The following is a 54,062-nucleotide window of genomic DNA, read 5'->3' on the forward strand; positions in this document are numbered from 1 at the left end:
CCCGCACGAAAAACAACACCGGCAAACGCGGGACCTGCTACCTGCACACCGTGATCGACGACCACTCCCGAGTGGCCTACGTCGAGGCTCATGACGACGAGAAGAAAGAGACCGCCACCGCGGTCCTGCGCCGCGCCGTGGCCTGGTTCGACGCACGCGGCGTGAACATCGAACGAGTCCTGTCCGACAACGGCTCGGCCTACCGCTCTCACTACTGGCGCGAGGCCTGCGAGGAGCTCGGCATCACCCACAAACGAACCCGGCCCTACCGGCCACAGACCAACGGCAAGATCGAACGCTTCCACCGCACCCTGGCCGAGGGCTGGGCCTTCAAGAAGTTCTACTCCTCCGAGTCCGCCCGACTCGCCGCCCTGCCATCATGGATTCACGAGTACAACCACCACCGGCCCCACTCAGCAATCGGCCGGGCAACACCCATCACCCGGTTGAACAACCTGGCTGGACATCACAGCTAGCAACCGTCTCGAAACCAAATCCCGCACCCGGACGTCCTGCCTTGGCTGCGGGGGTCTCGACGGGCGCTCCTCGCTGGCGCTCGTCGCTGCTCGACCACCGGTGGGTGGTTGCCGCCTCGTTGGTTGAGGAGGTTGCGCTAGCAACCGTCTCGAAACCAACCCCACCCCAACGCCCTGCCTTCGCTGCGGGGGTCTCGACGGGCGCTCCTCGCTGGCGCTCGTCGCTGCTCGACCACCGGCGGAAAAGGGGGTGATGGGGGTGGCCCTGGAACAATGGGGACATGGTGGACCTCCCCCGCAAGGCAGCAGCGCGCACGGCCCGGCTGGCGGCGCTCCCGCTGGGGTACGCCGGTCGCAGCGCGATGGGCTTGGGCAGGCGTCTGGGCGGGGCCCCCGCGGAGCAGGTGCTCGACGACATCCAGGCCAAGACCGCGGAGCAGCTGTTCCGCACGCTCGGTGAGCTCAAGGGCGGGGCGATGAAGTTCGGGCAGGCGCTGTCGATCTTCGAGTCGGCGCTGCCGGAGGAGCTCGCGGGGCCCTACCGCGAGCAGCTGACCCGGCTCCAGGACTCCGCGCCGCCGATGCCCACGCGGACCGTGCGCGAGACGCTCGCCCGGGACCTCGGGGCGGACTGGAAGGACAAGCTGGTCTGGCTCGACGGCGCCCCGACCGCCGCGGCCTCGATCGGACAGGTCCACAAGGGCCGCTGGCACGACGGCCGCGAGGTCGCGGTCAAGGTGCAGTACCCTGGCGCCGGTGAGGCGCTGCGCTCGGACCTCAAGCAGCTCGCGCGGCTCGCGCGCACGATCGGGCCGCTCTTCCCCGGGATGGACATCAAGCCGCTCGTCGAGGAGGTCCAGGCCCGGGCAGAGGACGAGCTCGACTACCGCCTCGAGGCGGAGGCGCAGCGCGCGTTCGCCGAGGTCTTCCGCGACGACCCCGACATCGTGGTGCCCGACGTGGTCGACGTCGGTCCGGCGGTGCTGGTCACCGAGTGGCTGGACTCCGACTCCTCGCTGGCGCGCATCATCCGCGACGGCACGGTCGAGGAGCGCAACCACTACGGCGAGCTGATGGTGAAGTTCCTCTTCGAGGGCCCCACCCGCACGGGCATGCTCCACGCCGACCCGCACCCGGGCAACTACCGGATCATCCCGACCCGGGACGGCTCCCCCGGCAAGCTGGGCGTGCTCGACTTCGGTGCGGTCGCCCGCCTGCCCGGCGGGAAGTTCCCGGAGGTGATGGGCCGGCTGATCCGCCTGACCGCGCTCGCGGACAAGGAGCCGCTGATGGCCGAGCTGCGGCGCGAGGGGTTCATCAAGGACAAGGTCAAGCTCGACCCCGACCTCCTGGTCGACTACCTCTCCCCGCTGGTCGAGCCGACGATGGTCGAGCGCTTCCAGTTCACCCGGGCCTGGATGCGCGAGCAGTTCGCGCGCATCAACAACCCCCGCGAGCCCACGTACACGGTCGCCATCAAGCTCAACCTGCCGCCGTCGTACATGCTCATCCACCGCACCTGGATCGGCGGGATCGGCGTGCTCAGCCAGCTCGAGGCGGAGGCGCCGTTCCGGCAGATCCTGACCGACTACCTGCCGGGCTTCGCCGAGCCGGAGTAGCGGCGGCTCAGGAGCCGACCGACCCGTCGAGCGCCTCGCGGATCAGGTCGGCGTGGCCATTGTGCCGCGCGTACTCCTCGACCAGGTGCACCAGCACCCAGCGCAGGTTGAAGTGCTCCCCCGTGCGGCCGCTGGGCCGCGCGGACGGCGCGTCCAGGGTCGCGAAGGACCTGATGACGGCGTCGGCCTTGTCGACCTCGGCGTCGTACAGGTCGCGCAGCTGCGCCGGGCTGTCCCGGGCGGCGCTGTGCCAGTCCCAGTCCTCGTCGGCGTCCCAGTCGACCGACGCCCACGGCTCGTCTGCGTGACCGGCCATCACCGCGCGGAGCCACCAGTTCTCGACGTAGGCCAGGTGCTTGAGCATGCCTCCGAGCGTGAGGTCCGAGGGCGGGTGCGGGGTCGCGAGCTGCCGGGCGTCCAGGCCGGCGGTCTTGATCCGCAGCGTGTTGCGGTGCCAGTCGAGGAACGCCAGCAGCGTCGTCCGCTCGTCGGCGTTGTTCGGCGGGAAGCCGCGCTGCTCGGTGTCCATGCCCCCGAACCTACGGCGTGCGGTCGGTGATGCAGTACGGAATTCCGGCCGGAGGCCGCATCACGGTCCACTCCTCGTGCACCGACGTCACCTGCGCGCCGAGCGCCTCGTGGCGCGCGGTCTCCGCGGCCCGGTCCGCGCTCGAGAGGTCGAGGTGCGCGCCCACCCGGTCCTGCTCGTCCTCGAGCCGCTGGAAGAGGATCCGCAGCGGTGCGGACGCCGGCCGCGCCAGGCTGTCGAACTGCGGGTCCTCGTGGGCCTCGAACGCCCAGCCCGTGAGCGCCGTCCAGAACTCCGTCTCCCGCACGTACGCCGCCGGCGGCACGTCGAGGCACACCTGGTCGACCGCGGACGGGCCGCCGGGCCAGGCGGCGGGCCGCGGCCGGCGCTCGCCACCCTCGGCCACGAGGCAGAAGACGAACCCTCCCGGCGACGTCAGGACGACGTAGCCGTCCTCGCGCGACACCACGGAGGCGCCGAGCCCCTCGGCCCGCGAGGCGGCCTGCTCGGGGTCGGGCACGGTCACGTCGAGGTGCAGCCGGCTCCCACCCTCGCGCAGCCGCTGCAGCTTGAGGTAGGGGTCCCCCTCGGGCGGCAGCAACGTGCTGAGCTCGTCCGAGGCGCCGCGGGCCGGCGAGACGGCGTAGCCGGTCACGGCGGCCCAGAAGGCGGACGCCTCGGCGTGCTCGTCGGCGGGCAGGTCCAGGAAGGCGGTGAGCCACGGCATCGCCCGATGCTAGCGAGGCCGCGCCGGCCCAGGCACCTCGATAGGAGGAACCATGCACCGAATTCACGTCGGGCGACTACCGTGTCTCCTCTGCCTGATCTCGGGCACCGCACCGCTCCACCGACCAGCTGACGAAGAGGCACGCGTGACGATCTCCCGCCCGGCCCGCAAGGCCGCTCCCGCCATCGCGGTGGCCGCCATCGGCGCCCTGGCCATCACCGGGGTCGCCCATGCCGGGCTCGACGACACGGCGGACGGACGCGACTCCTCGGCCCGCGGCGACGTGCGCACCCCGGTGGCACCGCGAGGCCCCGAGACCCAGCCGGCGGGCTCGCGGGCCAAGCCCAACATCCTGATGTTCACCGTCGACGACATGACGGTGGGCGACCTGCCCCACATGCCGAACCTCAACCGGCTCGTCGTGCGGCAGGGCACCCGGCTCGCGCAGGGCACGGCGCCCACGCCGATCTGCGTGCCCGCCCGGGCCAGCCTGCTCACCGGCCAGTACGCCCACAACCACGGGGCGCTGACGATCAGCGGCGCCGGTGGCGGCTTCCAGGCCTTCGAGGACGCCAACACCCTGCCCGTCTGGCTGCGCAAGGCCGGCTACGAGACGTACTTCTCCGGCAAGTACCTCAACGGCTACGGCATGGCCAACCCCCGCTACGTCCCGCCCGGCTGGACCGGCTGGCGCGGCTCGGTCGACATGAGCACCTACGGCTTCTACAACACCCGCTACAACATCAACGGCAAGGTCGTCACGCGCTCGGCGCACAACTCCGACGTCCTCAACGGCTTCACCACCCAGGTCATCGGCAACCGCGCGAAGTCGCGCAAGCCGTGGTTCATGTGGACCAACTTCGTCGCCCCCCACCACGGCGGTCGGCAGGAGTCCGACGACCCGTCGCGCAACCTGGTGAAGACCACGATGCCGGCCAAGCGCGACCGCAACACCTTCCGCAACCTCGGCCTGCCGAACGACCCCGAGATGTGGGTCGGCGGCGGGAGCCCCTGGGCCCCCAAGTCGTCCAGCAAGGCGTTCCGGAGCGCGGTCCGCGAGGCCAACCAGCAGCGCATCGAGTCCCTGCAGTCCGTCGACGACGCCGTCGGCGCGGCCGTCCGCAAGCTGCGGCGCACCGGCGAGCTGAAGAACACCTACATCATCTTCACCTCCGACAACGGCTTCCTGGTCGGTCACCACAACCGCGACGGCAAGCTGGTGCCCTTCGACCGCTCGCTGCGCATCCCGATGGTCGTGCGCGGCCCGGGCATCCCCCGCGGCCGCACGGTGACCACCCCGACGACCAACCCCGACATCGCCGTCACGATCGCCGGCATCGCCGGGGCCCGGCCGGGTCGGCGCGTCGACGGCGTCGACATGCTCGACTACTGGCGCTCCGGCACCGACTACGACCGGCCCGTGCCGATCGAGGCCTACCCGGTCAAGGGCGGTCGCAACCGGATCTACTCCGGCATCCGCTACGGCCGCTGGACCTACGTGCGGCTCCCCGGCGGCAAGGAGGTCCTCTTCGACCGCCGGACCAACCCCGGCGAGACGCGCAACGTCGCCCGTCGCAAGGGCAACGCCGCCGTCCTGAGGGAGCTGCGCCGGCTGGACCGTGGCTACCGCGACTGCGCGGGCACGTCCTGTCCGCAGGCGAGCACCTTCGTCCCCGCCGGCTGAGCGGCCACCGGCCGATCCCGCCTCAGGCGTCGTTGGCGCAGCGGAAGCCGAGGTTGCCCGAGGTCGAGTCGGGGTGCGAGGACGACCGCGCCGCGACCCGGTAGCGGTTGCAGTAGGAGTCGTGGCACAGGTACGACCCGCCGCGCATGACCCGGGTCTCGCCCGACGCCGGACCGGTCGGGTTGGACGGGCCGAACGCGGTGTAGGCGTCGGCGGCGTACCAGTCGGCGCACCACTCCCACGTGTTGCCGCTCATCTGGAAGAGGCCGTAGCCGTTGGGCGCGAAGGTCTTGACCGGCGCCGTGGTGAGGTAGCCGTTCTCGGCGGTGTTGTCGACCGGGAAGGTGCCGGTGAAGATGTTGACCTGCCAGCGGCCGCGCGGGAGCAGCTCGTCGCCCCAGACGAAGCGCGCCCGGTCCAGGCCGCCACGCGCGGCCTTCTCCCACTCCGCCTCGGTGGGCAGCCGCTTGCCGGCCCAGTCGCAGTAGGCCAGCGCGTCGTCGTGGGACACGTGGACGACGGGGTGGTTCTGCCGCTTGGCGACGTCGGAGGCGCCCCCGTCGGGGTGGCGCCAGGACGCCCCCGACACCGCGAGCCACCACGGGGTCGCCTCGGGCTGGCCGACGACGTCGGAGCCGTCGCCGACGTAGGCGGAGTGGAAGACCGCGGAGAAGCCCTCGCGCTCGGCGGTGGTGACGTGGCCGGTGGCCTTCACGAACGCCGCGAACGCCTGGTTGGTGACCGCGGTGACGTCGATGCGGAAGGCGTCGAGGCCGACCAGCCGGGCCGGGCCCTCGCCGTCGCCGTCGTAGGCCTCGTCGTGGGTGTCGCCCATCCAGAACTCCCCGGCCGGCACCACCACCTGCCCCTTGGTGGTCGGCTGCGCCGCCGAGGTGCGGGGCCGCGGGGCGGCCGCCGGAGGGGCGCCTGGCTCCCACATCACGTCGGGCAGCTGGGCGGCGGCCGTCGAGGGGGCGCGGTCGCGGGCGTCACCCGAGCAGCACGAAGACACAGGTCGCTCCTTGTCCGGTCGTGGGAGGACGTCCGCCCGGTGCGATTGCACCAGGGAGTCCGGGTGTATTCAAGTCACCACAGGCCGACGAGCCCGCCGCCGATCCTGACGACGAACCCGGTGACGACCACGATGAAGAACACGCGCACGAAGCCCGCCCCGCGCGCGACCGCCGTACGGGCGCCGAGGTAGCCGCCGACGAGGTTGGCGACGCCGAGGACGAGGCCGACCTTCCACAGCACCACGCCCTGTGGCACGAAGATCACGAGGGCGCCGAGGTTGGTGGCCCAGTTGGCGAGGCGGGCCTTGGCCGAGCCCTGGAGGAACGAGTAGCCCAGCAGGCCGACCAGGGTGAACACGAAGAAGCTGCCGGTGCCCGGGCCGAGCGCGCCGTCGTAGAAGCCGATCACGAAGCCCGTCGCCATGGCGGCCGCGGTGTGGCGGCGTCCGGCGAAGCGCAGCACCGTCGTGCCGCCGATGTCGGGCTTGAGCAGCACGTAGGCGCCGACCGCGACCAGGACGACGAGCACGATCGGGTCGAACGCCGAGCGCGGGATCAGGAAGGCGATGCCGGCGCCCGCGGCCGACCCGAGGAACGCGAGCAGCATCAGCGGCAGGAAGGTACGGGGATCGGGCTTGATCCGGCGGTAGTACGTCGCCGAGCTCACGGTCGTGCCGCAGAACGACGCCAGCTTGTTCGTCGCGAGGATCTGGACCGGCGTCGCGTCGGGCAGCCCCAGCAGCAGCGCCGGCAGCTGGACCAGGCCTCCCCCGCCGACCACCGCGTCGACGTAGCCGGCCGTGAGCGCCGCCAGACCGAGCAGGAGCAGCACGGTCAGGGACGGGTCGCTCACCACGCCACCGTAGTCACGCCACGGCCCGCAGCAGCGCGGTGACCACCGCCGCGACGACCACGGCCAGCACCAGCGGCCGGCCCCGCCACAGCAGCAGCCCACCGGCGGCCACGCCCACCGCGCTGGCGTCGACTCCCAGCCGCTGGCCCTCCGAGAACACCGAGGTGACCACGAGTGCGGCCAGCAGCACCGGCGGCATCAGCGCCACCACGCCGGTCGCCCAAGGCGGCAGCTCGCGGCCGCCCAGGAGGACCGGCCCAGCCGCCTTGATGGCGATCGTGAGCACCGCCATGCCGCCGATGAGGATCCAGATCGTCATCGGCGCAGCCCCACGAGGGCCGCCACGGCCGCGACCAGGATCGGGACCCCCGGCGGCGTGAACGGCACCAGCGCCAGCGCGATCGCGGCGCCCGCGGCGGCCACCGGGCGCGAGCGCGGGTCGCGCATCTCCGCGATCAGCAGGCCGAGGAAGAACGTCGGGAAGATCGCGTCCAGGCCGAAGCGGTCGGTGTCGCCGAGGGCCTCCCCCGCCAGGGCCCCGACGATCGTGCCGCTGAGCCACCCGACGTACTGGGGCACGGTCGAGCCCATGAGCTGCCACCGGTCGAAGGTGCCGTCCCCGCGGTTGGCGAGCGCCCACGACGGGTCGACGATCGCCTGACCCTGCAGCCCTCGCACCAGCGGCCCGGCGGGCAAGGACGGCGCCAGGGCGATGCCCATCGCGAGGAAGCGCGCGTTCATCAGCCCGCCCGCGAGGATGCCCGGCAGCGCCCCGCCGCCGGCGGCCACGATCGAGAGCCCGGCGAACTGGGCCGAGCCGGCGTGCACCACCGCCGACATCACGATGGCCTGGAGAGGCGTGAAGCCCGACTGCACGGCGAGCGCCCCGAAGGACAACGAGATCAGGAAGCCGGCGAGGGAGAAGGGGATGCCGAGGCGCACCCCCTGCCGAAACGCCTCGTTCACGCGGGCGAGCCTAGGCTGAGCCGGTGCGCATCGTGTCACTGCTCCCCGCCACCACCGAGATCCTGTTCGCGATCGGGGCCGGCGACGACGTGGTGGGCGTGACGTTCGAGTGCGACTTCCCGGCCGAGGCCAGGTCGCGCACGGTGGTGTCGACCTCCGCGATGCCGGAGGGACTGGCCGCGTCCGAGATCGACGCGTTCGTCTCCGCCGCGGCCGCTCGCGGCGAGGACCTCTACCACCTCGACGAGGGCGCCCTCGCCGGCCTGGACGCCGACCTGGTGGTCACCCAGGACCTCTGCGCGGTCTGCGCCGTCGACGTCTCGGTCGTGGACGACGCCCTGGCGCACCTGGGGTGCAGCGCGGAGGTCCTGACCGTCGACCCGCACACCCTGGACGAGGTCTTCGACTCGATCGGCGTGCTGGGCAGGGCCACCGGGCACGAGGACGGGGCCGCGGCCCTGGTGGCGTCGCTGCGGCGGCGCCTGGACGCCGTACGCGCGAGCGTGCCGCCCGGGCCGCGACCGCGCGTCGTGCTCCTGGAGTGGACCGACCCGCCGTTCGCCCCCGGTCACTGGATCCCCGAGATGATCGAGGCGGCCGGCGGCGAGGTCGTCCTGGGCACCGCCGGGGCGAAGTCCGTGCGCGTCACGTGGGACGACGTGCACGCGGCGCGGCCCGACGTGGTCGTCGCGGCCCCCTGCGGCTACGACCTCGCCGGCGCCCAGGCGCTGGCCGACGACCTGGTCGCCGCGGGCGTGCTGCCCACCGGGGTGCCGGTGCACGCGGTCGACGCCGACGCCTCCTGGGCGCGCCCCGGCACCCGCCTGGTCGACGGCGTCGAGGAGCTGGCCCGGATCCTGAGGGGCCGGATCCTGCGGGGCTAGTCGCCCACCCAGAAGCCGCGGCCGCCGAACCAGTCGCCGTAGGCGCTGCGGACGTCGCCCATGGGGCTGCTGCCGTCGCGCGAGCCGAGGTAGGAGCCGACGACGGCGGCGCCGAGGTCGTCCAGCTCGGGTGCGACCACGCGACCGTCGACCCGCTTGGCCATCGACTCGATGAACCGCGCGAGCCCGGGGTCCTCGCCGAGCCGGAAGAACGTCGTCTGGGCGCCGAGCCGGCTGGAGTTGTCGAGCTCGCGAACGGCGTAGGCCACGGTCATCGGGTGCGGCGGGTAGGAGAAGTAGACCTCTCCGTCCGGCTCCAGGTGGGAGGTCGGCTCGCCGTCGGTGACGATCAGCAGCACCGGCTGGGCGTTGGGGTGCTTGCGGAAGTGGCGGTTGGCGAGCAGCAGGGCGTGGTGCAGGTTGGTGCCCTTGTCCCACATCGCGTCGAGCGCGGTGAGCTCCTCGATGTCCATCACCTGGGCGTGCCGGCCGAACGCGATCATCTGCAGCGCGTCGCCGCGGAAGCGGGACTTGATCAGGGTGTGCAGCGCCAGCGCCGTGCGCTTCATCGGCACCCAGCGTCCGTCCATCGCCATCGAGAACGACGTGTCGACCAGCAGCGCGACGCAGGCCTGCGTGCGTGCCTCGGTCTCGGTGACCTCGACGTCCCCGATCTCCAGTCGTACGCCGCCGCGCGGGTCGCCGCCCTCGGCGACCGTGCGCTGCACCGCGTTGGTGATCGAGCGGGTGACGTCCCAGGGCTCGGTGTCGCCGAAGGCCCACTCGCGGGTGCCACCGGACCGGTCGCCGGCCGCGCCCGCCTGGCGCAGGTCGCGCTGGCCCTGCCGCCCGGACATCTTGTTGGCGACGTCCTTCAGCAGCGCCTTGCCCAGCTGGCGCATGGCCTTCGGGGTGAGCTTGAGCTGGCCGCCGGAGTCGCGCCGCAGCGTGCCGCTGTCGCGCAGCGCCTGCTCGAGCTCCTTGAGCGTGCGCGCGTCGACCGCGGCCTGGTCGCCGAGCTGGCGGGCGAGCTTGTCGAGGTCGACGTCGTCCATGCGCGCGCCGCCGTAGGACTGGGAGAGCTGGTCGGACAGCGCGTCCAGGTCGGCGAGGTCCTGCAGCACGCCGGTGCCGTCGCCCAGGCCCAGGCCCTGCTCGCCGTCGAAGCGCTCGGACCCGCCCCAGTCCTCGCCGGGACGCAGCGACTGGAGGTTGGCGTCGAGCTGGGAGAGCGAGTCCATGAGCTCGGGAGACCCGAAGGCCTGCGCGGCCAGGGCGTCGAGCTCGTCGCGCTGCTCCTGGGTCATGGAGTTGCGCATCCGCTGGGCGGCGGCCGCCCGCTGGGCGAGCGCGTCGAGGAGCTCGTCGATGTCCTGGGGCCGCTCGGGGAAGAAGTCCCCGTGCTTGTCCATGAAGTCGTCGAAGTCCTGCTGGGTGTCGTCGCCGCGCTGGTGCTTGGCGAGGAGCCCGTTGAGGTCCTGCAGCATCTCGTTGACGGCGGCGCGGTCCTCGTCGGTGGCGTTCTCCAGCGCGTCCTTCATGCCGGCGAAGCGCTGGTCGAGCAGCTCGCGCCCGAGGAGGTCCTTGATCCGCTCGTAGTCCTCGCGGGCCTCGCGGCTCTGCCACTGGTAGTCGGCCAGCTCGCTCACGGCGGCCGACGTGGAGTCGGGGAGGTTCTCCAGGCGCATCTCGGAGAAGGCACGCTCGGCGTCGTCCATCATCGCGTCGCGGGCGAGCTGCTTGCGCTCCTCCAGCACGGCGTGGTCCAGCAGCTCCTTGACCTCCTGGAGCGTGCCGTCGAGGTTGTTGCGCTGCAGCAGGTCCCGGCGCTTCTCCGCCACCCGCCGGGCGAGGTCGTCGAGGCCCTGCTGGTCCTGACCGCCGCGGCGCAGGAACTCTCGCATCGCCCGCTCGGGGCTGTAGCCGGCCATGACGTCCTGGCCGATGGCGTCGAGCGCCTCGGCGATGTCGACCGGCGGCGCGAGCGGGTCGCCGCCGGCGTACCGGCGGAAGCGGGACGCGCGGGTCCTAGCCATAGACGGTCTCGGAGCCGTCGGAGTCCTTGCCGATCTTGCGGGCGAGGTAGAGCCCCTCGAGGGCCAGCTCGATGGCGCCCGCGCGCTGGCCGTCGTTGGTGGCGTCGAGCCGGTCGCAGATGTCGTCGTAGAGCTCGGACTCGCCCAGCACCGGGAGGCCGGTGAGGAAGTCGCGGGCCGTGACCTGCTCGCCGGTGGTGATCATCGCGCCGGACTCGACGGCGTCGACGAGCAGCGCGAAGTCGAGGCCGCGGAAGTAGGCGCGCACCGTCTCGGCCGTGGCCGTGCGGAGCAGGTGGGTGAGGATCTCCCCCTCGCGCCCCTCCTCGCCGGACTCGAACTCGATCTTGCCGCCGAGCACGTCGACGGCGGTCTCGAGGTCGACCACGCGCGCGACGGCCTCGTCCTCGCCCTGCACCGTGGCGCGGTGGATGGCGGCGGCCGCGATCGTCTCCGCGCCCGCGATGGCGAAGCGGGCCGAGACGCCGCTGCGCTGGTCGACCGAGGACGAGTCGCGCAGGTTGCGGGTGAAGCGCGCCAGGATCTCCACCAGGTAGTCGGGCACCTCGGCGACGAGGTCGGCCTCCTGGCGGATGACGCGGATCTCGGCGTCGAGCTCGGTCGGGTAGTGGGTGCGGATCTCGGCGCCGAAGCGGTCCTTGAGCGGGGTGATGATCCGGCCGCGGTTGGTGTAGTCCTCGGGGTTGGCGCTGGCCACGACGAGCACGTCGAGCGGCAGCCGCAGGACGTAGCCGCGGATCTGGATGTCGCGCTCCTCCATCACGTTGAGCATCGCGACCTGGATCCGCTCGGCCAGGTCGGGCAGCTCGTTGATGGCCACGATGCCGCGGTGGCTGCGCGGGATGAGCCCGAAGTGGATGGTCTCGAGGTCGCCCAGCGAGCGGCCCTCGGCGACCTTCATCGGGTCGACGTCGCCGATGAGGTCGGCGACCGAGGTGTCCGGCGTCGCGAGCTTCTCGGCGTAGCGGTCGTCGCGGTGGCGCCACGAGACGCGCAGCTCGTCGCCGTGCGTCGCCGCGGCGCGCTGCGAGGCGACCGTGATCGGCTCGTAGGGGTGCTCGCCGAGCTCGGAGCCGGAGATCACCGGCGTCCACTCGTCGAGCAGGCCGACCAGCGTGCGCAGGATGCGGGTCTTGCCCTGGCCGCGCTCACCGAGCAGGACCACGTCGTGGCCCGCGATGAGGGCGCGCTCGAGCTGCGGGATGACGGTCGTCTCGAAGCCGTGCAGGCCGGGCCAGGGGTCGCGGCCCTCGGCGAGGGCCGCCAGGAGGTTGTCGCGGATCTCGGTGCGCAGGGCCTTGGCGACATGGCCGGAGGCGCGCAGCTCGCCGACGGTGGAGATGGTCGGAGCCGTAGAGGAAGTCACCCCTCAAACCTAGCCACCCGCGCAATCCTGGAGCGCGGTCCAAGGGCGTCCGGGGCTGCCCTAGTGTGCGGTCCATGAGCCTCCAGCGGACCTGCCCCTGCGGGAGCGGCGCGACGTACGACGCCTGCTGCGGCCGGCTGCACCGGGGCTCGGCCCGCGCAGTGAGCGCGCTGGAGCTGATGCGCGCCCGCTACTCGGCCTACGCCGTGGACGACCTCGACTTCGTCTTCCGCACGTGGCACCCGCGGACCCGCCCGGACACGCTCGAGCCGGACCCCTCCCTCACCTGGACCGGTCTCACGATCGTCGGCTCAGGCGAGGACTGGGTGGAGTTCGTGGCGGCGTACACGCGCGGCGGTGAGGCCGGCGAGCGACGCGAGCGCAGCGTCTTCGAGCTGCGGCGCGGCGACTGGGTCTACGTCGGCGAGGCCTGACGCAGCCGCTCCTCGGCCCACCCGACCGGACGCCAGGCCGGCGTCACGTCGATCACCACCGGGGCGCCGCGCGCGTCCAGCAGGACGTTGCCGGCGAGCTCGGCGTGCACCAGCTGGGCCGGGCCGGTCCCGTCGTCGTCCCCGGCGTCGTCCCCGGCGTCGATCCCTGGAGGGCGCTCCCGGACCAGCGAGTCCAGCTCGGCGTGCAGCAGTCGTCCCGCCGCCAGCGTGACGTCGAGGTCCTCGCACACCACGGTGCCCGGCTCGTAGCGGCTGGCCCCCCACCCGTCGACCACCCAGGACCCGTCACGCGCGGGCACCGGCATCGCGACCCGCAGGTCGCGCGGTCCCCGGCCGGGACGCTCGTCGAGCCGCACCGCCAGCCGGGCGAGCAGCGGGCTCAGCCAGGCCTGGACCTCGGCGTCGCGACCGGCGGTCAGCAGCAGGTCACCGGCACGCACCCGCTCGTGACGCTCTCCCGGCAGCCGCGAGAGGTCCGCCGGCACGGCGAACAGGTCCAGCACGTCGGCGGAGGGCAGGTCGGGCACCCGCACCACGCTAGTCGGCCCACCCGGTGCTCGAGCAGTGAGGAGCACCAGCGACGACACCGGTGCGGGGGTCTCGACATCCGCTCGCTGGCGCTCGCTGCTCGACCACCGAGGTGGCGTCACACGGCGAGCAGCACCGAGGACCCGTGGCCGAAGAGCCCCTGGTTGGCGGTGATGCCGACGCGGGCGCCCTCGACCTGGCGGCCCTCGGCCCGGCCGCGCAGCTGCCAGGTCAGCTCGCAGACCTGCGCGAGCGCCTGGGCCGGCACGGCCTCGCCGAAGCAGGCGAGCCCTCCGGACGGGTTGACCGGGATCCGGCCGCCGAGGGTGGTGTCGCCGGCGCGCAGCAGGACCTCGGCCTCGCCTCGCCCGCAGAGCGCGAGGTCCTCGATCCAGTCGAGCTCCAGCGCGGTGGACAGGTCGTAGACCTCGGCCACGTCGACGTCCTCGGGGCCGATCCCGGCCTCCTCGTAGGCCGCCCGGCCGATCGACTCCTTGAAGGTCCGCTCGGGCACGCCGGTCACGGCGCTGGAGTCGGTCGAGAGGTTCGGCATGTCCAGGACCGTGTGGGGGAACGTCGGCGTCACGGTCGAGACCGCCTTCACCCGCACCGGCGAGTCGAGCCCGTGTCGCCGGGCGTAGTCGACGCTGGTGAGCACGACGGCGGCCGCCCCGTCGGACGTCGCGCAGATGTCGAGCAGGTGCAGCGGGTCCGAGACCACCGCGGAGGCCAGGACGTCCTCGACCGAGACCTCCTTGCGATAGCGCGCGTAGGGGTTGTGCAGCCCGTGCCGGGCGTTCTTGACCTTCACCTGCGCGAAGTCGGCCTGCGTGGCGCCGAAGAGGTCCATGCGGCGACGCGCGTAGAGCGCGAAGTACGCCGGGTTGGTCATGCCGAGCAGCCGGAACCGCAGCCAGTCGGGGTCGTCCCAACGCTCCCCCGCGTTGGGCGCGAGGAAGCCCTTGGGCGTGGTGTCGGCGCCGACGACCAGCGCCACCTCGCACATGCCGGCGAGGATCCGGGCCCGCGCGGTGTCGAGCGCCTGGGCGCCCGTCGCGCAGGCGGCGTACGACGTGGCGACGCGGGCGCCGTTCCAGCCCAGCGCCTGGGCGAACGTCGCGCCCGCGACGTAGCCGCCGTAGCCGTTGCGCACGGTCTCGCCGCCGACCACGAGGTCGACGTCGCTCCACGGGATGTCGGCGTCGGCGAGCGCGGCCCGCGCCGCGTGCACGCCGTACGTCACGAAGCTCCTGCCCCACTTGCCCCAGGGATGCATGCCCACGCCGGCGACGGCGACGTCGTTGCTCGACCCGGTCACTGGTCGGCCTCCTCGCCGAGCTCGGTCAGGTGCCCCGACGTCAGGGGGAGCCAGCGCCAGATGGTCCGGTCACCGGACTCGTCGGTGTAGAGCGTCTCGACCACGAGCTCGGCCTCCTGGCCGACGCGGAGGTCGGCGACGCCGTAGCCCCGGGCGACCTGGCCCAGCACGACCAGCCCCTCGGGCAGCTCGACGGCGGCCAGCGCGAACGGCTCGTAGGGGTCGCTCGCCGGGATGTACGGCGGCGGCGGCTGGTACTGCGCGTCGGTGTAGGACCACACGACCCCACGACGCGACAGCGCGACCTCCTCGAAGGTCTCCCCCGCGCACGCCGGGTTCCGGCAGAAGCCGTCGGCCTTCGGGAAGAACACCGTCGTGCAGGTCGTGCACCGGGTGCCGAGGAGCGCCGGGTCGGCCCCCGTCGTGAACCAGCCCTCGATGGCAGGCGCCGTCATGCGTCCTCCGAACGTGAACGAAACTAGAACAGGTTCTGATTCTCGCACGGACGGTGGTGGACGGCCACCGGCGCTCAGGTCGCGATGTCGGGGTACGGCAGCTCGAAGTGGGCCAGCTTGGCGGCGTAGTCGAGCTGCATGCCGAGCGGCTCGTCGAAGTCGCGCTCGAACATCGCGATCCACAGCGTCAGCGTCAGGAACGGGTGCGCCCCGAGCTCGAACAGCGCGACGTTGTCGTGCGTGGCCAGGGCCTGACGCTCCTCGTCGGTGAACGAGAGCCACGTGGTCCGCTCCGCCTCGATGGCGTTCAGCAGGCGGTTGGCCTCGTCGGCCTCCCACCAGGCGACGGTGCCGGCCGGGTCCTCGCGGTAGCGCTCGGTGAGCTCGCGGTCGCGGTCGATGGTGAACAGGAACTTGTTGACGAGGTACTTGCTCACGCGTCGACTCCGTTCGGGTACCAGGTGAAGTAGGCCTCCATGGTGTGGAAGAGGTCGAGCTGGTCGGCGTAGTCGGCCTTGGCGTAGCCGGCGATCCCCATCATCAGCATGAAGTCCATGAAGCCGTGGGTGGCGTTGCCCGGTGCGTGCAGGCTGTCGAGGGTGACGTTGGCCAGGCAGCCGTCGATGTCGCCGTTCCTGATCCACTCGACTGCCTTGGCGTCGAACTCCGGGTCCGGGCCGTGCGGCCCGAACTGGCGCGGCCCGCCGAGCTCGAGGGAGAGGTGACCGGTTCCGATGACGGCCACGCGCAGGTGGCTGGGCCAGGCGTCGATGAGCTCGCGGATGGTCTGGCCGAACTTCACGAAGCGCTCGGGCCGCGGCAGCGGCGGGGCGAAGATGTTGGTGTAGATCGGCACGATCGGCAGGTCGTTCTCGGGCCGCACGGTGAAGATCGGGCAGGTGATCGAGTGGTCGACGCGCAGCTCGTTGGAGAACGCCAGGTCGAAGCCCTTGTCGATGCCCTCGCGGAGCATGTACTCCGAGAGGCCCTCGTGGCCCTTGAACAGCAGCTTGGGGAGGCCGAACTCCCGCATCTCGTTCTCCCAGTTGCCGTCGTAGAACGGCGCCTTGCCCACGAGGAACTGCGGCATGTTGTCCAGCCACAGCTGGTGGAAGTGGTCGGAGCCGACCATCACCAGCACGTCGGGGCGCATCCGCGTGAGCGTCTCGCGGTAGGACGCCACCTTGCTCACCCACTCGGCCGCGAACGGCGGCGCCTCCTCGGGCGCCAGCCGGCTGGTCCGGTAGTAGAACGGGTGGTGGGTCGTGGCCAGGATCGCGACCAGCTTCGCCATCGTCAGCGGTTCCTCTCGGTGGGGCGGGTGCGGCTCGGGGGCGCACTCGGCGTACAGACGTCCGCTGTGCGGATCGACACGCCTGAAGGTCGCGCCACGAGCGTCCGCTGTGCGAACATGCTGCCATGGCAGGACGCGGACAAGGGGCCGACTTCGTGGAGGCGCTGGCGCGCGGGCTCGACGTGCTCACGTGCTTCGACGCGACCCGGCGCGAGATGAGCCTGAGCGAGATCGCGACCGCGACCGGCCTGGCCCGTCCGACCGCCCGGCGCCTGCTGCTCACCCTCGAGGAGCTCGGCTACGTGCGCTCCGGCGCGGGCAGCTTCGCGCTGACCCCGCAGGTGCTCCGGCTGGGCTCGGCCTACGCGAGCTCGCTCGGCCTGTGGGAGATGGCGCGACCGCACCTCGAGGACCTGGTCGTGCGCACGGGCGAGTCGTCGTCGATGTCGCAGCTCGACGGACCCGACATCGTCTACGTCGCCCGGGCCGCCGTGCCGAAGATCATCGCGCTGCGCGTCGACATCGGCACGCTCTTCCCCGCCGTGCTGACCTCGCAGGGCAAGGTGCTGCTGGCCGCGCTGTCCGCCGAGGAGCGCGAGCGCGTCCTCGCGCTCCCCACGCGCTCGGGCCTCGTGCAGCCGCAGGTCGACCGCCACGCGCTCGAGACCGAGCTGCGCGCCGTGCGGGCGCGCGGCTGGGCGCTCGCCGACGAGGAGCTGGCGCGCGGCGTCCGCTCGATCGCCGTCCCCGTGCGCGACGGCGAGGGCGCCGTCCGCGCGGCCATGAACGTCACGGTGCACGCCGCCGAGACCAGCGTCGAGACGCTCACGGGCACCTACCTGCCGCTCCTGCTCCAGGCCGCGGGCGAGATCTCCGCCGACTGGGCGCTGTGGCTGTCGCGGCCCATGACCGAGCCCACGCAGCGCCCCCACTCCTGACCCCATGACCGCCCCGGCTCAGCGGTGGTGGTGCGTCGAGGAGTCGGCGTAGTCGGTGTAGGTGTAGGGGTTGTCCAGCACCTTGGACTCCGGGATGTCCGGGCTCATGCCGGCCAGCCACTCCTCCTCGCCGAGGGTGCTGCGCAGGTGCTGGATGGTGTCGTCGACCGCGGCCCGCGCCTTGGCGAGGTCGGCGTCGACCAGGCGGTGCTCGTGCTTCACGACGCGTCCGTTGACCAGCACCGTGTGCACGTCGCCGCGCTGGGCCTGGAAGACCACGTGGCCGTAGGGGTTGAGCACCGGGAACATCACCGGCGACGCGTCGTTCTTGACCAGCACGACGTCGGCCTTCTTGCCGACCTCGAGGCTGCCGACGACGTCGCCCAGGCCGAGCGCCTCCGCGCCTCCGCGGGTGGCCCAGCCGACGACGTCAGCCGCACGCAGGCCGATGTGGGTGACGGTCTCGTCCCGGGCGTGGGCCTCGTGGTGCTCGCGGGTGCGGTCGGAGGACAGCGTGGAGCGCATCGCCGAGAAGGCGTCGCCGCTCCACCACACGCTGGTGTCGACCGAGAGCGAGATCGGGACGCCGTACTTGCGCAGCGCCCAGCTCGACGGGTAGCCCTGGCCGCAGCTGGCCTCGCTCTCGGCCGAGACCGAGGCGTGCCCGCCGGTCGCGGCGATCCGCTGGTAGGAGTCCTCGCCGAGGGTGGCGGCGTGCACGTAGACGGTCTCCGGGGTCATGAACCCGTGGTCGTGCATCAGCCGGATGCCGTCGTCGTTGGTCGCGCCCCAGACGCCGGCGTGGGTCGTCACGGGGGCGCCGAGGTCGCGGGCCACCTCGAAGGCGGCCTTCTCGGGGAACGCCGGGTCGCCGGTGACGTCGAAGGCCATCTGGAAGCCGAGCATGTCGGTGCGCTTCATGCGGCGCTCCACGAACGAGCGGAAGTCGGGCGAGGTCGCCCACTCCCACGGCCCGGCCTGGATGTTGCCGTAGGCGAGCACGAAGCGGCCGGGCACCTCCTCCAGGGCGTCGACGGCCGCCTCCGCGTGGTCGACGGTCTGCAGGTTGTGCGACCAGTCGACGCTGGTGGTGACGCCGGCCTCCAGGGCCTCGAGGCCGCTGAGCAGGTTGCCGGCGTAGATGTCCTGCGGGCGGAAGTGCAAGCCATGCTCGAGGTAGTTCCACACGAAGTACTGGGTGAGCGTCCAGTCGGCGCCGTAGCCGCGCAGCGCGGTCTGCCACATGTGGCGGTGGGTGTCGACCATGCCGGGCATGACGATGCCGCCGGTGGCGTCGATCTCGGCCGTGCCCTCCGGCACGTCGAGCTGCGGCCCGACCGCGGCGATCTGCTCGCCGACGACCAGGACGTCGGCGCCCTCCAGCACGGTGCGTCCCTCGTCCATCGTCAGGACCGTCCCACCGCGGAAGACCACCGCGGGGGCGTCGGCGACGGCGCGCGTGTCGGTGCTGTGGGCCATGTCGGGACCTCCGTGATCGAATCTGCGGACAGGTGTCCGCGATCGCTCACTTTTCTGTAACCCCCGTCACCTGTCAAGGGTCAGTCCGCGCGCTTGACACGTTCTGCGAGTCGGGTGAGAGTGGACGGACAGTCGTCCGCAAACGAGGAGCTCCATGAGTGACACCGCCCGAGGACCCCTCGACGGGGTGCTCGTCGCCGACTTCTCCCGGGTCCTTGCGGGCCCCTACGCCACCATGCTGCTGGCCGACCTGGGTGCGGAGGTCGTGAAGGTCGAGAGCCCGGCCGGCGACGACACCCGCCACTGGGTGCCGCCCACCCGCGACGAGGTCGGGACCTACTACCTCGCGATCAACCGCAACAAGCGCTCGATCGTGCTCGACCTCAAGGACGACGACGACGTGGCCGTCGCCCACGCCCTCTCCGAGCGCGCCGACGTCTTCATCCACAACTTCAAGCCCGGCGGCCTCGACCGCTTCGGGCTCGGCTACGACGACGTCGCGGCCCGCAACCCGGCGAGCGTCTACTGCTCGATCAGCGGCTTCGGGTCGGCCGAGGGCGCCTCCCTCCCGGGCTACGACCTGCTCGTGCAGGGCATGTCGGGGCTGATGAGCCTGACCGGCAGCCCCGACGGACCGCCGTACCGCGCGGGGATCTCGGTGTTCGACGTGATGACCGGCCTCAACTCCGTGATCGGCATCCTCGCGGCGCTGCGGCACCGCGACGCCACCGGCGAGGGTCAGCACGTCGAGACCAACCTGCTGTCCACGGCCCTCTCCTCGCTGGTCAACCAGACCTCGGCGTACGTCGCCGGCGGCGTCGTGCCGCACCGGATGGGCAACTCGCACCTCAGCCTGTTCCCCTACGAGCCGCTGGCCACCGGCGACGGCGACCTGATCGTGGTGGCCGGCAACGACGGGCAGTTCGCGCGACTGGCGGGCGCCCTCGGGGTCGCGGAGCTCGTCGAGGACGAGCGCTTCTCCAGCGTGGGGCGGCGCAACGACCACCGCGAGGAGCTGCGGCCCCTGCTGCTCGAGGCGCTGTCGAGCCGGTCGGCGCAGGAGTGGTTCGACGTGCTGACCGAGGCCGGCGTGCCGTGCGGCCCGATCAACGACGTGCAGGGCGGCGTCGAGCTGGGCGAGCGGCTGGGCCTGGAGCCGGTGGTGCTGGCCGGCGACGTGCCGACCGTGCGCAACCCGATCCGGATGAGCGCCAGCCCGGCCCGCTACGACCTGCCGCCGCCCGGGCTCGACGAGCACGGCGACGAGATCCGGGCCTGGCTCGCGGGGCCGTCCGGCCCTTCGGACCCGACCTCCTGACCACTCCCGAGCCGAAGGGGCCACCGATGCCCGACACTCCCCCGCCCATGCCGCAGTTCCCGACGTCCCTGGGCACCTCCGACCTGTCCAGCATGTCGCTGATGGGCCACGACGTGACCGAGGAGCTGATGGGCAACGTCTCCTTCGGCGAGCTCGCCTACTGGCTGATCACCCTGGAGCGCCCGACCAAGCAGCAGAGCCGGCTCTTCGAGGCCGTGCTCCTCGGGCTGGCCGACCACGGCTTCACGCCCACCGCGATCGCGACCCGGGTGACCTTCCTCAGCGCGCCCGACTCGATCCAGGGCGCCCTCGCGGCGGGACTCCTGGGCGGCGGCTCGCGCTTCCTCGGGGTCACCGAGGACACCGGCCGCTTCCTGGGCGACGTGCTCGCCGGGCTCGACCGCCTGCCCGAGGACGAGGCCGGCTGGGACGAGGTGGCGCTCGGCGCCGTGCGCGCGCAGCGCGAGAAGGGCGCGTTCGTGCCCGGTCTCGGCCACCCCGTGCACAAGGACGGCGACCCGCGGACCCCCCGGCTGGTGCAGATCGCCCACGAGGAGGGTCTCTACGGCGCCCACCTCGCACTCTTCGAGGCCATCGGTCGCACCCACGAGCAGGTGCTGGGCAAGCGGCTGCCGCTCAACGGCGCCGGCGTGAGCGGCGCGGCGCTGGCCGACCTCGGCATCCCGCAGGAGCTCCTGCGGGGCACGGTCCTGCTGGCCCGGTGCGCCGGGCTGCTCGGCCACATCGCCGAGGAGATCCGCAGCCCCGGTGTCGCGGCCGAGATCTACCGCACCGTCGACCGCAACGCGGTCTACGTCGACCCGGCGGCGCAGGCATGAGCACCGTGCGCGCCGCTCTGGTCGACCGGTGCGGTCAGCCGCCGGTCGTCGGCGAGCGTCCCGCGCCGCAGGCAGGCCCGGGTCAGGCGCTGGTGCGCACCGTGACCGCGCCGATCACGCCGCTCGACCTGCTGTGCGCGAGCGGGACGTCGTACTTCGGCGAGCCGGCGACGCCGTACGTCCCGGGCGTGCAGGGCGTCGGCGTCGTGGAGTCCGCGTCGAGCGTGCCGGTGGGCACGTCGGTGTGGTTCCCGACCTCGGCCGGGATGGCACCGGGCGACGGCAGCATCGCCGAGACCGTGGTGGTGGCCGAGTCCGAGCTGGTGGTGCTCTCCGGTGCCGTCGACGAGCAGCACCTGGCGGCGCTCGGACTCTCCGCGATCGCCGCCTGGACGGCGCTCCTCCTGCGAGGAGGCCTGCGGGCCGGTGAGCGCGTGCTCGTCCTGGGCTCGAGCGGGGTCGTCGGGACGGTCGCGCTGCAGGCCGCGCGGCTCCAGGGGGCGGGGACCGTCTGGGGGGCGGCCCTCGAGCCCGGCGCCCGGCAGGCAGCGGCCGACCTCGGCGCCGACGGCTTCGTGCAGCTGGAGCGCGACGACAGCCCCGAGGACCTCGCCGAGCGGATGCGCGACACCGTGGGCGAGGTCGACCTCGTCCTCGACCCGCTGTGCGGCGTGCCTGCCACGGCCGCGCTGACGGTTCTGGCCCCGCACGGCCGCCTGGTCAACCTCGGCAGCAGCGCCGGGCCGACGGCGACGTTCTCCTCCGCGCACCTGCGCAGCGGACCGCGGTCGGTCCTGGGCTACACCAACAACGACCTCACCGCCGAGCAGCGTGGCGACGCCATGGCCGCCATCGAGGAGCACGCCGCGGCCGGGCGGCTCGCCGTGCCCTACGAGGTCTTCGGCCTCCACCAGGTCGGCGAGGCGTGGACCCGCCAGGCGGCCGGCGAGGTGCGTGGCCGCGCGGTCATCGACCTGCGCCGGTGAGGCTCAGGCGCGGGTGAGGAACGTCAGCAGGTCCTGACGGGTCAGCACGCCCACCGGCTTGCCGTCCTCCTGGACGAGCACGGCGTCGGCCGACTCGAGCAGGGTGGCGGCGTCGCGCGCGTCCTCGGTCGAGCCGATCGTCGGCAGCGGCAGGGACATGTGGTCCTCGACGGGGTCGGTGAGCCGTGCCGTGCCGGCGTAGAGCGCGTCGAGCAGGGTGCGCTCGGAGACCGAGCCGGCGACCTCGGCCGCCACGATGGGCGGCTCGGCACGCACGACGGGCATCTGCGAGACGCCGTACTCGTGGAGGATGTGGACCGCCTCGGCGATGGTCTCGCTCGGGTGGGTGTGCACGAGCTCGGGCAGCTGGCCGGCCTTGCCGCGCAGCACCTGCCCGACGGTCTGGCCCGCGGTCTCGTGACCGCTCTCGAAGCCGTACTGCGCCAGCCACTCGTCGTTGAAGACCTTCGTGAGGTAGCCGCGGCCCGAGTCGGGCAGCAGCACCACGATCACGGCGCCGTCGCCCTCGGGGGTGCCGGCGACCTCGTGGGCCAGCTGCTTCGCGGCGTACGCCGCCATGCCGGACGAGCCGCCGACCAGCAGCGCCTCCTCGCGGGCCAGCCGCCGGGTGAACGCGAAGGAGTCGGCGTCGGAGACCTCGATGACGCGGTCGGCGACGGTGCGGTCGTAGGTGTCGGGCCAGAAGTCCTCGCCGACGCCCTCGACGAGGTAGGGGCGGCCGGTGCCGCCGGAGTAGACCGAGCCGGCCGGGTCGGCGCCGATCACCTTGATGTCGGGGTTCTGCTCCTTGAGGTAGCGACCCACGCCGGTGATGGTGCCGCCGGTGCCCATGCCGGTCACGAAGTGCGTGATCCGGCCCTCGGTCTGCGCCCAGATCTCCGGACCGGTGGTCTCGTAGTGCGACCGCGGGTTGTGGGCGTTGGCGTACTGGTTCGGCTTCCAGGCGCCCGGCTGCGAGCTGAGGCGGTCGGAGACGTTGTAGTAGGAGTCGGGGTGCTCGGGAGCCACGGCGGTCGGGCAGACCACGACCTCGGCGCCGTAGGCCTTGAGCACGTTGCGCTTGTCCTCGCTGACCTTGTCGGGGCACACGAAGATGCACTTGTAGCCCTTCGCCTGCGCCACCATGGCCAGCCCCACGCCGGTGTTGCCGGAGGTCGGCTCCACGATGGTGCCGCCGGGCTGCAGCTCGCCGGAGGCCTCCGCGGCCTCGATCATCCGGGTGGCGATGCGGTCCTTCACCGAGCCGCCCGGGTTGAGGTACTCGATCTTGGCCAGCACCAGGGGGCCCTTCTCGGCGCCGCCTGCGTCCTCCGTGTCTGCACCTCCCGGGAGGTCCAGGGTGCGCGAGAGGCGCAACAGCGGGGTGTTGCCGATCAGGTCGAGGAGAGAGTTCACGTACTGCACACGTTCAACATAGAGCGCTTACGTAGACTCACCTACGTGGGGAGAGCCGGTGCTGCCAGAAAGTTGGCTGCCGCGGCGGCATACGGCGGTGGCGGGCTGTCCGTGCTGGGCGCCGGCCTGTACGCCGTACTGACCGCCGAGGCCAAGCTCGCGCGCAAGGCGATCGGGCGCACGAGCGGCGCTCCCCCGGACGCGACCGGGTGGTACGGCCGCGGTCGACCCGGCCCCGCCCTCAAGATCGCGCTCCTCGGCGACTCCAGCGCCGCGGGCTACGGCGTCGAGGACGTGACCGAGACGCCGGGCGCCGTGCTGGCCAACGGCCTGGCCGAGTACGCCGAGCGCCGCGTCTACCTCCGCGCGTTCTGCGTGGTCGGCGCCAAGTCCTCCCAGCTCGACGACCAGATCGACAAGGCCCTCACGATCGAGCCCGACGTCGCGGTCATCCTGGTCGGCGCCAACGACGTCACCCACAAGATGCTGCCGTCGGAGTCGGTGCGCCACCTCTCCGAGGGTGTGCGCCGCCTGGTCGACGCCGGCGTCGAGGTGATCGTGGGGACCTGCCCCGACCTCGGCACGGTCAAGCCCATCGGCCCCCCGCTCAAGCAGGTCGCCCGCACCTGGTCGCGGCGCCTGGCCGCCGCCCAGACGATCGCGGTGATCAACGAGGGCGGGCGCACCGTCTCGCTCGCCGCCGTGCTGGGCAAGGAGTTCGCCGCGGCACCCGCGCTGCTCTTCGGCCCCGACCAGTTCCACCCCTCCGCCCACGGCTACCGCGCCCTGGCGACGGTGCTGCTGCCGTCGGTGCTCGCCGCCCTCGGGCTCGCCCCGGACGACGAGGAGCACCCCGAGGCCTACCGCGGCGAGGGCGTCATGCCGGTCGCCACGGCCGCCGTCCAGGCCGTCCGGACCCCCGGCACCGAGCTCGACGGCACCGAGGTGGGCGGCAACCGCCTCGGCGTGCGCGGCCTCTGGGTCGAGCTGCGCCACCGCAGGCGCCGTCCCCAGGCCAAGGGCGAGGCCCCGGCCCCCAACGACGCGGACGAGACCGCCGAGGTCGCAGCCACGGGGTCCACGACCTCGTAGCAGCCGCGGCGGCCGCCGGTGGTCGAGCAGCGAGCGCAGCGAGCGAATGTCGAGACCCGGCCGACCTCGGCGGTCGAGCAGCGAGCGCAGCGAGCGAATGTCGAGACCCCGTGAGCCGAACGCCGACCTCGGTGGTTGAGGTGCGAGCGGAGCGAGCCTCGAAACCACCTGACCGGCGGGGCTGAGGTTGGCCGCGCGGGATCGGGCACCCACGTCGGTAGGCGCAGCACCAGTCACACCAGCCCCAGCAGAGGGGTGCCCTGAGGAGACAGCCAGAGGTGCAGGGGTCTCGACGGGCGCTCGTCGCTGGCGCTCCTCACTGCTCGACCACCGGTCCGTGGTCTCGAGACGGTTGCTCGAGCACCTTCTCAACCCCCGACAACGGCAAAGGCCCCGGGGAGAACCCCGGGGCCTTGGCGTTGTCGGCCGAGCGCGTCGACCGCCCGCTCAGTCCTGGCTGAAGAACGCCAGGATGCGGAGCAGGTTCGTGTAGATCCAGACGAGGCTCACGGTCATCGCGAACGCGGCGCGCCACGACTCCCGCTCGGGGAGCCGGTTGGCGACACCCTGCTCGACGAAGTCGAAGTCCATGATCAGCATGAACACACCGAGCACGAGGCCGGCGACGGCCGTGACCATGCCCAGACCGCTGACGCCGAACAGGCCGATCTCGGCGCCGAAGAGGCTCAGGACGAGCTCCATCAGGCTGAGGCCGATCATGCCGAAGACGGCAGCGACGACGAACTTGCGGAACTTGTCGCCCACCTTGATGTTGAGCACCTTGTAGGCGGTCAGCGTGCCGGCGAAGGCGGCGAAGGTACCGATCACGGCGCCGGAGACGACACCGTCACCGAAGCGGGCGTCGAAGAACTTGCTCAGCGCACCGAGGGCGACACCCTCGAGCACGCAGAACGCCAGCACCAGGGCCGGGCTGATCACGCGCTTGAAGGAGTTGACCATCGACAGCGCGAACGCGCCGAGGCTGCCGAGGGTCATGGCGGCGATGAGTCCGCCGAGGTCCTCGTTGGTGGTGCTGGGCGTGATCTCGGGGGTGAGGATCCACGTCGCCAGCGCGGCGACGATGACGACACCGAGCGAGATCGCGGTCTTCTGGACCACCGAGTCGATGGTCATGGGACCCGACGACGCCGGAGCGTGCGTCGGCGTCTCGGGCGAGCCGGGCTGGCCGGTGCCCCAGGCTGCGGGGTCGGTGCCGTAGCCCTGGTAGCTCGAGCCGTTGCCGGCGTAGGTCTGGTTGCCGTAGGAGCTGGCGTTGGCGTTGCCGCCGCGCTGGAACTCCTCCGACCGGGTGAACACCGGGTTGTTGCTCTGCATTGGTCTCCTCCTTGGAGGCCTGGTCACCGTCTCCGTGACGGCTGGACCCTGTCTAGACCCCCAGTCTAGGGGTCGTCACCGGTTCCAACGCCCGCGCGGGCCGCGACGTTCCCGCCGTACCTGAGAGATCCGTGTGAATCGTCAGCGGCGCCGCGCCAGCACCACGGTGTCGGTGACCGTGACGGGCCCGTCGTCGGTCGGGTGGTCGCGGGTCGGCTCGTCGGCCGCGAGGACCTCCCACTGCTCCGCAGGCAGGGCCGCCGTGACGCGGTCCGGCGTGAACAGCAGGTCCGGGCCGTGCGGCTTGCGGACGCCGGTCTCGAGGTCCGCCGGGTGGTGCCCGACGACGAGCAGGTGGCCGCCCGGGCGCACCGCCGCGCCCATCCGCTGCGTCAGCTCGGCGAAGCGGTCGACCGGCGGGTGGAAGAACTGCACCGACACCAGGTCCATGTCACCCGGCAGCTCGTCACCGGCCAGGACGTCGACCCGCTCCCAGGCCACCTTGTCCTCGACGCCGGCGTCCTCGGCGTGCGCCGCGGCGCGCAGGAGCGCCACCTCGGACACGTCGACCCCGGTCGCCTGCCAACCCTGCTGCGCCAGCCACACGACGTCCGCGCCCTCGCCGCAGCCGATGTCGAGCGCCCGGCCGGGCGCGAGGTCGGCGACGTGCTCGACCAGACGGGGGTTGGGGTTGCCGCTCCAGATGCGCTCGGACTCGGCGTAACGGGCGTCCCAGGTCTCCTGGCTGTACATCGTCGCGAGGTCGACCTCGTGGTGTTCGTGGCTCATGCCCACACTCTGCCTCTTCAGGTCGACCTGAAGACAAGGCGACGTTGCGCCCATCCCACGCCGGTAGAGCAGCGAGCGCCCGCCTCGGTGGTTGAGGTGCGAGCCCGCACTCCGGTGGTCGAGCAGCGAGCGCCAGCGAGCGCCAGCGAGCGCCCGTCGAGACCCCGCAAGCCGACCGCTGACCCCGGTGGTTGAGGTGCGAGCGCCAGCGAGCCTCGAAACCACCCCACCGAATACGTCTCACTCCCGCTTGTGGAACGAGACCTTCCCGCCCTCGTGGTGAGTCACTCCGTAGGAAGGGTGGTGGATCAGCGTGTGGTGCCGAGCGCACAGCATCGCGCCGCGCTCGACCGAGGTCTCGCCGCCCTGGGACCAAGGGTCCAGGTGGTGCGCGTGGCACCAGGCGGACGGCCGGTCACAGCCCAGCGCGATGCAGCCGCCGTCCCTGACGGCCATGGCGATGCGTTGGGCCTTGGTGTGGAAGCGTCGTCTGCGGCCCACGTCGAGGACCTGAGACCTCCCGCCCAGCACGACCGGGATCACGCCCGCCTCGCACGCCATCCTGCGGGCCAGACTGGGGCTGATCCGGGTGCCGGTGTCGAGCTGCGCGGCTTTGAGCCCACCCATGAGCGTCTCGAGGGTCATGGTGACCACGACGGTGGCGTCCATGCCGGCGGCTTTGGGGAGCTTGTCTACGGGGTAGCGGTCGACGTACTCGATGAACGCGAGCCCCATCCCGTGTGGGGTGGACCCTTCACCGCCGGCCTTGGGTGAGGCCAGCGCCTGGAGGGGCTTGCGGAGCTTGTCGGCCTCGTGGGTGGGCATCGAGAACCGGCCGTAGGTCGTGCCGTGGCCGTCGTCGTGCATCGTGAACCTGGCCTTCGCCCGGGCCTTCCGCTCCTGCGCTTCCAGCTGCCTGGCCTCTTCCGCTTCGCCGACCTCGGGGGCGACGACGTCGAGGACCTGCTTGCCCAGGACCCGCAAGCGGATGGCGTCGAAGTGCGCCGCCTCGCCGAGAAGGTGGTCACGCGCTTGGGTCTTGATCGCAGTGCCCACGTCGTCGGGCAGGGCGTCGACGGCCTCGACGATCACCTTCGCCTGGTCGGCCAGGACGTCACCACGACTCAGCGCCTGCTCGACCGGCTCCTGGGTCTGCGTCTGAAGGGCCTTAGCGAGCTTCATCTTCGACGCGGCGTCGCGTTGGGTCAGGTGGGTCTCGTGGGCCCAGTAGGCCGCGGTGGACGTCGCGCCCTGGTCGGCGCCGACCTCGGTGCGCTCGGCGTGGGCGGCGAGGCGGAGCTCGAGGCCGGCGGCCTGGGCGCTGAGGCGGGTGGTCTCGGCGAGGGTCCTGGCGGTCTCCGCAGGGGTCATCGACCACAGCGCGGCCTCGCTGAGCTCGGCGAGCTCCTCACGGATGCGCGCCACCTGCTGAGCCACGGGGTGGCTCGGCGGGTGGGTGGCGCGGTTGCTCATGGGACCTACTCAAGCACCCACCACCGACAGCCCCTACCCGTCAGGAGGCGCTTGTCCACAGGGTGTGGAGCATTGGTGGCATTCTTTCTTGGATTTTACTTTCGGTGGTCGGTGGCGTGGTTTCGAGGCTCGCTGCGCTCGCACCTCAACCACCGTGATCGCCGCCTGCCTTGGCTCACGGGGTCTCGACGGGCGCTCGTCGCTGGCGCTCCTCACTGCTCGACCACCGGATCGTGAGAAGGTGGCGGCATGGCCGAACCGTCTGCTGAGCCGGCGCGGCGCGGGCGGCCGGGCTACGACCAGGAGACGGTGCTGCGGCGGGCGATCGAGCTGTTCAACCGGCAGGGTTACGACGGCACCAGCATGGGCGACCTGGCCAAGGAGCTGGGGTTCTCCAAGTCCGCGATCTACCACCACGTGCCGAGCAAGTCGCACCTGCTGGAGCAGGCGCTGCACGAGGCGCTCGACGAGCTGACGACGCTGGTGGAGACGGCCGTCGACGAGTCGACCGGGACGGCGTACGAGCGGCTGCGCGAGGTGGTGCGCCAGAGCGTGCGGGTGCTCGTGGCCCACCAGGACGCCGTCACCCTGCTGCTGCGCGTGCGCGGGAACGGCGAGGTCGAGCAGGCCGCCCTGGCCCGCCGACGCTGGATCGACGCCCGGTTGGCGGAGCTGGTCGCCGCTGCCGTCGACGAGGGAGCGCTGCGCGCCGACGTGGCGCCCGACCTGGTGAGCCGACTGCTGTTCGGCATGGTCAACTCACTCGTCGAGTGGTACCGCCCCGGCGGCGTCGTCGACGCCGACGTCCTGGCCGACGCCATCACCACGATCGCCTTCGACGGCCTCGCCGCCCACCGCGCGACCGACTAGCGAGCCGGACCCAGCCGCCTCGCCAGGACAGGGATCATGACCGCGGCGGCGAGCAGGTGCAGCCCGACGAGGGTGAGGGAGGTGCCGGTCTCGGCGTCCACCAGGAACGGCGGCACCAGCGACACCGCCGTCAGCGCGACCGTCGTCCGCACGAACCCCGCGACGGGGCGGGCGCTCCAACGGTTGAAGGCCCCGGCGAGGACGACGCCCACGACCGAGAAGACCCCGGTGACGAACGCGATCCCGGACAGCGGGATCTGCTCGCCATCGGCGGGCACCTCCAGCTCGACGCCGGCCGCCCGCGCCGCCGCCGCGGCGAGCGTGGTCACGGCCACGGCGGCCAGCGTGGCGAGCAGGCCCGGTACGACGAGCCCCCGACGTACGCCGACGCTTCCGCTCGCCGCCGCGTCGACGGCGCCGCCCACGGTGCTCACGCCGCACCACCCTCGGCGGTCAGCCGCTCCGGCAGACCCAGGCTCGGGAACCGGTCGGGGCCGAAGATGACGACCTCGCTGATCGCTCCGCCGGCGACCCGCAGGACGTCGATCGCGAGGGGGACGTAGGCGTCCTGGGACTCCTGCCACAGGTAGAACGCGATCGCGGGCTGTCGGTTGACCGACGTGGCGACGGGGCGCAGTGGCCCCATCCCCTCGAAGCCGCCGTCGACCCAGTCGGTCAGGACGGCGTCGCGGCCGAGGTGCAGGCCCGGCACGGGCGGCATCGAGCAGCGGACGTCGTCGCGGAGCATCGTGGCGAGCGCCGACACGTCGGTGGCCACGCTGGCATCGGTGAACCGGCGGACGAGCTCGCGGGTCGCCGCGTCCTCCTCGCCGCCGGTCCAGTCCTGCCGCTCAGCCGGCAGGTGCTCGCGCATGCCGGCACGGGCCCGCTGGAGCGCGCTGTTGACGGAGTTGACCGAGTCGCCGAGCAGGTCGGCGACGTCCTTCGCCGGCCAGCCGAGCACGTCGCGCAGGATCAGCGCCGCCCGCGGGCGCGGCGCCAGGTGCTGGACGGCGACGACGTACGCGAGCTCGATGGTCTCCTGCGCCACCGCGACGGCCTCCGGGTCGTCCGCGGCGTCCGTGGGCAGCTCGTCGAGCAGGCGGTCGGGGTAGGGCTGCAGCCACAGCACCTCGCCGCCCGTCGCCGGCGCCGGCCGCCGCGTGGCCAGCAGGTCGAGGCAGGCGTTGGTGGCGATCCGGTAGAGCCAGGCGCGCAGCGTCGAGCGGCCCTCGAACGTCTCGCGTCGCCGCCACGCCCGCAGGAACGTCTCCTGCACGGTGTCCTCGGCGTCCTCGAAGGACCCGAGCATCCGGTAGCAGTGCACGTGCAGCTCTCGCCGGTGCCGCTCGGTCAGGCTCGAGAACTCCTGCTCGTCGACCTCGCCCAGACCGCTCACGCCCAGCTCCTCCAGTCGCGTGTCCACACTCATCGCGTCATCCCTTCCGTAGTGTCGCTTCGGAGGTATGACGGCGGCGAGCCCGAGAACTCATCACCGGGCCGACCAAACGACGGTCGGGCGACCCGGCTCAGCCCTCGATCGCACGGCCCACGGAGCGGCTGCGTCCGCGGAGCTCGGCGACGACGGTCCCGTCGGCGCGCCGCACCGCGACGTCGTACAGCCCCGAGCGGCCGCGCAGCGCCCGCTCCTCGGCCGTGGCGACGAGCTCGTCGCCGACCTGCGCCGACTCGAGGAAGGTCACGTCGAAGCCGGCAGCCACGGTGACGACGCCACGCGAGTTGCAGGCCGCCGCGAACGCCGAGTCGGCCAGCGAGGCGACCAGTCCGCCGTGGGCCATCCCCCAGCCGTTGACCATGTCGTCGCGCACGGTCATCGCCACGACGGCGCGCCCGGGCGCCACCTCGACCAGGCGCATGCCCAGGGCCGCGCTGGCCGCGTCGGAGGTCCACATCCGGGCGACGGAGCGTTCGGCGAGCTCCCGCTCGTCGGCAGTCACCACGCGTAGAAGCCCCGGCCGGTCTTGCGGCCCAGGTGCCCGGCGGCGACGAGGTCGCGCAGCACCTGCGGCGGCTCGAAGCGCGGGCCGAGCTCGCGGGCGAGGTGCTCCGCGATGGCCAGTCGTACGTCGAGGCCGACAAGGTCGGTCGTGCGCAGCGGACCCACCGGGTGGCGGTAGCCGAGCGTCATCGCGGTGTCGATGTCGGCCGCGCTCGCGACGCCGTCCTCGAGCATCCGCATGGCCTCCAGCGCGGTCGCGACGCCGAGGCGGCTGCTCGCGAAGCCCGGTGAGTCCGTGACGGTGACCGCGGTCTTGCCGAGCCCCTCGACCCACCCCTGCGCCTCGGTCACGAGGTCGGCGGCGGTCCTGCTGCCGACGACGATCTCGACCAGGCCGCTGGCGGGCACGGGGTTGAAGAAGTGCAGGCCCAGGAACCGCTCGGGCCTGCTCAGCCCCTCGGCGAGGCCGTCGATCGAGAGCGAGCTGGTGTTGGTCGCGACGACGGCGTCCGGGGCGGCGGCCTCGATCGCCTGCAGGACCCGGGTCTTCAGCGGCACGTCCTCGGGCACCGCCTCGACCACGAGCCCGCAGCCGGCGAAGGCCGACGCATCCGTCGCGACACGCAGTCGCGCGGCCACGACGTCGACCGGCTCCGACAGCCCGCCGCGCTCCTGGGTCCGGCCGAGGCTCGTGGCCACGCGCTCGCGCGCCGCGGCCGCGGTCGACTCGTCGGTCTCGACCACCGTCACCTCGGCGCCGGCGACCAGGAAGGCGTGGGCGATCCCGGCCCCCATGCGTCCGCCGCCGTGCACGCCGACCCGTTGCGGGACTGTCATCGCTTCTTCTCCTTGCGCTCGAGGAACGCGGTCATCCGGTCCTGCTTGTCCTGGGTCTCGAAGAGCACCGCCTGCGCGAGGTCGTCGATGACCGGGTGCGCCTCGCGCGGCGCGTGGAACACCGTCTTCGTCAGTCGTACGGCGAGCGGTGCCTGGCGGGCGATCCGGTCGGCCCACCGGTGGCCGGCGGCCAGCAGGTCGTCGGGCTCGACCACCTCGTTCAGCAGCCGTACGGCGTGCGCCTCGGCCGCGTCGAGCACGCGACCCGCGAGCAGCACCTCCTTGGCGAGGGGCTCCCCCACCAGCTCGGCCAGCCGCCACGTGGCCCCGGCCGCGGCGAGGATCCCCAGCCCGGGCTCGGGATTGCCGATCTTCGTGGTGGGCGTGCCGAGGCGGAAGTCGCAGGCGTAGGCCAGCTCGGCGCCGCCGCCCAGGGCGTAGCCCTCGACCAGCGCGATGACCGGCATCGGCAGCCGCCGCACCCGGTCGAAGATGCCGGAGTTGATCCCGCGCAGGGCGTCGTCGCGACGGCGCTCGCGCAGCTGACCGATGTCGGCGCCGGCCGCGAACGTGCCGCCCGCGCCACCCAGCAGCGCCACCCGAGGGTCGCGCTCGAGCAGCGCGCAGGCGTCGTGCAGCGCGTCGACCATCTCCTGGTCGATCGCGTTGCGCGCCTCGGGCCGGTTGAGCCGCAGCACGACCCGGTCGTCGAGCTCCTCGACGAGCAGGACGCTCATGCGTCGAAGTCGACGGTGACGACGTCGCTCACGGGGTGGGACTGGCAGGTGAGCACGAAGCCCGCCTCCACCTCCGCCTTCTCCAGCGCGTAGTTGCGACGCATGTCGACCTCTCCCTCCCGCACGAGCGCGCGGCAGGTGCCGCACACGCCACCCTTGCAGGCGAACGGCAGGTCGGAGCGGGTGGCCTGGGCGCCGTCCAGGATCGTCTGGCCGCGCGGCATCGGGGCCGTGGCCGACAGCCCGTCGAGCACCACGGTGACGTCGCTCGTCTCGCCGTCGGCGACGGCGATCTCACGGACCAGCTCGGGCGGCGGCTCGTCGACGTAGAAGAGCTCGAAGTGCACGCGGTCCTCGGGCACCCCCAGCTCGGCGAGCACCTCGCGCGCGTCGTTGATCATCGCGAACGGCCCGCAGAGCCAGACGTGGTCCATCGCCCGCACCGGCACGAGCACCGACAGCAGGCGGCGCAGCCGGTCGGCGTCGAGGCGGCCGGAGAACAGCTCGGCGTCGCGCGGCTCGCGGCTCAGCACGTGGGAGAGCCGGAAGCGCTGCCCGTGACGGTTCTTGAGGTCGCCGAGCTCCTCGGCGAACATCACCGACCCGCTCGTGCGGTTGCCGTAGAGCAGCGTCACCTCCGCCTCGGGGTGGCCGGCCAGGACCGTGCTCGCGATGGAGAGCATCGGCGTGATGCCGGAGCCGGCGGCGATGCAGAGGTGGCGGCCGCCCGCGGACGGGTCGGCGCGGAAGCTGCCGGTCGGCGTCTGCACCTCGACCTCGTCGCCGGGTCGCACCCCGCGCACCAGCCAGGAGGAGAACAGGCCGTCGGGGATCTCGCGCACGCCCACCCGCGGCAGCTGCCCGACGGGCGCGCAGATCGAGTACGTACGACGGTGCTCCTGACCGTCGATCGTGCGGCGCAGCGTCAGCGACTGCCCGGCCGCGAAGGCGAAGGCCTCCCACAGGTGCTCCGGCACGTCGAACGTGACCGCGGCGGAGTCGTCGGTGAGCCGCTCGACCGCGGCCACGGTGAGCGTGTGGAAGACGGGCTGGACCCGACCCACGCGGGCAGGCGCCTCGGCGGCGAGGGACATCAGATCTCCTTCACGTGCTCGAACGGCTCGAGGCACGCCGTGCAGCGGTAGAGCGCCTTGCAGGCGGTCGCCCCGAACTCCGACGTCAGCTCCACCTCGGCCGCGCCGCAGCGCGGGCAGTGCAGCGACCGGCGGGTGGGCAGCAGGTTCAGCACGACCGGCCCCGAGCGGTGGTCGGCGGGCCCCGGGGGCGAGATGCCGTGCTCCTCCAGCGCCGCGCGCCCGCGCTCGGTGATCCAGTCGCTGGACCACGCGGGCTCGAGCTCCACGCGCACCCGCACGTCGTCGTAGCCCGCGTCGCGCAGCCGGTGCACGAGGTCGTCGCGCATCGTCGCCATCGCCGGGCAGCCGGAGTACGTCGGGGTGATCGCCACGACCACCGCGCCGTCCTCCTCCGTGACGTCGCGCAGCACGCCGAGGTCCTCGAGCGTGAGCATCGGCATCTCCGGGTCGGTGACAGTCCGCGCGACGTCGTACGCCGACCGCGTCATCGTGCTCACCACCCTCACCACTGACCCATCGGGTGCGCGCGAGCCGTGACCTGCATCTCGGCGAGCATCCGGCCCAGCGCCTCGGTGTGCAGGCCGTCGCGGCCGGTGCGTCCGCGCACGCCGGCGAGCGCACGCCGCTCGGGGCGCTCGACGCCGCTCATCGCCAGCACCTGCTCCAGCACCACCTCGACCTCGGCGGAGACGTCGACCGGGCGGACGCCCACGCCTGCGGCCGCCACCTCGTCCTCGACCGCGTGGGTGGCCAGCAGCTCGGGGTAGAGCGGCCACAGGTCGTCGAGCGCGGCGACCAGGCGCCGCCGCGACTCGTCGGTGCCCTGCGCGAGGGTGAGGAACCAGCGCCCGGCGTAGTCGCGGTGGTAGGCCAGCTCCTTGACGCCCTTCGCGGCCACGGCGGCGAGCACGCGGTCGCGGCTCTCGCGCAGCCGCTCCAGCAGCGCGAGGCGCACCGTCGAGAAGAGCAGGATCCGGCAGACGACGTGGGCGAAGTCGCCGTTGTCGACCTCGGAGAGCCGCACGTTGCGGAAGCCGCCGGCCTCGCGGAAGAACGCGAGCGCGTCCTCGGGCGGCACCGGCGAGCCCTCCGGCAGCGCCGGTACGACGGACGGGTCGGCGGCCGCGGCGCGCGCGAGCAGCAGCCGCGCCTGGCCCAGGAGGTCGAGCGCGATGTTGGCCAGCGCGATGTCCTCCTCCAGGTCGGGGGCGTTGCTGCACCACTCCGAGACGCGGTGCGAGAGCACGAGCGCGTCGTCGGCGAGCATCACGCAGTACGTCGCCAGCGCGGCAGGCGCGACGCCCTCGGGCATCGTCGTGTCGACGCCGGCGAGCGGGTCCTCGAAGTCGGTGCCGAACGCCCACTGGGAGTCGTCGGAGCCGAGCAGGCCGTCGAAGACCGAGCCGTGCGCGTCGTTGGGGTCCGGTGCGGAGTGCGACATGGGTCCGTCCTTCACATGTGGGGGACGTCGTCGGGGATGGCGTAGAAGGTCGGGTGGCGGTAGACCTTGTCGCCGCTCGGCGCGAAGAACGGGTCCTTCTCGTCGGGGCTCGAGGCGGTGATCGCCTCCGCCCGGACCACCCAGATGCTCACGCCCTCGTTGCGCCGGGTGTAGACGTCGCGCGCGTGCCGCACGGCCATCTCGTCGTCGGCCGCGTGCAACGAGCCGACGTGGACGTGGTTGAGCCCGCGCTTGCCGCGCACGAACACCTCGTACAGCGGCCACTCGGCCTGGGGGCTGGTGGACTCGGTCACCGTGGTCTCCTCACTCACCGGGTCTCGACCCGCCCGTCGGCGCCTCGCAGGCTCGGCGCCGGGGCTCGCTCGACCTTCGCGCGGTCACGCTCGCGCTCCTCCGTCGCGCGCGCGTACGCGCTCGCGGCTTCGCGCACCCACGCGCCGTCCTCGTGGGCCCGCTTGCGGTGCGCGATGCGCTGGCGGTTGCAGGGCCCGTCGCCCTTGACCACCTGCATGAACTCGTCCCAGTCGGGCGTGCCGAAGTCGTAGTGGCCGCGCTCCTCGTTCCAGCGCAGGTCGGGGTCGGGGAACGTGACGCCGAGGGCCTCGGCCTGCGGCATGCTCATGTCGACGAAGCGCTGGCGCAGCTCGTCGTTGGTGTTGCGCTTGATGCCCCAGGCCATCGACTGCGCGGAGTTGGGCGACTCGTCGTCGGGCGGGCCGAACATCATCAGCGCCGGCCACCAGAAGCGGTCGACCGACTCCTGCACCATCGCGCGCTGCTCGTCGGTGCCGCGCATCATCGTCATCAAGAGCTCGTAGCCCTGGCGCTGGTGGAAGGACTCCTCCTTGCAGATGCGGATCATCGCGCGGCCGTAGGGCCCGAACGACGTACGGCACAGCGGGACCTGGTTGCAGATCGCGGCGCCGTCGACGAGCCAGCCGATCGTGCCGACGTCGGCGTAGCTCAGGGTGGGGTAGTTGAAGATCGAGGAGTACTTCTGGCGGCCCTCGATGAGCATCTCGGTCAGCTCGGTCCGGGAGACGCCGAGCGTCTCGCAGGCGGAGTAGAGGTAGAGCCCGTGGCCTGCCTCGTCCTGCACCTTGGCCAGCAGGATCGCCTTGCGACGCAGCGACGGCGCGCGGGTGATCCAGGCGCCCTCGGGCTGCATCCCGATGATCTCGGAGTGCGCGTGCTGGGCGACCTGGCGCACCAACGTCTTGCGGTAGCCCTCCGGCATCCAGTCGCGCGGCTCGATGCGGTCGTGGTGGGCGATGGTGGCCTCGAAGCCCTGCTGGAGCTCGCTCTCCGTCAGCGTCATCGGCTCTCCTCCGTCTATTTACTGACCGATCGGTCTGTAATACTGTGACACACGATCCGACCCCGTGCAACGAGATGGAGATCCCCGTGTCGAGACTTCTGGAGAGCTACGCCGCCGGCCGCTGGCACCGCGCGAGCGACGAGGGCAGCGCCCTGCTCGACGCCGCGACCGGCGAGGAGGTCGCCCGGATCTCCGCGACCGGGCTCGACCTCGGCGAGATGACCGTCCACGCGAGCACCGTCGGGGGCCCCGCCCTGCGCGCCCTGACGTTCCACGAGCGGGCGGCGCTGCTCAAGCAGCTGGCCAAGCACCTGATGGCCGGAAAGGACGAGCTCTACGACCTCTCCTTCCGCACCGGCGCCACCCGCCGTGACTCCGCGGTCGACATCGACGGCGGCATCGGCACCCTCTTCAGCTTCGCCAGCAAGGGCACCCGCGAGCTGCCCAACGACACCGTCGCGCTCGACGGCGGCCTCGAGCGCCTCGGCAGGGCCGGCACCTTCGTCGGCCAGCACCTCTACACCTCGCGACCGGGCGTCGCGGTGCAGATCAACGCCTTCAACTTCCCCGTCTGGGGCATGCTCGAGAAGCTCGCGCCCGCGTTCCTCGCCGGCCTGCCCACCATCGTCAAGCCCGGCAGCCAGACCGCCTACCTCACCGAGCTCGCCGTACGCCGGATCGTCGAGTCGGGCATCCTGCCGGAGGGCACGCTCCAGCTGCTCTGCGGCAGCGCGTCGGGGCTGCTCGACGAGCTGACCGTGCAGGACTCGGTCGCGTTCACCGGCTCGGCCCACACCGCCGGCATGCTGCGCAACCACACCAACGTGCTCCACGGCGGCGTCCAGCTCGGTGTCGAGGCCGACTCGCTCAACTGCTCGATCCTCGGCCCGGACGTCTCGGTGGACGATCCGGAGTTCGACCTGTTCGTGAAGGGCGTCGTCGCGGAGATGACGGTCAAGGCCGGCCAGAAGTGCACCGCCATCAGGCGTGCGATCGTGCCCGAGTCGATGGCCGACGCCGTCGTCGACGCGATCTCCGCACGGCTCGCGAAGGTCACCGTCGGCAACCCCGCCCACGACGACGTGCGCATGGGCGCCCTGGCCTCCCTCGGCCAGCGCGACGACGTGCGCAAGGCCGTGCAGCAGCTGCGCGCCTCCGCCGAGGTCGTCTTCGGCGACCCCGACCACGTCGAGGTCCTCGACGCCGACGCCGAGCGCGGCGCGTTCATGTCGCCGGTCCTGCTGCGCGCCCAGAGGGGTGCCGTCGAGGCACACGACGTCGAGCCCTTCGGACCGGTCAGCACCGTGCTCACCTACGACTCCGTCGAGGAGGCCGTCGAGCTCGCCGCACGCGGCAAGGGCTCGCTGGTGGGCTCGCTGGTCACCCACGACGCGGGCGTCGCCCGCACCGTCGTGCTCGGCGTCGCGCCGTGGCACGGCCGGGTCCTGGTGCTCGACCGCGACGACGCCGGCGAGTCCACCGGCCACGGCTCGCCGCTGCCCGTGCTCGTGCACGGCGGCCCCGGCCGCGCCGGCGGCGGCGAGGAGCTCGGCGGCGTCCGCGCCGTCCTGCACCACATGCAGCGCACGGCCGTCCAGGCCTCCCCCGACATGATGACCGCGATCACCGGTCGCTGGACGACGGGCTCGGAGCGCACCGCCGGCGACGTCCACCCGTTCCGCAAGAGCCTGGCCACGCTGGCGATCGGCGACACCATCGCCTCCGAGGCCCGCACGGTGACGCTCGAGGACATCGAGCACTTCGCCGACTTCACCGGCGACACGTTCTACGCCCACACCGACGAGGCGGCCGCGAAGGAGAACCCGCTCTTCGGCGGCATCGTCGCCCACGGCTACCTCGTGGTCTCGCTGGCCGCCGGACTGTTCGTCGACCCCGACCCGGGCCCGGTCCTGGCCAACTTCGGCGTCGACCACCTGCGCTTCCTGACCCCGGTCAAGGCCGGCGACTCGATCGCGGTCACGCTGACGGTCAAGCAGATCACCCCGCGCTCCGGCGCCGACTACGGCGAGGTGCGCTGGGATGCCGTCGTCACCAACGCCGACGGCGACCCGGTCGCCACCTACGACGTGCTCACGCTCGTCGCGAAGGAGTGGGACCGCTGATGCCCGCCTCGATGCACCGCCTCACCGTCCAGTACTTCGACCCGGCCGACGGCGACGCGTTCCTGGCCGCCTACCGCGAGCGGCACGTCCCGCTCGTGCGGGCCGTCCCGGACCTGCAGCGCTTCACCCTGACCACCCCGCGCGGAGACGGTGCGCCGTACCTCCAGGCGGAGCTGTGGTTCGCCGACGCCGAGACCATGAAGGCCAGCCTGGCCTCGCCAGAGATGGGCGCGGCGGCCGCCGACGCCGAGACGTACGACGTCGCGCGCAAGGCGATGCTCACCGGCGAGGTCGAGGAGCTCTAGCCCGTCGGAGAGTCAGCGCTTCGGGCGCTGGTCGACGATCCGGCGCATCTTGCCGACGGACCGCTCGATCCCGCCCGGCTCGCGCACCTCGACGTCGACGCTGACGCCGATCGTGCTCTTCACCAGGTGCCGCAGCCGACGGCCCGCCTCCTGCGCGCTGTGGGTCGCCACGCCCTCGCGGTGCTCGACCAGCACCGTCATCTCGTCGAGGGTGCCGCTGCGCGAGAGCACGCACTGGAAGTGCGGTGACAGCTCCGGCGTGCCGAGCAGCAGCTCCTCGACCTGCGTCGGGAAGAGGTTGACCCCGCGCAGGATGATCATGTCGTCGGTGCGGCCGGTGATCTTCTCCATGCGTCGCATGGTCCGCGCCGTTCCGGGCAGCAGGCGGGTCAGGTCGCGGGTGCGGTAGCGGACCACCGGCATCGCCTGCTTGGTCAGCGAGGTGAAGACCAGCTCGCCCTTCTCCCCGTCGGGCAGCACCTCGCCGCTGACCGGGTCGATGACCTCGGGGTAGAAGTGGTCCTCCCAGACGTGCAGGCCGTCCTTGGTCTCGACCACCTCGGAGGCGACCCCGGGGCCGATCACCTCGGACAGGCCGTAGATGTCGACCGCGTCGATGCCGAGGATGCCCTCGACCTCGAGCCGCATCTCGTTCGTCCACGGCTCGGCGCCGAAGATCCCGACCTCCAGCGAGGTCGAGCGCGGGTCGACGCCCTGGCGGCGCATCTCGTCGACGATCGCGAGCATGTACGACGGCGTCACCATGATGACCCGCGGCTCGAAGTCGAGGATCAGCTGGACCTGGCGCTCGGTCATGCCCCCGGAGACGGGCACCACGGTGCAGCCGAGCCTCTCGGCGCCGTAGTGGGCGCCGAGGCCTCCGGTGAAGAGCCCGTAGCCGTAGGCGTTGTGCAGCACGTCGCCAGGACGCCCGCCGCCGGCGCGGATGCTGCGCGCCATGACCGTGGCCCACATGTCGACGTCGGCGGCGGTGTAGCCGACCACGGTGGGCTTGCCGGTCGTGCCGGACGACGCGTGCAGCCGCACGACCTGCTCGCGCGGCACCGCGAACATGCCGTACGGGTAGTTGTCGCGCAGGTCGGCCTTCGTGGTGAACGGCAGCCGCGCCAGGTCGGACAGCTCGCGGACGTCGTCGGGGTGCACCCCCGCCGCCTCCCAGGCCCGCCGGTAGTGCGGCACGTGCTCGTACGCGCGGCGCAGCGTGTCCTGCAGCCGCACGAGCTGCAGCGCCCGCAGCTCGTCCACCGACGCGGTCTCGATCGCCTCCAGCTCACCCATGTCAGCCATGCCTCTCAGTGCAACACACCTCGCTGCGCTCGCACCTCAACCACCGGCGCGGGTCACAGGCGCGCGATCGCGCTGGCGGGGTTCTCGATGGCGTCGGCGACCGAGCGCATGAAGCCGGCCGCCGTGCCGCCGTCGCACACCCGGTGGTCGAAGACGAACGACATCTGGGTGATCTTGCGGACCACGATCTCGCCGTCGACGACCCACGGACGGTCGATGATCCGGCCGAGGCCGAGGATCGCGACCTGGGGGTGGTTGATGATCGCCGCGCTTCCGTCGACGTTGAAGCCGCCGTAGTTGTTGAGCGTGAACGTGCCGCCGGCCATCTCCTCGGCCGTGGCCCGTCCCTCACGCGCCCGAGCCGTGAGGTCGCGGATGGCAGCGTCCAGCCCGGCGGTCGTCATCGACTCCGCGCCGAGCACGGCCGGCACCACGAGCCCCCGCTCCGACTGCACCGCGATGCCGAGACCGACGGTGTCGCTGAGCACGATCTCCTGGCGATCGACGTCGAGGCGGGAGTTGAGGACGGGGTACTCCTTCAGCGCCGCCACGACGAAGCGCGCGAGGTAGGCCAGGATCCCCGGACCGGCGTCGGTGGCCGTACGGGTGCTCTCGCGCAGCTCCCACAGGGGTGTGGCGTCGACGTCGACCCAGACCGTCGCCTCGGGGATCTCCGCGCGGCTGCGCGACAGCGCCGCCGACACCGCCTTGCGGAAGCCGTTGAGCGGGATCCGCTCTCCCCCGCCGCCGACAGGAGCAGGACTCTCGGTCACGGCAGCAGGAGCCGACCGCTCGCCGATCGCGCGCTCGACGTCGGCGCGCACGATGATCCCGCCGAAGCCGGTCGGCGTCAGGGAGTGCAGGTCGACGCCGGCGTCCGCGGCGATCCGGCGCACGAGCGGCGACACGACGCGCGGCGGACGGCGACGACCGGTGGACGGCGGCGAGGACACCGGCGCCGCGGTCGCTGCAGGAGTCACGCGAGCCGTGGCCGCGCGCGGACGACGCCGACGGCGCGACCCGCTGGCCTCCGGGGTGCCGTAGCCGATGAGCACGTTGCCCGATCCGGCCTTCTCCTCCTCGCGGTAGAGCTCCGCCTCGTCGGTGGGTCCGGTCGCGGCCTCGACGGTGATGAGCGGCGTGCCGACGTCCAGGGTCTCGCCCTCCGCGCCGTGCAGCACCGCGACGCGTCCGGCGTACGGCGAGGGCACCTCGACCAGCGACTTGGCCGTCTCCACCTCGACGATCGCCTGGTCGACGACCACCTCGTCGCCCACCGCCACGAGCCACCGCACGACCTCCGCCTCGGTGAGGCCCTCGCCGAGGTCGGGCAGCAGGAAGACCTGGCCGGTCTCGGTCGCGGTGGTCACGAGTCCTCCCACTGCAGGTCGTCGACGGCGTCGAGGATCCGGTCGACACCGGGCAGCTGGAAGTGCTCGAGCTTGGGCGGCGGGAACGGGATGTCGAAGCCGGTGACGCGCCGGATCGGCGCGGCCAGCGAGTGGAAGCAGCGCTCGGTCACCCGCGCGACGATCTCCGAGGAGACGCTGGCGAAGCCGACGGCCTCGGCCACGACGACCGCACGGCCGGTGGAGCGCACGGCCTCGCAGACGGTCGCGTCGTCGAACGGCACGATCGATCGGACGTCGACGACCTGCAGGCTGCGACCGTCCTGGGCGGCGACCTCCGCGGCCTCGAGCGCGGTGGGCACCGAGGGGCCGTAGGCGATCAGGGTCGCGTCGGTGCCCTCACGGACGACGGCGGCCTTGCCGATGCCCGGCACGGGCGCGGCGAGGTCGACCTCCTCCTTGGACCAGTAGAGCTTCTTGGGCTCGAGGAAGACGACCGGGTCGGGCGAGGCGATCGCCTCGCGCAGCAGACCGTAGGCGTCGGCCGCGTTGGCCGGTGCCAGCACGTGCAGACCGGGCGTGTGCGCGTAGTAGGACTCCGAGGAGTCGCAGTGGTGCTCGACGCCGCCGATCCCGCCGGCGTACGGCACCCGGATGACCATCGGCACCGTGACGGCGCCGCGGGTGCGGTTGCGCAGCTTGGCGACGTGGCTGACGACCTGCTCGAACGCCGGGTAGGCGAACGCGTCGAACTGCATCTCGACCACCGGCCGCATGCCGTTCATCGCCATGCCGACGGCCAGGCCGACGATGCCGGACTCGGCGAGCGGGGTGTCGAAGCAGCGCTCCTCCCCGAACTCCGCGGTCAGGCCGTCGGTGATCCGGAAGACGCCGCCGAGCGGGCCGACGTCCTCGCCGAACATCAGGACGCTCGGGTCCTCCGCCATGGCGTCGCGCAGCGCCCGGTTGAGCGCCTGCGCCATCGTGAGCTTCTCGTGCGTCATCGGGCGTCCTCTCGGGACAGCTCGTCGGCGACCAGCGCGGCCTGCTCCTCGAGCTGCGGCGTCCGGCGGGCGTAGACGAAGTCGAACAGGTCGTCGGGGTTCGGCTCGACGTCGCGGTTGAGCCCGTCGCGCACGTGGGCGGCCATGCGGTCGGCCTCGGCGGCGTACGCCGTCACCTGGTCGTCGCCCAGCGCTCCTCGCCCGCGGAGGTAGGCCTCCGCGCGCGTGAGCGGGTCCCGCTCGACCCAGGCCGCGACCTCGTCGTCCTGGCGGTAGCGGGTCGCGTCGTCGGCGTTGGTGTGCGCCTGCATCCGGTAGGTGTGGGCCTCCACCAGCTGGGGGCCCTCGCCGGCGCGGGCCTTGGCGACGGCGCCGCCGAGCACGGCGAGCAGTGCGGCCACGTCGTTGCCGTCGACCCGCTCCCCCGGCACGCCGTACCCGACGCCCTTGTGGGCCAGCGACGGCGCGACCGACTGGCGCGCGAGCGGCACCGAGATCGCGTACTCGTTGTTCTGCACGAAGAACACCACCGGCACGCCGAAGACCGCCGCGAAGTTGAGGGCCTCGTGGAAGTCGCCCTCGCTGGTCGCGCCGTCGCCGCACAGCGCCATCACGACCGTGGGCTCGCCGCGCAGCTTGGCGGCGTAGCCGACGCCGACGGCGTGCAACAGCTGGGTGGCGAGCGGGGTGGCCTGCGGCGCGACCTTCGTGCGGTAGGGGTCGTAGCCGGAGTGCCAGTCGCCCTTGAGCAGCACCAGCACCTCGACCGGGTCGACCCCGCGGGTGACGGCGGCGACGGTGTCGCGGTAGGTCGGGAAGAGCCAGTCGTCCGCGCCGAGCACCTGCGCCGCGGCGACCTGGCAGGCCTCCTGACCGTGGGAGGAGGGGTAGACGGCGAGGCGGCCCTGGCGCACGAGCGCGTAGGCCTGGTCGTTGAGGCGGCGGGCCGCGACCAGCGCGCCGTACGCCGCGAGCATGGTGTCGTCGTCGGGGACGTCGGCGAGGCCCGTCGGGGCGCCCGAGGGGTCGATCAGCATCACCGGCTCGGCGGACGGGAGCAGCGCTGCGGGGTCGCGTGTCATGACGCGATCCTGCTGTGGCGACCGATCCGACGCCACTGCCGCGACGGATGCGAGACTATGTCTCACCGAACGGCACTTCTGCGCGCCAAACGTCCGAATCGGCAACGAGGCGGGCAGACAGGACGAGACACGTGGCCAGCCCCCTCGACGACACCGACCGGCGGATCCTCGACGCCCTCACGCGCGACGGACGGATGTCGATGCGCTCCCTCGCCGAGGCGCTGCACATCTCCCGCGCCAACGCCTACGCCCGGGTCGAGCGGCTGCAGTCCTCCGGAGTCATCCGCGGCTACCGCGCCGATGTCGACCCCGTCCTCAGCGGCCTCGGGACGTCGGCCTACGTCACCCTCAACGTCCGTCAGGCCGACTGGCGCAGCATCCGCGAGCAGCTCCAGACCCTGCCCGGCGTCGAGCACATCGCGCTGGTCGGCGGGGAGTTCGACGTGGTCCTGCTGGTGCGCGCCGCCGACAACGCCGACCTGCGCCGGGTGGTCCTCGACCAGATCCAGGGCATGGCCGGCGTCATCTCCACCCGCACCCTGCTGGTCTTCGAGGAGCCCGAGCCCCGCCCCTGACACCTCTAGGGGTGGTACCCGACCCAGCCCCAGTTGGCATACTGGCAGTATGCGATCAGCCAGGAGAGTCGGCCGGGCCTGGCCCGGCGTCGTCGACGAGACGCTCGAGGTGGGTGGCCGCGACGTACGGATCCTGCGGGCGCCGGCCCAGAAGGGCGCCGCGGACGGCACGCCGCAGCTGCTCGTCCACGGCCTCGGCGGCTCCTCGGTCACCTGGGTCGAGGTCATGCCCGGGCTCAGCGCCACCGGCCCCGTCGTCGCGGTCGACCTGCCCGGGTTCGGCCAGACCCAGGCCCAGGAGGACGACGCGCTGAGCGTCGACTCCTACGTCGCCTTCGTGCTCCAGGTCGCCGACGCCCTCGGCTGGACCCGCTTCGACCTGCACGGCAACTCGATGGGCGGGCTGATCGCCACGCTTCTCGCCGCCCAGCAGCCCGAGCGCGTCGAGCGCCTGGTGCTGGTCTCCCCCGCGCTGCCGCCGTCCCACCCGCTCCGCCTGCTGGTGCCGGCACGGGCCACGATCGACGGCATGGCGCCGATCGTGCTGTCCTCGATCAGTGCCACCGCCCTCGGACTGGTCGGCGCGGGCGCCGGCCTGGACGAGCGCCGCAACCGGCACCTCCTGCGACTGATCTTCACCGACCCCGACGGCGTACGCCCCGAGTTGATCGACCTCATGGCCCAGGAGTTCACCGAGTCCGACGACGACCTCGTCGCCGGCCGCCGCAAGGCCCTGCGCACCGCGCTGCTCTCGATCGCGGCCATGTGGACCAACCCGCGCCGCGTGCTGCGCGCCATCGCCGCCGTGGAGGCACCCACCCTCATCCTGGGCGGCACCGCCGACGCGCTCGTCCCGGCCAAGGTCCTGCGCCAGGTGCTGAAGTCGCGCCCCGACTGGCAGGGCCACGTGCTCGACGACCGCCGCCACGCGCTGATGATGGAGAGCCCCGAGGAGTACCTCGACCTCGTCGAGGGCTGGGCCTCCGAGGTGCGCGAGGCGGTGTAGGGGCGGGCCGGCGCCCCTCGACGCGTCGTACCCCGCCGCGCTTGCTCGGCTCGTGCGCTCAGGCGAGCGCGAGCGCGAGATTCGCCGCGGCGGTGAGCAGCAGCACGGGTGCGTTGACCAGGCCGGTGACGGCGCTTGGCGGGGTGCGGCTGCTCCGCCAGGCCAGGGCTGCGGACGTCACCATCGCGACCGCAGGTGCGAGAAGGGTCAGGTTGTCGAACAAGAGCACCAGCGGGATGAAGTGCAGCCCGACGACCAGCGAGACCCACGCCGCGATCCGCCTGCCGTGGCCGATCACGGCCAGGACTGCGGACCCGATCAGGCTCACCGCCGTCTCGATGCCCACGATGATGCCGAAGTGGATGCCGTCCTCGGCTCCCGACAGGGCGGACGGGTCGTCCCAGTGGCGCCAGGCGAGGTACCCGCCGGCGGCCCCGACGAGCAGCGAGGCTCCGGCCAGGACCCCCAGCAGCGCCCGCGCTCGCGGCGGCGGGTCCTCCTGCGCCCAGCCGGCCCAGGCGAACCCGAACACACCGAAGATGGCGGCGACCATGAACAGGTCACGTGTGCGCTCGAGGTCAACCACGGCTCCACCGTTCCAGAGCAGGCACCGACGCCCCGAGCCGGGTCGAGCGCGCGAGCGTCAGCGGTGAGGACGCGGCTCCCCCGCTGACGCCCGTGGGCTGAGCGCACAGGTCTGCGCGAGACCGAGCATCCAGCACGTCGGACATCCGCGCAGCAGCACCGCCGCGGGCACGATCAGCAGGAGCGCGAGCGGCCCGAGCCACGGCACCAGCACGAACGCCGCCACCATCAGGGGCAGACCCAGCGCCCCACGCACGAGGTGCCGGGGGACGCTGCGGCTGGCGAACATGGTGTCGGGCTGGCTCATGCCGGTGGTTCGACACCGACGCAGTGAACGGATGGCGTCACCGCACGGAAAACGAGGCGGTGGCGGTGTCGACGTCGTGGGAGGGTCCGGGGATGGAACCTGCGGACTTCTACTCAGGAATCGTCGTCGATGCCTACGCCAAGCTGAAGTCGTCGAGCTTCGAGCCCGGGCCGTACATCGACTTCGTGAGGGCGACGGGCGAGCCGGCACTGGAGATCGGGTGCGGCGACGGCGACCCGATGCTCGACCTCTGCGCGGCTGGGCTGGACGTGGACGGAGTCGACTCCTCCGCAGACATGGTGAGGCGCTGTCGGGAGAACGCCGTCGAGCGCGGCATCTCGACCCGCGTCTACCACCAGCGAGTCGAGTCGCTGGACCTCGAACGTCGCTACTCGGCCATCTACTTCGCCGGGCCGACCTTCAACCTGCTGGCAGACGATCGAACAGCCACGCGAGCGTTGCACGCCATCGCGAGGCACCTGACGGACGACGGCGCCGCCCTGATCCCACTGTGGATTCCCGATCCCACACCCTCCGCGGACTTGCAGGTCAGCCGGACTGCGGAGGACGGCCCTGCCGTCGAGCTGAGGTACACCCCGCTCAGCGAGACCTACGACAAGGAGGCTCGCACCAGGACCACGACATCGCGGTATGAGCGGATCGCCTCCAGCGGGACGGAGTCAGCGGACCGCGAGTGGATCATCCACTGGCACACACCTCGTTCGTTCGTCGCTCTGTGCGAGGACGCCGGGCTCGAGGTCGTGACGCTGGCCGACGACGAGACGAACACCGACGCTTCGGATACCTCGACCGGCTTCACCGCAACGGTGCGCAACGCGTCCGGCTGACTAGGCTCCACCCATGCCGGCGCCGCCTCCCTTCAGTCCGTCGATCGCGCTGTTGGCGGTGGGGCGGACGTGGGAGGCGGCGTTCACGGAGGCGCTGAAGCCGCTGGGGCTGACCATCCGCAAGTACGGGTTGCTGGGGCACATCCGAAGGACGCCGGGGATCTCGTTCAGCGAGCTGGCGCGGCGGTCTCACGTCACCGTCCAGAGCGCGCACACCGCAGTGGCGGCGCTCACCGCCGCCGGGCTCGTCGGGGACGGCACCGCGCATGCCGGGGCCGCCTCGACGCTGCGGGTGACGGCCGCGGGCGAGGCGCTGCTCGGCGAGGTCGCGGCAGTCCTGAGTCGGCTCGACGCGGAGCTGGCCGCGGCGCAGCCGGAGCTCGTCGAGGCCCTCCGTGCGTCACTGCCCCCTCCCGCAAGCGGAGACGGACCTACCTTCAGTTAAACTGAAGGTGTGGAAGCCTTCCTCCTCTACGTTCACGTCGTGGCCGCGATCCTGCTCGTGGGACCGGTGGCGGTGACGACCAGCCTGTTCCCGCGCCACGCCCCTCGGACCGTCCCGCCCTCGCCCGACGGCGTGAGCGTCCGCAGCCTCGACGCCGCGCGGATGCTGCACCGCGTCACGCGCGTGTACGGCGGTCTGGCGCTGGTGGTGCCGGTCGTCGGCCTCGCCCTGGCGACCGTCCAGGGGCGCACGACCGAGATCTGGATCCTGGTCGCGATGGGCCTGACCGCGGTCGCGGGTGCGCTGCTCGTCCTCCGGATCCTTCCTCTCCAGCAGGACGCCCTCGACCACCCCGACGACGGCGCCCGGCTGGGTCGGCTGTCGATGCTCGCGGGGATCTTCAACCTCCTCTGGGCGGTCGTCGTCGTGCTGATGATCGTGCGCCCCGGATCGGACTACTCATGAGACCGCTGCTCCGCACGCTGAGCGTCCTGTCGCTGCTCGAGCTCCTCAGCGTCGTGGCGCTGCTGGTCAACCTGGCCACCGTGCACGACGCCCGCGTGACGAGCGCGCTCGGGCCGACGCACGGCGCTCTCTACCTCGCGGTCGCCGTCACCGCCCTGTTCGGGCGAGGACTGGCCACGCGCACCCGCATCTACGCCGTGCTTCCGCTCCTCAGCGGTCCGCTCACGCTGCTCCAGGTCAGGAAGGAGGCGGATCGATGAGCCAACCTGCTGGTCGAGCACGGCTTCCGGGCCGTCAACATGAGCCGCGGGCTCATCGACTGGCGTGCCGCCGGCGGGGAGCTCGTGTCCTCCGCCTAGGCCGTCCACTCCCCGCTCAGTCGAAGATGACGTCGCGCCCCTCGGCGCGGAGCACCGCCAGGTTGTCGAGCATGCCCTGCAGCACCTCGGGCGGGTGCCCCTGCCAGTCGTCCACCTCGCCCACGACCCGCAGCGGCTCACAGGTGCGGTAGGAGCGGGTCGGGTTGCCCGGGAACTTCTTGTCGGTCACGTTCGGGTCGTCCTCGAAGGGCCCTGCGGGCTCGACGACGTAGACGTGACCCCGCTCGTCGCTGCCGACGAGGGCGGTCGCCAGCTCGGCTCCCCACACCGCGGTCTCCAGCACCGACGTGAAGTAGACGTGGCGCAGCACCCGACCCTCCTGGAAGTGCGAGACGTGGCCCGCGACCAGCTCGTCGCCGACCTCCAGCACCGCACGCGTGCCGTGGAAGAACGGTCCGGTGACGTGGTCGTAGCGCTCGAAGCTGACCGGTGACTCGTCGCGCGTCTCGCCGTCCATGAGTCGATTGTCGCGAACTTCTGAGTATCCGGACGCATTTGCCGGCCGCGGCGACACCGCACAGTGGTGCCCATGACCACCACCTCCCGCCCCCGCCGCCCCCGCACCCCGCTCGCGTTCGTCGCCCTGGCCGGCTCCGCCGTCCTCGCCGTCGCCGCGCTGACCCCGTCCGTCATCGCCAACGCCGCGTCCCCGACCGCCTCGAGCGCCGAGCTCCCCGCCCGCGCCGCCCAGGGCGAGCACCGCGTCGTCCACCGCGACGCCCGACGCGACACGATCCGCTTCGACACCGAGACGGAGAAGAAGAAGCCCGCCCCGCGCGACCGCACCGCCGACATCACCCGGACCGTCGTGGACCACCAGGCCGATCAGCTCGTCGTGCAGACGCGCGTGCGGCAGCTGGGCCGCTCGGGCTACCGCCTCATGATCGGCGAGATCCTCACGTCCGACGGCCGGCGTCTCGACCTGATGGTCGACTACTCCAAGCGGCCCATCGGCGAGGCGCTCAGCCTCACCCGCTCCGCCTCCGGCGCCGAGGTCGCCTGCCCCGCCGCCACGTGGTCGGCCAGGCGGTCGACCAAGCAGGTCACCGCGACGATCCCCCGCTCCTGCCTGGGCGACCCCGCCTGGGTCCGCGTCGGCCTGGGCATGGTCGCCGCGCCGCGCAACCTGCGTACCTCCCTCGGCGACGACTCCCGGCTGTCGGGCCGCATCGGCGACGAGCACATCAAGCTGGGCCCGCGCCAGCCGCACGCCTGACCATTCCCACCACCGCACGCCGGCCCTCGGCCGATCGGAGTCATCCCGATCCCGAGGGTCGGCGTCGTGCTGTCCCCGACCCACCTGTGACCGGGCCGACCTTTGACTTCGAGTACTCGAAGTTCCTAACGTCGAGGACATGAGCTCACGGACCACGCAGCGCGAGTACACGATCAAGGAGGCGGCCGCCCTGACGGGGCTGCCGGCCAGCACGCTGCGCTACTACGAGTCCATCGGCGTGATCGCGCCGATCAGCCGCGGGGCCAGCAGCAGGCACCGCGTCTACGACGAGACCGATCTCGACCAGGTCATGTGGGTCGCCTGCCTCGCCGCGACGGGCATGTCCGTGAGCGACATGAAGAAGTACGTCGCCAACGGGCAGATCGGCCCGTCGGCGGCGCGCGAGCAGATCGAGCTGCTCGAGGAGCGGCGCAGCCGGCTCGCCGTCGAGGCGGAGCAGCTCGTGCTGCGCCAGCGCTACGTCGCGCTGAAGATCGACTACTGGCACGCCGTCGCCGCGGGCGACGACGCCCGCGCCGAGCTGCTGTCGGGCGAGGCACGCGTCCTCGCCGACGAGCTGCGCCGCACCTGACCCTCATCCACAGCCAGACCCCCTCAGCCCCTCAGACCCGAAGGAAGTACCCCTGTGCGCGTCACCGCCTACGCCGCCCCCGCGGCCGGTCAGCCCCTGACCAAGACCACCATCGAGCGCCGCGACGTCGGCGCCAACGACGTCCTGATCGACATCCAGTACGCCGGCATCTGCCACTCCGACATCCACACCGTCAACGGCGACTGGGGCCCGCAGCCCTTCCCCGTCGTCCCTGGACACGAGATCGTCGGGGTGGTCTCCGAGGTCGGCTCCGACGTCACCCGCCACCAGGTCGGCGACCGGGTCGGCGTCGGCTGCATGGTCAACTCCTGCGGGGAGTGCGTCAACTGCCGCAACGGCGACGAGCAGTACTGCGTCGACGGCATGGTCGGCACCTACGCCGTGACCGACCGCGACGGCACCACCACCCAGGGCGGCTACTCCACCCACGTCGTCGTGGACGCCGACTACGTCCTCTCCGTCCCGGACGGCCTCGACCCGGCCGCCGCGGCGCCCCTGCTCTGCGCGGGCATCACGACGTACGCCCCGCTGCGGCACTGGAACGCCGGCCCCGGCAAGAAGGTCGCCGTCGTCGGCCTCGGCGGACTCGGTCACATGGCCGTCAAGATCGCGCACGCGCTCGGCGCCGAGGTCACCGTGCTGTCGCAGTCGCTGAAGAAGCAGGAGGACGGGCTGCGCCTGGGAGCGGACGACTACTTCGCCACCTCCGACCCCGACACCTTCGAGCAGCTAGCCGGCCGCTTCGACCTCATCGTCAACACGGTCAGCGCGTCGATCGACATCAGCGCCTACCTCGGCCTGCTCGCCGTCGACGGCACCCTGGTCAACGTCGGCGCCCCGGCCGACCCGCTGCCGGTCCAGGCGATGTCGCTCATCAGCGGCCGCCGCTCGTTCGCCGGCTCGATGATCGGCGGCATCGCGCTGACCCAGGAGATGCTCGACTTCTGCGCCGAGCACGGCCTGGGCGCCGAGGTCGAGGTCATCGCCGCCGACCAGGTCAACGAGGCCTACGAGCGGGTCCTGGCCTCCGACGTCCGCTACCGCTTCGTCATCGACACCAGCACCATCGACTGACGGGAGCCGATCTCCGGCCCGCCACGGGGGCGCCGATGACTTCGGCGCCCCCGCCGGGTCCAGGATGGTGAGCACCACCAACCTGGAGGAGACGCAGTGACGCAGCAGCAGGTCAGGGTCCACAACATCGGCGTGTCCCGCGACGGGTACGCCGCGGGCGAGGGGCAGAGCCTCGAGCGGCCGTTCGGGCACGCCGACCCGATGGACTTCATGAGCTGGGCAGGCGCCACGGCGAGCTGGCCCAACCGCACCGACCCGGGCGGGAGCCGCGGCCTGGAGGACTACCTGGTCCGCGAGTTCCACCGCAACATCGGCGCCGAGATCATGGGGCGCAACAAGTTCGGCCCCCAGCGCGGTCCGTGGGCCGACGAGGAGTGGCAGGGCTGGTGGGGCGACGAGCCGCCGTTCCACACCCCCGTCTTCGTCATGACGCACCACGAGCGGCCGTCGTTCACGCTGTCGGACACGACGTTCCACTTCGTCGGCGGCGAGCCGGCCGACGTGCTGGCGCTGGCGCTCGAGGCCGCGGACGGCAAGGACGTCCGTCTGGGCGGCGGCGCCGACACCGTGCGGCAGTTCCTCGACGCGGGTCTCGTCGACACCCTCCACGTCGCGGTGGCCCCGGTCGAGCTCGGGTCAGGATCCCGGCTGTGGGACTCCCCCGACGACCTGCTCGACCGCTACCACCGCGACGTCGTCCCGCGTCCGGACGGCGTGGTGCACCACCTGTTCTGGCGCGACTGAGCCCCTGGCGGCCGCTAGTGGTCGCGGCCGTCGGCCTCGAGGAGTCGCAGCCAGATCTCGCTGACGGTGGGGTACGCCGGGACCGCGTGCCACAGGCGGCCCATCGGGACCTCGCCGGCGACGGCGATCGAGGCGGCGTGGAGCAGGTCGGCCACGTCGGGACCCACCACGGTGAAGCCCACCAGCACGTTGCGGTCGTCGTCGACGACCATCCGGGCCTGGCCGCGGTAGCCGTCGGCCTGCAGCGAGGCGCCGGCCACCGAGGCGAGGTCGTAGTCGACGACGCGCGTGCGGAGGCCGGCCGCCTCCGCGCCTTCGGCGGTGAGGCCGACGGCCGCGACCTCGGGGTCGGTGAAGATCACCTGCGTCGTCGCGCGGACGTCGGCGGTCGCGGCGTGACGTCCCCACGCGCCGAAATCGGTCCGCTCACCGCGGGCCCGCGTGGCGATCGCGTCGCCGAGCGCGCGGGCCTGGTACTTGCCGTGGTGGGTGAGCAGGACCCGGTGGTTGACGTCGCCGGCGGCGTACAGGCCCTCGATGGGGGTGCCGGACCCGTCGAGGACGGCGAGCCCGTCGTCGACGGAGAGCCAGTCGCCGGCGGTGAGGCCGACGTGCTCCAAGCCGAGGTCGCCGGTGTTGGGACGTCGACCGGTGGCCACCAGCACCTCGTCGGCCTCGACGACCCGTCCGTCCGACAGCGTCACCTGCACCGTGCCGGAGGCGTCGCGAGTGGCCGCGGTCGCGTCCACCCCGACCTCCAGCACCGCGCCGGCCTCCCGCAGGGCGTCCATGACGTGCTCGCTCGCGAACTCCTCGACCCCGGGGAGCAGACGGGTCCGCGAGATCACGGTGACCTGGGAGCCGAGGGCACCGAAGGCGGTGGCCATCTCCGACCCCACGACGCCGCCTCCGACGACCACCAGCCGCTCGGGCACGGTCGTGGCCTCCGCCGCCTCGCGGTTGGTCCACGGGCGCACGTCGGCCAGCCCCTCGACGGGCGGCACCAGGGCGTGGCTGCCGGTGGCGACGACCACCGCGTGGCGCGCCTCGAGGACGACGGTGCCGCCCTCAGGCCGCTCGACGGCGACGGTGCGGGCGCCCGTCAGGCGGGCGTGGCCACGGACCAGGGCGATCTTCGCCTGCTCGAGCCACTCGACCTGCCCGTCGTCGTGCCAGTCGGAGGTGAAGCTGTCGCGGCGCGCGAAGACCGCGGCGGGGTCCAGGTGACCCGTGACCATCTTGCCGGCGGCCGGCAGCGCTCGCGCCGCACGGACGGCGGCGGCGTCGCGCAGCAGCGCCTTCGTCGGCATGCAGGCCCAGTAGGAGCACTCGCCCCCGACGAGCTCGCGCTCGACGATCACCACGCTCAGCCCGCCCTGCACCACCCGGTCGGCGACGTTCTCCCCGACCGGACCGGCTCCGATGACCACCACGTCGTACGTCTCGCTGCTCATGCCTCCACCTTGGCACCACGCCGGTAGATCCGCAGCGTCGAGTCGCCTCCCGGAGACATGGTGACGGACTCGCGACTCAGGTCGCCCCCGCCACCAGGCTGGCCACCAGGACGAGCGGCAGCGAGACGACGGCGCCCAGCGAGGTCGCCAGCGTGAGCGTCTTCAGGCTGCCCTTGGTGGACAGGTCGAGCAGGGTGCTGAACATCCAGAAGAAGTTGCTGTTGACGTGCAGCGCGAACATCGCGCCCGACGCGATGGCGAGCGCGATGACGACGGGGTCGACGTCGAGCGATCCCACGACCGGCGAAATGATCCCCGCCGCGGTGATCGCGCCGACCGACACCGAGCCGATGGCGAAGTGCAGCAACGCCGCGATGAACCATGCCAGCAGGATGCTCAGGATGACCGGCGCGCCCGCGTCGGCGGAGAACAGGTCCTTGAGGGTGGCGTCCATCCCGCTCTCCGCGATGACCGCGCCGAGCGAGCCGCCGACACCGGTGACGAGCAGGATCTCCCCGGTCGTGTGGAAGCCCGAGGTGAGGACCCGACCCACGCCGTCGGCGTCCATCGTCAGCCGCACCATCGCGAACGCGATCAGCAGCCCGATGAAGAGAGCCATGTTGGCGTCGCCGAGGAAGGCGATCACGGAGTTCGAGGAGCCGGCCACGTCCAGGATCGCCGCGGCGCCGATGAGCACCAGCGGCACGAGGATGGGCAGCAGGCGCACCAGCAGCGGCAGCCGCGAGGCCCCCTCGGCCTGCGGCACCTCGTCCGCGTCGGTGCGGGGGCGGCCGTCCTCCATTACGACGTCCTGGTCGTAGTCGGTCTTGTCGTCCCAGAAGCCCCGGCCCAGGATCAGGCGGAAGAGGAACGTCGTGATGAGCGCGGTCGCCAGCCCGATGGGGAGGCCGTACATCAGGTAGGTGCCGAGCGGGACGTCCATCAGCCCCGCGATGGCGACCGCTGCGAGACCGGGCACGACGAAGACGTAGCCGGAGAAGATGCCGAC

At 72.3% G+C, this 54,062-nt stretch carries 60 protein-coding genes (1 of these 60 running past the window's edge); 23 read left to right on the forward strand and 37 right to left on the reverse strand.

The annotated features are described in order from the left end of the window. A partial coding sequence (locus IRQ30_RS18555; RefSeq protein WP_193614440.1) for an integrase core domain-containing protein occupies positions 1 to 476 on the forward strand: 476 nt, incomplete at its 5' end. A 281-nt stretch (positions 477 to 757) separates the two neighbouring features. Continuing rightward, positions 758 to 2,095, forward strand: coding sequence for an ABC1 kinase family protein (locus IRQ30_RS18560; protein ID WP_193610041.1), 1,338 nt, complete (start codon positions 758 to 760; stop codon positions 2,093 to 2,095). 7 nt (positions 2,096 to 2,102) lie between these two features. Here the strand turns inward: IRQ30_RS18560 and IRQ30_RS18565 are convergent, their stop codons facing one another. Continuing rightward, the gene (locus IRQ30_RS18565; RefSeq protein WP_193610040.1) at positions 2,103 to 2,624 is read right to left on the reverse strand and encodes a DinB family protein; all 522 of its coding nucleotides are present in this window, start codon (positions 2,622 to 2,624) and stop codon (positions 2,103 to 2,105) included. A gap of 10 nt (positions 2,625 to 2,634) precedes the next feature. After that, positions 2,635 to 3,351, reverse strand: coding sequence for a VOC family protein (locus IRQ30_RS18570; RefSeq protein ID WP_193614441.1), 717 nt, complete (start codon positions 3,349 to 3,351; stop codon positions 2,635 to 2,637). 145 nt (positions 3,352 to 3,496) lie between these two features. Between IRQ30_RS18570 and IRQ30_RS18575 the strand changes: the two genes are divergently transcribed. Beyond that, positions 3,497 to 5,035, forward strand: coding sequence for a sulfatase-like hydrolase/transferase (locus tag IRQ30_RS18575; RefSeq protein WP_193614442.1), 1,539 nt, complete (start codon positions 3,497 to 3,499; stop codon positions 5,033 to 5,035). Between the two features lie 22 nt (positions 5,036 to 5,057). Here the strand turns inward: IRQ30_RS18575 and IRQ30_RS18580 are convergent, their stop codons facing one another. The 4 genes from IRQ30_RS18580 to IRQ30_RS18595 form a co-directional block, all read right to left on the reverse strand. Then, a complete protein-coding gene (locus IRQ30_RS18580) occupies positions 5,058 to 5,975 on the reverse strand; it encodes a formylglycine-generating enzyme family protein (protein WP_193614502.1) in 918 nt (305 codons plus the stop codon). 146 nt (positions 5,976 to 6,121) lie between these two features. Next, positions 6,122 to 6,901, reverse strand: coding sequence for a TSUP family transporter (locus IRQ30_RS18585; protein WP_193614443.1), 780 nt, complete (start codon positions 6,899 to 6,901; stop codon positions 6,122 to 6,124). Between the two features lie 13 nt (positions 6,902 to 6,914). Beyond that, the gene (locus IRQ30_RS18590; protein ID WP_193614444.1) at positions 6,915 to 7,220 is read right to left on the reverse strand and encodes an AzlD domain-containing protein; all 306 of its coding nucleotides are present in this window, start codon (positions 7,218 to 7,220) and stop codon (positions 6,915 to 6,917) included. Further along, a complete protein-coding gene (locus IRQ30_RS18595; protein ID WP_193614445.1) occupies positions 7,217 to 7,867 on the reverse strand; it encodes an AzlC family ABC transporter permease in 651 nt (216 codons plus the stop codon). Before IRQ30_RS18595 ends, IRQ30_RS18590 begins: the two co-directional genes overlap by 4 nt. Before the next feature lie 23 nt (positions 7,868 to 7,890). Here IRQ30_RS18595 and IRQ30_RS18600 point away from each other — a divergent pair, with 23 nt between their 5' ends. Continuing rightward, complete coding sequence (locus IRQ30_RS18600; protein WP_193614446.1) at positions 7,891 to 8,751, forward strand: ABC transporter substrate-binding protein; 861 nt, start codon at positions 7,891 to 7,893, stop codon at positions 8,749 to 8,751. On the opposite strand, the gene IRQ30_RS18605 is transcribed toward IRQ30_RS18600, so the two are convergent. Further along, positions 8,748 to 10,787 (reverse strand): vWA domain-containing protein, encoded by a 2,040-nt coding sequence (locus IRQ30_RS18605; RefSeq protein WP_193614447.1) that lies wholly within the window; start codon positions 10,785 to 10,787, stop codon positions 8,748 to 8,750. The two genes, IRQ30_RS18600 and IRQ30_RS18605, sit on opposite strands and share 4 nt — an antisense overlap. Further along, the gene (locus IRQ30_RS18610) at positions 10,780 to 12,174 is read right to left on the reverse strand and encodes a magnesium chelatase ATPase subunit I (protein WP_193614449.1); all 1,395 of its coding nucleotides are present in this window, start codon (positions 12,172 to 12,174) and stop codon (positions 10,780 to 10,782) included. The genes IRQ30_RS18605 and IRQ30_RS18610 overlap by 8 nt, the downstream gene beginning before the upstream one ends. Before the next feature lie 74 nt (positions 12,175 to 12,248). Here IRQ30_RS18610 and IRQ30_RS18615 point away from each other — a divergent pair, with 74 nt between their 5' ends. Continuing rightward, a complete protein-coding gene (locus IRQ30_RS18615; RefSeq protein ID WP_193614451.1) occupies positions 12,249 to 12,608 on the forward strand; it encodes a YchJ family protein in 360 nt (119 codons plus the stop codon). Here the strand turns inward: IRQ30_RS18615 and IRQ30_RS18620 are convergent. The 5 genes from IRQ30_RS18620 to IRQ30_RS18640 form a co-directional block, all read right to left on the reverse strand. Continuing rightward, positions 12,590 to 13,156 (reverse strand): hypothetical protein, encoded by a 567-nt coding sequence (locus IRQ30_RS18620; RefSeq protein ID WP_193614452.1) that lies wholly within the window; start codon positions 13,154 to 13,156, stop codon positions 12,590 to 12,592. The two genes, IRQ30_RS18615 and IRQ30_RS18620, sit on opposite strands and share 19 nt — an antisense overlap. Positions 13,157 to 13,275: 119 nt before the next feature. Beyond that, positions 13,276 to 14,475, reverse strand: a complete 1,200-nt coding sequence (locus tag IRQ30_RS18625) for a lipid-transfer protein (protein ID WP_193614453.1) — start codon at positions 14,473 to 14,475, stop codon at positions 13,276 to 13,278. Then, positions 14,472 to 14,930, reverse strand: coding sequence for a Zn-ribbon domain-containing OB-fold protein (locus IRQ30_RS18630; protein ID WP_193614455.1), 459 nt, complete (start codon positions 14,928 to 14,930; stop codon positions 14,472 to 14,474). Before IRQ30_RS18630 ends, IRQ30_RS18625 begins: the two co-directional genes overlap by 4 nt. Before the next feature lie 74 nt (positions 14,931 to 15,004). Then, entirely contained in the window at positions 15,005 to 15,367 is a 363-nt protein-coding gene (locus IRQ30_RS18635; RefSeq protein WP_193614456.1) for a hypothetical protein, read from the reverse strand. Then, complete coding sequence (locus IRQ30_RS18640; protein WP_193610026.1) at positions 15,364 to 16,224, reverse strand: DODA-type extradiol aromatic ring-opening family dioxygenase; 861 nt, start codon at positions 16,222 to 16,224, stop codon at positions 15,364 to 15,366. The genes IRQ30_RS18635 and IRQ30_RS18640 overlap by 4 nt, the downstream gene beginning before the upstream one ends. A gap of 125 nt (positions 16,225 to 16,349) precedes the next feature. On the opposite strand from IRQ30_RS18640, the gene IRQ30_RS18645 reads away from it, so the two are divergent. Further along, positions 16,350 to 17,162: an IclR family transcriptional regulator domain-containing protein gene (locus tag IRQ30_RS18645; protein WP_193614457.1), complete on the forward strand. Its 813-nt coding sequence runs from the start codon at positions 16,350 to 16,352 to the stop codon at positions 17,160 to 17,162. An 18-nt stretch (positions 17,163 to 17,180) separates the two neighbouring features. Here the strand turns inward: IRQ30_RS18645 and IRQ30_RS18650 are convergent, their stop codons facing one another. Then, positions 17,181 to 18,641, reverse strand: coding sequence for an amidohydrolase family protein (locus tag IRQ30_RS18650; protein WP_193614458.1), 1,461 nt, complete (start codon positions 18,639 to 18,641; stop codon positions 17,181 to 17,183). A 154-nt stretch (positions 18,642 to 18,795) separates the two neighbouring features. Between IRQ30_RS18650 and IRQ30_RS18655 the strand changes: the two genes are divergently transcribed. From IRQ30_RS18655 to IRQ30_RS18665, 3 genes are read left to right on the forward strand one after another with little or no spacing between them, the layout of a single operon-like run. After that, positions 18,796 to 19,959 carry a CaiB/BaiF CoA transferase family protein gene (locus IRQ30_RS18655; RefSeq protein WP_193614459.1) on the forward strand — a complete coding sequence of 388 codons (1,164 nt, stop codon included), beginning with the start codon at positions 18,796 to 18,798 and terminating at the stop codon, positions 19,957 to 19,959. 26 nt (positions 19,960 to 19,985) lie between these two features. Then, positions 19,986 to 20,798: a citryl-CoA lyase gene (locus IRQ30_RS18660; protein WP_193614460.1), complete on the forward strand. Its 813-nt coding sequence runs from the start codon at positions 19,986 to 19,988 to the stop codon at positions 20,796 to 20,798. Beyond that, the gene (locus IRQ30_RS18665; RefSeq protein ID WP_227467809.1) at positions 20,795 to 21,784 is read left to right on the forward strand and encodes a quinone oxidoreductase family protein; all 990 of its coding nucleotides are present in this window, start codon (positions 20,795 to 20,797) and stop codon (positions 21,782 to 21,784) included. The genes IRQ30_RS18660 and IRQ30_RS18665 overlap by 4 nt, the downstream gene beginning before the upstream one ends. 3 nt (positions 21,785 to 21,787) lie before the next feature. Here the strand turns inward: IRQ30_RS18665 and IRQ30_RS18670 are convergent, their stop codons facing one another. Further along, positions 21,788 to 23,209 (reverse strand): cystathionine beta-synthase, encoded by a 1,422-nt coding sequence (locus IRQ30_RS18670; protein ID WP_193614461.1) that lies wholly within the window; start codon positions 23,207 to 23,209, stop codon positions 21,788 to 21,790. 36 nt (positions 23,210 to 23,245) lie between these two features. Between IRQ30_RS18670 and IRQ30_RS18675 the strand changes: the two genes are divergently transcribed. Then, complete coding sequence (locus IRQ30_RS18675; protein WP_193614462.1) at positions 23,246 to 24,292, forward strand: GDSL-type esterase/lipase family protein; 1,047 nt, start codon at positions 23,246 to 23,248, stop codon at positions 24,290 to 24,292. Between the two features lie 447 nt (positions 24,293 to 24,739). On the opposite strand, the gene IRQ30_RS18680 is transcribed toward IRQ30_RS18675, so the two are convergent. The 3 genes from IRQ30_RS18680 to IRQ30_RS18690 form a co-directional block, all read right to left on the reverse strand. Beyond that, positions 24,740 to 25,627 (reverse strand): Bax inhibitor-1/YccA family protein, encoded by an 888-nt coding sequence (locus IRQ30_RS18680; RefSeq protein WP_193614463.1) that lies wholly within the window; start codon positions 25,625 to 25,627, stop codon positions 24,740 to 24,742. A 141-nt stretch (positions 25,628 to 25,768) separates the two neighbouring features. Beyond that, complete coding sequence (locus IRQ30_RS18685; protein WP_193614464.1) at positions 25,769 to 26,416, reverse strand: class I SAM-dependent methyltransferase; 648 nt, start codon at positions 26,414 to 26,416, stop codon at positions 25,769 to 25,771. A gap of 240 nt (positions 26,417 to 26,656) precedes the next feature. Further along, a complete protein-coding gene (locus tag IRQ30_RS18690) occupies positions 26,657 to 27,889 on the reverse strand; it encodes an HNH endonuclease signature motif containing protein (RefSeq protein WP_193614465.1) in 1,233 nt (410 codons plus the stop codon). 249 nt (positions 27,890 to 28,138) lie between these two features. Here IRQ30_RS18690 and IRQ30_RS18695 point away from each other — a divergent pair, with 249 nt between their 5' ends. Further along, the gene (locus IRQ30_RS18695; RefSeq protein ID WP_193610016.1) at positions 28,139 to 28,759 is read left to right on the forward strand and encodes a TetR/AcrR family transcriptional regulator; all 621 of its coding nucleotides are present in this window, start codon (positions 28,139 to 28,141) and stop codon (positions 28,757 to 28,759) included. On the opposite strand, the gene IRQ30_RS18700 is transcribed toward IRQ30_RS18695, so the two are convergent. The 10 genes from IRQ30_RS18700 to paaA all read right to left on the reverse strand — a co-directional run bounded on the left by IRQ30_RS18700 (position 28,756) and on the right by paaA (position 36,170). After that, complete coding sequence (locus tag IRQ30_RS18700; protein ID WP_338089786.1) at positions 28,756 to 29,193, reverse strand: DUF6069 family protein; 438 nt, start codon at positions 29,191 to 29,193, stop codon at positions 28,756 to 28,758. The two genes, IRQ30_RS18695 and IRQ30_RS18700, sit on opposite strands and share 4 nt — an antisense overlap. Next, positions 29,190 to 30,191 carry an RNA polymerase subunit sigma-70 gene (locus tag IRQ30_RS18705; RefSeq protein WP_193614466.1) on the reverse strand — a complete coding sequence of 334 codons (1,002 nt, stop codon included), beginning with the start codon at positions 30,189 to 30,191 and terminating at the stop codon, positions 29,190 to 29,192. Before IRQ30_RS18705 ends, IRQ30_RS18700 begins: the two co-directional genes overlap by 4 nt. Before the next feature lie 97 nt (positions 30,192 to 30,288). Further along, entirely contained in the window at positions 30,289 to 30,720 is a 432-nt protein-coding gene (gene paaI / locus IRQ30_RS18710) for a hydroxyphenylacetyl-CoA thioesterase PaaI (RefSeq protein WP_338089787.1), read from the reverse strand. Further along, positions 30,714 to 31,556, reverse strand: coding sequence for a 3-hydroxyacyl-CoA dehydrogenase family protein (locus tag IRQ30_RS18715; RefSeq protein WP_193614467.1), 843 nt, complete (start codon positions 31,554 to 31,556; stop codon positions 30,714 to 30,716). The genes paaI and IRQ30_RS18715 overlap by 7 nt, the downstream gene beginning before the upstream one ends. Continuing rightward, positions 31,553 to 32,293 carry an enoyl-CoA hydratase/isomerase family protein gene (locus IRQ30_RS18720; protein WP_193614468.1) on the reverse strand — a complete coding sequence of 247 codons (741 nt, stop codon included), beginning with the start codon at positions 32,291 to 32,293 and terminating at the stop codon, positions 31,553 to 31,555. Before IRQ30_RS18720 ends, IRQ30_RS18715 begins: the two co-directional genes overlap by 4 nt. Further along, a complete protein-coding gene (paaE, locus tag IRQ30_RS18725) occupies positions 32,290 to 33,387 on the reverse strand; it encodes a 1,2-phenylacetyl-CoA epoxidase subunit PaaE (protein WP_193614469.1) in 1,098 nt (365 codons plus the stop codon). Before paaE ends, IRQ30_RS18720 begins: the two co-directional genes overlap by 4 nt. Then, the gene (gene paaD / locus IRQ30_RS18730) at positions 33,387 to 33,878 is read right to left on the reverse strand and encodes a 1,2-phenylacetyl-CoA epoxidase subunit PaaD (RefSeq protein WP_193614506.1); all 492 of its coding nucleotides are present in this window, start codon (positions 33,876 to 33,878) and stop codon (positions 33,387 to 33,389) included. The genes paaE and paaD overlap by 1 nt, the downstream gene beginning before the upstream one ends. A gap of 14 nt (positions 33,879 to 33,892) precedes the next feature. Continuing rightward, positions 33,893 to 34,831 carry a 1,2-phenylacetyl-CoA epoxidase subunit PaaC gene (gene paaC, locus IRQ30_RS18735; RefSeq protein ID WP_193614470.1) on the reverse strand — a complete coding sequence of 313 codons (939 nt, stop codon included), beginning with the start codon at positions 34,829 to 34,831 and terminating at the stop codon, positions 33,893 to 33,895. An 11-nt stretch (positions 34,832 to 34,842) separates the two neighbouring features. Further along, positions 34,843 to 35,145, reverse strand: coding sequence for a 1,2-phenylacetyl-CoA epoxidase subunit PaaB (gene paaB / locus IRQ30_RS18740; protein WP_193614471.1), 303 nt, complete (start codon positions 35,143 to 35,145; stop codon positions 34,843 to 34,845). A gap of 14 nt (positions 35,146 to 35,159) precedes the next feature. Continuing rightward, a complete protein-coding gene (gene paaA / locus IRQ30_RS18745) occupies positions 35,160 to 36,170 on the reverse strand; it encodes a 1,2-phenylacetyl-CoA epoxidase subunit PaaA (RefSeq protein ID WP_193614472.1) in 1,011 nt (336 codons plus the stop codon). Between the two features lie 86 nt (positions 36,171 to 36,256). Here paaA and paaZ point away from each other — a divergent pair, with 86 nt between their 5' ends. Continuing rightward, the gene (gene paaZ, locus IRQ30_RS18750; RefSeq protein WP_193614473.1) at positions 36,257 to 38,293 is read left to right on the forward strand and encodes a phenylacetic acid degradation bifunctional protein PaaZ; all 2,037 of its coding nucleotides are present in this window, start codon (positions 36,257 to 36,259) and stop codon (positions 38,291 to 38,293) included. Continuing rightward, entirely contained in the window at positions 38,293 to 38,598 is a 306-nt protein-coding gene (locus IRQ30_RS18755) for an EthD family reductase (protein ID WP_227467811.1), read from the forward strand. The genes paaZ and IRQ30_RS18755 overlap by 1 nt, the downstream gene beginning before the upstream one ends. A gap of 12 nt (positions 38,599 to 38,610) precedes the next feature. Here IRQ30_RS18755 and paaK read toward each other — a convergent pair whose 3' ends face one another. From paaK to IRQ30_RS18775, 4 genes are read right to left on the reverse strand one after another with little or no spacing between them, the layout of a single operon-like run. After that, positions 38,611 to 39,906, reverse strand: coding sequence for a phenylacetate--CoA ligase PaaK (paaK, locus tag IRQ30_RS18760; RefSeq protein WP_193614474.1), 1,296 nt, complete (start codon positions 39,904 to 39,906; stop codon positions 38,611 to 38,613). A gap of 53 nt (positions 39,907 to 39,959) precedes the next feature. After that, positions 39,960 to 41,276: a 2-oxo acid dehydrogenase subunit E2 gene (locus tag IRQ30_RS18765; RefSeq protein WP_193614475.1), complete on the reverse strand. Its 1,317-nt coding sequence runs from the start codon at positions 41,274 to 41,276 to the stop codon at positions 39,960 to 39,962. Continuing rightward, on the reverse strand, positions 41,273 to 42,259 hold the full coding sequence (locus IRQ30_RS18770) for an alpha-ketoacid dehydrogenase subunit beta (RefSeq protein ID WP_193614476.1): 987 nt from the start codon (positions 42,257 to 42,259) through the stop codon (positions 41,273 to 41,275). The genes IRQ30_RS18765 and IRQ30_RS18770 overlap by 4 nt, the downstream gene beginning before the upstream one ends. Then, positions 42,256 to 43,341, reverse strand: coding sequence for a thiamine pyrophosphate-dependent enzyme (locus tag IRQ30_RS18775; RefSeq protein ID WP_193614477.1), 1,086 nt, complete (start codon positions 43,339 to 43,341; stop codon positions 42,256 to 42,258). The genes IRQ30_RS18770 and IRQ30_RS18775 overlap by 4 nt, the downstream gene beginning before the upstream one ends. 131 nt (positions 43,342 to 43,472) lie before the next feature. On the opposite strand from IRQ30_RS18775, the gene IRQ30_RS18780 reads away from it, so the two are divergent. Together IRQ30_RS18780 and IRQ30_RS18785 are read left to right on the forward strand one after the other, a co-directional pair. Continuing rightward, a complete protein-coding gene (locus IRQ30_RS18780) occupies positions 43,473 to 43,916 on the forward strand; it encodes an Lrp/AsnC family transcriptional regulator (RefSeq protein ID WP_338089788.1) in 444 nt (147 codons plus the stop codon). A 49-nt stretch (positions 43,917 to 43,965) separates the two neighbouring features. Continuing rightward, positions 43,966 to 44,922, forward strand: coding sequence for an alpha/beta fold hydrolase (locus tag IRQ30_RS18785; protein ID WP_193614479.1), 957 nt, complete (start codon positions 43,966 to 43,968; stop codon positions 44,920 to 44,922). 58 nt (positions 44,923 to 44,980) lie between these two features. Here IRQ30_RS18785 and IRQ30_RS18790 read toward each other — a convergent pair whose 3' ends face one another. Together IRQ30_RS18790 and IRQ30_RS18795 are read right to left on the reverse strand one after the other, a co-directional pair. Next, the gene (locus IRQ30_RS18790; protein ID WP_193614480.1) at positions 44,981 to 45,508 is read right to left on the reverse strand and encodes a hypothetical protein; all 528 of its coding nucleotides are present in this window, start codon (positions 45,506 to 45,508) and stop codon (positions 44,981 to 44,983) included. 57 nt (positions 45,509 to 45,565) lie between these two features. Then, a complete protein-coding gene (locus IRQ30_RS18795; RefSeq protein WP_193614481.1) occupies positions 45,566 to 45,814 on the reverse strand; it encodes a hypothetical protein in 249 nt (82 codons plus the stop codon). 92 nt (positions 45,815 to 45,906) lie between these two features. Here IRQ30_RS18795 and IRQ30_RS18800 point away from each other — a divergent pair, with 92 nt between their 5' ends. The 4 genes from IRQ30_RS18800 to IRQ30_RS18815 are packed head-to-tail and all read left to right on the forward strand — an operon-like array spanning position 45,907 to position 47,832. Next, entirely contained in the window at positions 45,907 to 46,662 is a 756-nt protein-coding gene (locus IRQ30_RS18800; protein WP_193614482.1) for a class I SAM-dependent methyltransferase, read from the forward strand. A gap of 13 nt (positions 46,663 to 46,675) precedes the next feature. Next, a complete protein-coding gene (locus IRQ30_RS18805; protein WP_193614483.1) occupies positions 46,676 to 47,107 on the forward strand; it encodes a MarR family winged helix-turn-helix transcriptional regulator in 432 nt (143 codons plus the stop codon). 9 nt (positions 47,108 to 47,116) lie between these two features. Continuing rightward, positions 47,117 to 47,572, forward strand: a complete 456-nt coding sequence (locus tag IRQ30_RS18810; protein ID WP_193614484.1) for a hypothetical protein — start codon at positions 47,117 to 47,119, stop codon at positions 47,570 to 47,572. After that, entirely contained in the window at positions 47,569 to 47,832 is a 264-nt protein-coding gene (locus tag IRQ30_RS18815; protein WP_193614485.1) for a hypothetical protein, read from the forward strand. Before IRQ30_RS18810 ends, IRQ30_RS18815 begins: the two co-directional genes overlap by 4 nt. A 115-nt stretch (positions 47,833 to 47,947) precedes the next feature. Here the strand turns inward: IRQ30_RS18815 and arr are convergent, their stop codons facing one another. After that, entirely contained in the window at positions 47,948 to 48,409 is a 462-nt protein-coding gene (arr, locus tag IRQ30_RS18820; protein ID WP_193614486.1) for an NAD(+)--rifampin ADP-ribosyltransferase, read from the reverse strand. A gap of 72 nt (positions 48,410 to 48,481) precedes the next feature. Here arr and IRQ30_RS18825 point away from each other — a divergent pair, with 72 nt between their 5' ends. The 4 genes from IRQ30_RS18825 (at position 48,482) to IRQ30_RS18840 (ending at position 51,599) form a co-directional block, all read left to right on the forward strand. After that, on the forward strand, positions 48,482 to 49,168 hold the full coding sequence (locus IRQ30_RS18825; protein WP_193614487.1) for a hypothetical protein: 687 nt from the start codon (positions 48,482 to 48,484) through the stop codon (positions 49,166 to 49,168). Positions 49,169 to 49,307: 139 nt separating this feature from the next. After that, a complete protein-coding gene (locus IRQ30_RS18830; RefSeq protein ID WP_193614488.1) occupies positions 49,308 to 49,760 on the forward strand; it encodes a MerR family transcriptional regulator in 453 nt (150 codons plus the stop codon). A 54-nt stretch (positions 49,761 to 49,814) separates the two neighbouring features. Next, entirely contained in the window at positions 49,815 to 50,855 is a 1,041-nt protein-coding gene (locus tag IRQ30_RS18835) for an alcohol dehydrogenase catalytic domain-containing protein (RefSeq protein WP_193614489.1), read from the forward strand. Positions 50,856 to 50,951: 96 nt separating this feature from the next. Continuing rightward, positions 50,952 to 51,599 carry a dihydrofolate reductase family protein gene (locus IRQ30_RS18840; RefSeq protein ID WP_193614490.1) on the forward strand — a complete coding sequence of 216 codons (648 nt, stop codon included), beginning with the start codon at positions 50,952 to 50,954 and terminating at the stop codon, positions 51,597 to 51,599. Positions 51,600 to 51,613: 14 nt separating this feature from the next. Here IRQ30_RS18840 and IRQ30_RS18845 read toward each other — a convergent pair whose 3' ends face one another. Both IRQ30_RS18845 and IRQ30_RS18850 read right to left on the reverse strand, forming a co-directional pair. Then, the gene (locus IRQ30_RS18845) at positions 51,614 to 53,053 is read right to left on the reverse strand and encodes a dihydrolipoyl dehydrogenase family protein (RefSeq protein ID WP_193614491.1); all 1,440 of its coding nucleotides are present in this window, start codon (positions 53,051 to 53,053) and stop codon (positions 51,614 to 51,616) included. Between the two features lie 76 nt (positions 53,054 to 53,129). Then, positions 53,130 to 54,062, reverse strand: partial view of a GntP family permease gene (locus IRQ30_RS18850; protein ID WP_193614492.1) — the 3' portion only. It continues 435 nt past the right edge of the window; the window shows 933 of its 1,368 coding nt (coding positions 436-1,368); the start codon falls outside the window, past its right edge; the stop codon is at positions 53,130 to 53,132.

The sequence above is a fragment of the Nocardioides lijunqiniae genome (assembly GCF_015024225.1).
GTDB lineage: Bacteria > Actinomycetota > Actinomycetes > Propionibacteriales > Nocardioidaceae > Nocardioides > Nocardioides lijunqiniae.

Bases quoted from the DNA above. Each gene is read 5' to 3' on its own strand.
- IRQ30_RS18560 (WP_193610041.1), top strand. From the start codon at position 758: ATGGTGGACCTCCCCCGCAAGGCAGCAGCGCGCACGGCCCGGCTGGCG.
- IRQ30_RS18565 (WP_193610040.1), bottom strand. From the start codon at position 2,624: ATGGACACCGAGCAGCGCGGCTTCCCGCCGAACAACGCCGACGAGCGG.
- IRQ30_RS18570 (WP_193614441.1), bottom strand. From the start codon at position 3,351: ATGCCGTGGCTCACCGCCTTCCTGGACCTGCCCGCCGACGAGCACGCC.
- IRQ30_RS18580 (WP_193614502.1), bottom strand. From the start codon at position 5,975: ATGTGGGAGCCAGGCGCCCCTCCGGCGGCCGCCCCGCGGCCCCGCACC.
- IRQ30_RS18590 (WP_193614444.1), bottom strand. From the start codon at position 7,220: ATGACGATCTGGATCCTCATCGGCGGCATGGCGGTGCTCACGATCGCC.
- IRQ30_RS18605 (WP_193614447.1), bottom strand. From the start codon at position 10,787: ATGGCTAGGACCCGCGCGTCCCGCTTCCGCCGGTACGCCGGCGGCGAC.
- IRQ30_RS18615 (WP_193614451.1), top strand. From the start codon at position 12,249: ATGAGCCTCCAGCGGACCTGCCCCTGCGGGAGCGGCGCGACGTACGAC.
- IRQ30_RS18630 (WP_193614455.1), bottom strand. From the start codon at position 14,930: ATGACGGCGCCTGCCATCGAGGGCTGGTTCACGACGGGGGCCGACCCG.
- IRQ30_RS18640 (WP_193610026.1), bottom strand. From the start codon at position 16,224: ATGGCGAAGCTGGTCGCGATCCTGGCCACGACCCACCACCCGTTCTAC.
- IRQ30_RS18645 (WP_193614457.1), top strand. From the start codon at position 16,350: ATGGCAGGACGCGGACAAGGGGCCGACTTCGTGGAGGCGCTGGCGCGC.
- IRQ30_RS18650 (WP_193614458.1), bottom strand. From the start codon at position 18,641: ATGGCCCACAGCACCGACACGCGCGCCGTCGCCGACGCCCCCGCGGTG.
- IRQ30_RS18655 (WP_193614459.1), top strand. From the start codon at position 18,796: ATGAGTGACACCGCCCGAGGACCCCTCGACGGGGTGCTCGTCGCCGAC.
- IRQ30_RS18660 (WP_193614460.1), top strand. From the start codon at position 19,986: ATGCCCGACACTCCCCCGCCCATGCCGCAGTTCCCGACGTCCCTGGGC.
- IRQ30_RS18665 (WP_227467809.1), top strand. From the start codon at position 20,795: ATGAGCACCGTGCGCGCCGCTCTGGTCGACCGGTGCGGTCAGCCGCCG.
- IRQ30_RS18680 (WP_193614463.1), bottom strand. From the start codon at position 25,627: ATGCAGAGCAACAACCCGGTGTTCACCCGGTCGGAGGAGTTCCAGCGC.
- IRQ30_RS18685 (WP_193614464.1), bottom strand. From the start codon at position 26,416: ATGAGCCACGAACACCACGAGGTCGACCTCGCGACGATGTACAGCCAG.
- IRQ30_RS18690 (WP_193614465.1), bottom strand. From the start codon at position 27,889: ATGAGCAACCGCGCCACCCACCCGCCGAGCCACCCCGTGGCTCAGCAG.
- IRQ30_RS18695 (WP_193610016.1), top strand. From the start codon at position 28,139: ATGGCCGAACCGTCTGCTGAGCCGGCGCGGCGCGGGCGGCCGGGCTAC.
- IRQ30_RS18705 (WP_193614466.1), bottom strand. From the start codon at position 30,191: ATGAGTGTGGACACGCGACTGGAGGAGCTGGGCGTGAGCGGTCTGGGC.
- IRQ30_RS18715 (WP_193614467.1), bottom strand. From the start codon at position 31,556: ATGACAGTCCCGCAACGGGTCGGCGTGCACGGCGGCGGACGCATGGGG.
- IRQ30_RS18720 (WP_193614468.1), bottom strand. From the start codon at position 32,293: ATGAGCGTCCTGCTCGTCGAGGAGCTCGACGACCGGGTCGTGCTGCGG.
- paaE (WP_193614469.1), bottom strand. From the start codon at position 33,387: ATGTCCCTCGCCGCCGAGGCGCCTGCCCGCGTGGGTCGGGTCCAGCCC.
- paaD (WP_193614506.1), bottom strand. From the start codon at position 33,878: ATGACGCGGTCGGCGTACGACGTCGCGCGGACTGTCACCGACCCGGAG.
- paaC (WP_193614470.1), bottom strand. From the start codon at position 34,831: ATGTCGCACTCCGCACCGGACCCCAACGACGCGCACGGCTCGGTCTTC.
- paaA (WP_193614472.1), bottom strand. From the start codon at position 36,170: ATGACGCTGACGGAGAGCGAGCTCCAGCAGGGCTTCGAGGCCACCATC.
- IRQ30_RS18755 (WP_227467811.1), top strand. From the start codon at position 38,293: ATGCCCGCCTCGATGCACCGCCTCACCGTCCAGTACTTCGACCCGGCC.
- paaK (WP_193614474.1), bottom strand. From the start codon at position 39,906: ATGGCTGACATGGGTGAGCTGGAGGCGATCGAGACCGCGTCGGTGGAC.
- IRQ30_RS18770 (WP_193614476.1), bottom strand. From the start codon at position 42,259: ATGACGCACGAGAAGCTCACGATGGCGCAGGCGCTCAACCGGGCGCTG.
- IRQ30_RS18775 (WP_193614477.1), bottom strand. From the start codon at position 43,341: ATGACACGCGACCCCGCAGCGCTGCTCCCGTCCGCCGAGCCGGTGATG.
- IRQ30_RS18785 (WP_193614479.1), top strand. From the start codon at position 43,966: ATGCGATCAGCCAGGAGAGTCGGCCGGGCCTGGCCCGGCGTCGTCGAC.
- IRQ30_RS18795 (WP_193614481.1), bottom strand. From the start codon at position 45,814: ATGAGCCAGCCCGACACCATGTTCGCCAGCCGCAGCGTCCCCCGGCAC.
- IRQ30_RS18800 (WP_193614482.1), top strand. From the start codon at position 45,907: ATGGAACCTGCGGACTTCTACTCAGGAATCGTCGTCGATGCCTACGCC.
- IRQ30_RS18805 (WP_193614483.1), top strand. From the start codon at position 46,676: ATGCCGGCGCCGCCTCCCTTCAGTCCGTCGATCGCGCTGTTGGCGGTG.
- IRQ30_RS18815 (WP_193614485.1), top strand. From the start codon at position 47,569: ATGAGACCGCTGCTCCGCACGCTGAGCGTCCTGTCGCTGCTCGAGCTC.
- arr (WP_193614486.1), bottom strand. From the start codon at position 48,409: ATGGACGGCGAGACGCGCGACGAGTCACCGGTCAGCTTCGAGCGCTAC.
- IRQ30_RS18825 (WP_193614487.1), top strand. From the start codon at position 48,482: ATGACCACCACCTCCCGCCCCCGCCGCCCCCGCACCCCGCTCGCGTTC.
- IRQ30_RS18830 (WP_193614488.1), top strand. From the start codon at position 49,308: ATGAGCTCACGGACCACGCAGCGCGAGTACACGATCAAGGAGGCGGCC.
- IRQ30_RS18845 (WP_193614491.1), bottom strand. From the start codon at position 53,053: ATGAGCAGCGAGACGTACGACGTGGTGGTCATCGGAGCCGGTCCGGTC.